Source organism: Brevibacillus sp. HB1.1 (assembly GCF_013332445.1).
GTDB lineage: Bacteria > Bacillota > Bacilli > Brevibacillales > Brevibacillaceae > Brevibacillus > Brevibacillus porteri.
The window spans coordinates 807,403-865,073 of sequence record NZ_JABMIV010000002.1; the positions used below are offsets into that span (position 1 = coordinate 807,403).

The 57,671-nt window shown below is 46.6% G+C and carries 59 protein-coding genes, 2 riboswitches and 2 other annotated features (1 of these 63 running past the window's edge); of the genes, 16 read left to right on the plus strand and 43 right to left on the minus strand.

Features of this window, described 5'->3' with window-relative positions; all coding sequences use genetic code 11:
• Positions 1 to 10: 10 nt before the first annotated feature.
• Complete coding sequence (gcvT, locus tag HPY27_RS08750) at positions 11 to 1,114, minus strand: glycine cleavage system aminomethyltransferase GcvT (RefSeq protein WP_069844601.1); 1,104 nt, start codon at positions 1,112 to 1,114, stop codon at positions 11 to 13.
• A gap of 78 nt (positions 1,115 to 1,192) precedes the next feature.
• A riboswitch (glycine riboswitch) is annotated at positions 1,193 to 1,308 on the minus strand.
• Positions 1,309 to 1,406: riboswitch (glycine riboswitch) on the minus strand. It abuts the riboswitch before it with no gap.
• A gap of 220 nt (positions 1,407 to 1,626) precedes the next feature.
• Here gcvT and HPY27_RS08755 point away from each other — a divergent pair.
• The 3 genes from HPY27_RS08755 to HPY27_RS08765 all read left to right on the plus strand — a co-directional run bounded on the left by HPY27_RS08755 (position 1,627) and on the right by HPY27_RS08765 (position 5,462).
• The gene (locus HPY27_RS08755) at positions 1,627 to 3,333 is read left to right on the plus strand and encodes a DEAD/DEAH box helicase (protein ID WP_017247969.1); all 1,707 of its coding nucleotides are present in this window, start codon (positions 1,627 to 1,629) and stop codon (positions 3,331 to 3,333) included.
• Between the two features lie 36 nt (positions 3,334 to 3,369).
• A complete protein-coding gene (locus HPY27_RS08760) occupies positions 3,370 to 4,494 on the plus strand; it encodes a YqhG family protein (RefSeq protein WP_174224788.1) in 1,125 nt (374 codons plus the stop codon).
• Positions 4,495 to 4,604: 110 nt separating this feature from the next.
• Positions 4,605 to 5,462 carry a hypothetical protein gene (locus HPY27_RS08765; protein ID WP_174224789.1) on the plus strand — a complete coding sequence of 286 codons (858 nt, stop codon included), beginning with the start codon at positions 4,605 to 4,607 and terminating at the stop codon, positions 5,460 to 5,462.
• Between the two features lie 33 nt (positions 5,463 to 5,495).
• On the opposite strand, the gene HPY27_RS08770 is transcribed toward HPY27_RS08765, so the two are convergent.
• The 5 genes from HPY27_RS08770 to HPY27_RS08790 form a co-directional block, all read right to left on the minus strand.
• Positions 5,496 to 5,750: a YkuS family protein gene (locus HPY27_RS08770; protein WP_017247966.1), complete on the minus strand. Its 255-nt coding sequence runs from the start codon at positions 5,748 to 5,750 to the stop codon at positions 5,496 to 5,498.
• 39 nt (positions 5,751 to 5,789) lie between these two features.
• Entirely contained in the window at positions 5,790 to 5,951 is a 162-nt protein-coding gene (locus HPY27_RS08775) for a YqzE family protein (RefSeq protein ID WP_007725773.1), read from the minus strand.
• 57 nt (positions 5,952 to 6,008) lie between these two features.
• Positions 6,009 to 6,530: a shikimate kinase gene (locus tag HPY27_RS08780; RefSeq protein WP_174224790.1), complete on the minus strand. Its 522-nt coding sequence runs from the start codon at positions 6,528 to 6,530 to the stop codon at positions 6,009 to 6,011.
• Complete coding sequence (locus tag HPY27_RS08785) at positions 6,527 to 8,395, minus strand: stalk domain-containing protein (RefSeq protein ID WP_026043023.1); 1,869 nt, start codon at positions 8,393 to 8,395, stop codon at positions 6,527 to 6,529. The genes HPY27_RS08780 and HPY27_RS08785 overlap by 4 nt, the downstream gene beginning before the upstream one ends.
• 196 nt (positions 8,396 to 8,591) lie before the next feature.
• A complete protein-coding gene (locus HPY27_RS08790) occupies positions 8,592 to 9,551 on the minus strand; it encodes a helix-turn-helix transcriptional regulator (protein ID WP_174224791.1) in 960 nt (319 codons plus the stop codon).
• Positions 9,552 to 9,694: 143 nt separating this feature from the next.
• Between HPY27_RS08790 and modA the strand changes: the two genes are divergently transcribed.
• Genes modA through HPY27_RS08805 form a run of 3 tightly spaced genes read left to right on the plus strand, consistent with a single transcriptional unit; the run spans position 9,695 to position 11,896 of the window.
• Complete coding sequence (modA, locus tag HPY27_RS08795; protein WP_174224792.1) at positions 9,695 to 10,492, plus strand: molybdate ABC transporter substrate-binding protein; 798 nt, start codon at positions 9,695 to 9,697, stop codon at positions 10,490 to 10,492.
• A gap of 35 nt (positions 10,493 to 10,527) precedes the next feature.
• On the plus strand, positions 10,528 to 11,214 hold the full coding sequence (gene modB / locus HPY27_RS08800; RefSeq protein WP_017247962.1) for a molybdate ABC transporter permease subunit: 687 nt from the start codon (positions 10,528 to 10,530) through the stop codon (positions 11,212 to 11,214).
• A gap of 16 nt (positions 11,215 to 11,230) precedes the next feature.
• On the plus strand, positions 11,231 to 11,896 hold the full coding sequence (locus HPY27_RS08805; protein WP_069844594.1) for an ABC transporter ATP-binding protein: 666 nt from the start codon (positions 11,231 to 11,233) through the stop codon (positions 11,894 to 11,896).
• 28 nt (positions 11,897 to 11,924) lie between these two features.
• On the opposite strand, the gene HPY27_RS08810 is transcribed toward HPY27_RS08805, so the two are convergent.
• On the minus strand, positions 11,925 to 12,689 hold the full coding sequence (locus HPY27_RS08810) for a LamB/YcsF family protein (protein ID WP_017247960.1): 765 nt from the start codon (positions 12,687 to 12,689) through the stop codon (positions 11,925 to 11,927).
• 144 nt (positions 12,690 to 12,833) lie between these two features.
• A complete protein-coding gene (locus tag HPY27_RS08815; protein WP_007725782.1) occupies positions 12,834 to 13,178 on the minus strand; it encodes a YlbG family protein in 345 nt (114 codons plus the stop codon).
• 76 nt (positions 13,179 to 13,254) lie between these two features.
• On the opposite strand from HPY27_RS08815, the gene HPY27_RS08820 reads away from it, so the two are divergent.
• Positions 13,255 to 13,584, plus strand: a complete 330-nt coding sequence (locus tag HPY27_RS08820; protein ID WP_017247959.1) for a hypothetical protein — start codon at positions 13,255 to 13,257, stop codon at positions 13,582 to 13,584.
• A 1-nt stretch (position 13,585) separates the two neighbouring features.
• Here HPY27_RS08820 and HPY27_RS08825 read toward each other — a convergent pair whose 3' ends face one another.
• Positions 13,586 to 14,041 (minus strand): YlbF/YmcA family competence regulator, encoded by a 456-nt coding sequence (locus HPY27_RS08825; protein ID WP_017247958.1) that lies wholly within the window; start codon positions 14,039 to 14,041, stop codon positions 13,586 to 13,588.
• Between the two features lie 70 nt (positions 14,042 to 14,111).
• The gene (locus HPY27_RS08830) at positions 14,112 to 16,007 is read right to left on the minus strand and encodes a hypothetical protein (protein ID WP_174224793.1); all 1,896 of its coding nucleotides are present in this window, start codon (positions 16,005 to 16,007) and stop codon (positions 14,112 to 14,114) included.
• A 61-nt stretch (positions 16,008 to 16,068) separates the two neighbouring features.
• Between HPY27_RS08830 and HPY27_RS08835 the strand changes: the two genes are divergently transcribed.
• Entirely contained in the window at positions 16,069 to 16,509 is a 441-nt protein-coding gene (locus HPY27_RS08835) for a protease complex subunit PrcB family protein (protein ID WP_017247956.1), read from the plus strand.
• Between the two features lie 89 nt (positions 16,510 to 16,598).
• Here HPY27_RS08835 and HPY27_RS08840 read toward each other — a convergent pair whose 3' ends face one another.
• Positions 16,599 to 17,018, minus strand: coding sequence for a thioredoxin domain-containing protein (locus HPY27_RS08840; protein ID WP_174224794.1), 420 nt, complete (start codon positions 17,016 to 17,018; stop codon positions 16,599 to 16,601).
• Positions 17,019 to 17,182: 164 nt separating this feature from the next.
• Here HPY27_RS08840 and HPY27_RS08845 point away from each other — a divergent pair, with 164 nt between their 5' ends.
• On the plus strand, positions 17,183 to 18,850 hold the full coding sequence (locus HPY27_RS08845) for a ribonuclease J (protein WP_017247954.1): 1,668 nt from the start codon (positions 17,183 to 17,185) through the stop codon (positions 18,848 to 18,850).
• Between the two features lie 94 nt (positions 18,851 to 18,944).
• Here the strand turns inward: HPY27_RS08845 and HPY27_RS08850 are convergent, their stop codons facing one another.
• The 22 genes from HPY27_RS08850 to HPY27_RS08955 all read right to left on the minus strand — a co-directional run bounded on the left by HPY27_RS08850 (position 18,945) and on the right by HPY27_RS08955 (position 40,097).
• The gene (locus HPY27_RS08850; protein WP_017247953.1) at positions 18,945 to 19,514 is read right to left on the minus strand and encodes a manganese catalase family protein; all 570 of its coding nucleotides are present in this window, start codon (positions 19,512 to 19,514) and stop codon (positions 18,945 to 18,947) included.
• Between the two features lie 21 nt (positions 19,515 to 19,535).
• The gene (locus HPY27_RS08855; protein ID WP_173621533.1) at positions 19,536 to 19,808 is read right to left on the minus strand and encodes a spore coat protein CotJB; all 273 of its coding nucleotides are present in this window, start codon (positions 19,806 to 19,808) and stop codon (positions 19,536 to 19,538) included.
• A complete protein-coding gene (locus HPY27_RS08860; protein ID WP_017247951.1) occupies positions 19,805 to 20,032 on the minus strand; it encodes a spore coat associated protein CotJA in 228 nt (75 codons plus the stop codon). The genes HPY27_RS08855 and HPY27_RS08860 overlap by 4 nt, the downstream gene beginning before the upstream one ends.
• Positions 19,963 to 20,163: a hypothetical protein gene (locus HPY27_RS08865; protein ID WP_174224471.1), complete on the minus strand. Its 201-nt coding sequence runs from the start codon at positions 20,161 to 20,163 to the stop codon at positions 19,963 to 19,965. Before HPY27_RS08865 ends, HPY27_RS08860 begins: the two co-directional genes overlap by 70 nt.
• Positions 20,164 to 20,547, minus strand: coding sequence for a rhodanese-like domain-containing protein (locus tag HPY27_RS08870; protein ID WP_174224795.1), 384 nt, complete (start codon positions 20,545 to 20,547; stop codon positions 20,164 to 20,166).
• A gap of 38 nt (positions 20,548 to 20,585) precedes the next feature.
• Positions 20,586 to 21,335 (minus strand): cytochrome c biogenesis CcdA family protein, encoded by a 750-nt coding sequence (locus HPY27_RS08875; RefSeq protein WP_173621532.1) that lies wholly within the window; start codon positions 21,333 to 21,335, stop codon positions 20,586 to 20,588.
• Between the two features lie 101 nt (positions 21,336 to 21,436).
• On the minus strand, positions 21,437 to 22,309 hold the full coding sequence (locus HPY27_RS08880) for a cupredoxin domain-containing protein (RefSeq protein ID WP_035291118.1): 873 nt from the start codon (positions 22,307 to 22,309) through the stop codon (positions 21,437 to 21,439).
• Between the two features lie 121 nt (positions 22,310 to 22,430).
• Positions 22,431 to 23,477: an ABC transporter ATP-binding protein gene (locus HPY27_RS08885; RefSeq protein ID WP_174224796.1), complete on the minus strand. Its 1,047-nt coding sequence runs from the start codon at positions 23,475 to 23,477 to the stop codon at positions 22,431 to 22,433.
• Between the two features lie 3 nt (positions 23,478 to 23,480).
• Positions 23,481 to 24,437, minus strand: a complete 957-nt coding sequence (locus tag HPY27_RS08890; protein ID WP_026043020.1) for an ABC transporter ATP-binding protein — start codon at positions 24,435 to 24,437, stop codon at positions 23,481 to 23,483.
• A 6-nt stretch (positions 24,438 to 24,443) separates the two neighbouring features.
• On the minus strand, positions 24,444 to 25,298 hold the full coding sequence (locus HPY27_RS08895) for an ABC transporter permease (protein ID WP_174224797.1): 855 nt from the start codon (positions 25,296 to 25,298) through the stop codon (positions 24,444 to 24,446).
• Positions 25,291 to 26,268 carry an ABC transporter permease gene (locus HPY27_RS08900; RefSeq protein ID WP_173621529.1) on the minus strand — a complete coding sequence of 326 codons (978 nt, stop codon included), beginning with the start codon at positions 26,266 to 26,268 and terminating at the stop codon, positions 25,291 to 25,293. The genes HPY27_RS08895 and HPY27_RS08900 overlap by 8 nt, the downstream gene beginning before the upstream one ends.
• 93 nt (positions 26,269 to 26,361) lie before the next feature.
• Entirely contained in the window at positions 26,362 to 28,137 is a 1,776-nt protein-coding gene (locus HPY27_RS08905; protein WP_174224798.1) for an ABC transporter substrate-binding protein, read from the minus strand.
• A gap of 14 nt (positions 28,138 to 28,151) precedes the next feature.
• Positions 28,152 to 28,898 (minus strand): PIG-L deacetylase family protein, encoded by a 747-nt coding sequence (locus HPY27_RS08910; RefSeq protein WP_017247944.1) that lies wholly within the window; start codon positions 28,896 to 28,898, stop codon positions 28,152 to 28,154.
• A 128-nt stretch (positions 28,899 to 29,026) separates the two neighbouring features.
• Positions 29,027 to 29,350, minus strand: coding sequence for a metal-sensitive transcriptional regulator (locus HPY27_RS08915; RefSeq protein ID WP_017247943.1), 324 nt, complete (start codon positions 29,348 to 29,350; stop codon positions 29,027 to 29,029).
• A gap of 91 nt (positions 29,351 to 29,441) precedes the next feature.
• A complete protein-coding gene (locus tag HPY27_RS08920; protein ID WP_017247942.1) occupies positions 29,442 to 30,068 on the minus strand; it encodes an NAD(P)/FAD-dependent oxidoreductase in 627 nt (208 codons plus the stop codon).
• A gap of 102 nt (positions 30,069 to 30,170) precedes the next feature.
• Positions 30,171 to 30,374: a copper chaperone CopZ gene (gene copZ / locus HPY27_RS08925; protein ID WP_017247941.1), complete on the minus strand. Its 204-nt coding sequence runs from the start codon at positions 30,372 to 30,374 to the stop codon at positions 30,171 to 30,173.
• A gap of 141 nt (positions 30,375 to 30,515) precedes the next feature.
• Positions 30,516 to 32,966: a bifunctional diguanylate cyclase/phosphodiesterase gene (locus HPY27_RS08930; protein ID WP_174224799.1), complete on the minus strand. Its 2,451-nt coding sequence runs from the start codon at positions 32,964 to 32,966 to the stop codon at positions 30,516 to 30,518.
• Between the two features lie 43 nt (positions 32,967 to 33,009).
• Positions 33,010 to 35,457: an EAL domain-containing protein gene (locus HPY27_RS08935; RefSeq protein ID WP_174224800.1), complete on the minus strand. Its 2,448-nt coding sequence runs from the start codon at positions 35,455 to 35,457 to the stop codon at positions 33,010 to 33,012.
• Positions 35,458 to 35,481: 24 nt separating this feature from the next.
• Positions 35,482 to 37,191, minus strand: coding sequence for a methyl-accepting chemotaxis protein (locus HPY27_RS08940; protein ID WP_254612846.1), 1,710 nt, complete (start codon positions 37,189 to 37,191; stop codon positions 35,482 to 35,484).
• Between the two features lie 221 nt (positions 37,192 to 37,412).
• Positions 37,413 to 38,123 carry a thermonuclease family protein gene (locus HPY27_RS08945; RefSeq protein WP_174224802.1) on the minus strand — a complete coding sequence of 237 codons (711 nt, stop codon included), beginning with the start codon at positions 38,121 to 38,123 and terminating at the stop codon, positions 37,413 to 37,415.
• Between the two features lie 381 nt (positions 38,124 to 38,504).
• Positions 38,505 to 39,542: a MerR family transcriptional regulator gene (locus HPY27_RS08950; RefSeq protein WP_174224803.1), complete on the minus strand. Its 1,038-nt coding sequence runs from the start codon at positions 39,540 to 39,542 to the stop codon at positions 38,505 to 38,507.
• A 114-nt stretch (positions 39,543 to 39,656) separates the two neighbouring features.
• Positions 39,657 to 40,097 (minus strand): CBS domain-containing protein, encoded by a 441-nt coding sequence (locus HPY27_RS08955; protein WP_017247935.1) that lies wholly within the window; start codon positions 40,095 to 40,097, stop codon positions 39,657 to 39,659.
• Positions 40,098 to 40,248: 151 nt separating this feature from the next.
• Here HPY27_RS08955 and HPY27_RS08960 point away from each other — a divergent pair, with 151 nt between their 5' ends.
• Positions 40,249 to 40,593, plus strand: coding sequence for a YugN family protein (locus HPY27_RS08960; RefSeq protein ID WP_017247934.1), 345 nt, complete (start codon positions 40,249 to 40,251; stop codon positions 40,591 to 40,593).
• Positions 40,594 to 40,660: 67 nt separating this feature from the next.
• Positions 40,661 to 41,830, plus strand: coding sequence for a putative lipid II flippase FtsW (gene ftsW / locus HPY27_RS08965; protein WP_017247933.1), 1,170 nt, complete (start codon positions 40,661 to 40,663; stop codon positions 41,828 to 41,830).
• Positions 41,831 to 41,876: 46 nt separating this feature from the next.
• Here ftsW and HPY27_RS08970 read toward each other — a convergent pair whose 3' ends face one another.
• The gene (locus HPY27_RS08970; protein WP_174224804.1) at positions 41,877 to 42,218 is read right to left on the minus strand and encodes an Asp23/Gls24 family envelope stress response protein; all 342 of its coding nucleotides are present in this window, start codon (positions 42,216 to 42,218) and stop codon (positions 41,877 to 41,879) included.
• Between the two features lie 75 nt (positions 42,219 to 42,293).
• Positions 42,294 to 43,922 (minus strand): thiamine pyrophosphate-binding protein, encoded by a 1,629-nt coding sequence (locus HPY27_RS08975; RefSeq protein WP_174224805.1) that lies wholly within the window; start codon positions 43,920 to 43,922, stop codon positions 42,294 to 42,296.
• A gap of 150 nt (positions 43,923 to 44,072) precedes the next feature.
• On the opposite strand from HPY27_RS08975, the gene sleB reads away from it, so the two are divergent.
• Complete coding sequence (gene sleB / locus HPY27_RS08980; protein ID WP_017247930.1) at positions 44,073 to 44,840, plus strand: spore cortex-lytic enzyme; 768 nt, start codon at positions 44,073 to 44,075, stop codon at positions 44,838 to 44,840.
• Positions 44,841 to 44,901: 61 nt separating this feature from the next.
• On the opposite strand, the gene HPY27_RS08985 is transcribed toward sleB, so the two are convergent.
• Positions 44,902 to 45,162 carry a hypothetical protein gene (locus HPY27_RS08985; protein WP_017247929.1) on the minus strand — a complete coding sequence of 87 codons (261 nt, stop codon included), beginning with the start codon at positions 45,160 to 45,162 and terminating at the stop codon, positions 44,902 to 44,904.
• Between the two features lie 102 nt (positions 45,163 to 45,264).
• Here HPY27_RS08985 and cax point away from each other — a divergent pair, with 102 nt between their 5' ends.
• Positions 45,265 to 46,308 carry a calcium/proton exchanger gene (gene cax / locus HPY27_RS08990; RefSeq protein WP_026043017.1) on the plus strand — a complete coding sequence of 348 codons (1,044 nt, stop codon included), beginning with the start codon at positions 45,265 to 45,267 and terminating at the stop codon, positions 46,306 to 46,308.
• Between the two features lie 56 nt (positions 46,309 to 46,364).
• Here the strand turns inward: cax and HPY27_RS08995 are convergent, their stop codons facing one another.
• The 5 genes from HPY27_RS08995 to HPY27_RS09015 form a co-directional block, all read right to left on the minus strand.
• Positions 46,365 to 47,699, minus strand: coding sequence for a sodium-dependent transporter (locus tag HPY27_RS08995; RefSeq protein WP_174224806.1), 1,335 nt, complete (start codon positions 47,697 to 47,699; stop codon positions 46,365 to 46,367).
• 63 nt (positions 47,700 to 47,762) lie between these two features.
• Positions 47,763 to 48,000 (minus strand) — a binding site (T-box leader).
• 50 nt (positions 48,001 to 48,050) lie between these two features.
• Positions 48,051 to 48,290: a binding site (T-box leader), on the minus strand.
• Positions 48,291 to 48,398: 108 nt separating this feature from the next.
• Entirely contained in the window at positions 48,399 to 48,680 is a 282-nt protein-coding gene (locus HPY27_RS09000) for an Fpa/YlaN family protein (RefSeq protein WP_007725848.1), read from the minus strand.
• 93 nt (positions 48,681 to 48,773) lie between these two features.
• Complete coding sequence (glsA, locus tag HPY27_RS09005; protein ID WP_174224807.1) at positions 48,774 to 49,706, minus strand: glutaminase A; 933 nt, start codon at positions 49,704 to 49,706, stop codon at positions 48,774 to 48,776.
• Between the two features lie 78 nt (positions 49,707 to 49,784).
• A complete protein-coding gene (locus HPY27_RS09010; RefSeq protein WP_174224808.1) occupies positions 49,785 to 50,954 on the minus strand; it encodes a MalY/PatB family protein in 1,170 nt (389 codons plus the stop codon).
• A gap of 130 nt (positions 50,955 to 51,084) precedes the next feature.
• On the minus strand, positions 51,085 to 52,611 hold the full coding sequence (locus tag HPY27_RS09015) for an AbgT family transporter (protein ID WP_174224809.1): 1,527 nt from the start codon (positions 52,609 to 52,611) through the stop codon (positions 51,085 to 51,087).
• Positions 52,612 to 53,017: 406 nt separating this feature from the next.
• On the opposite strand from HPY27_RS09015, the gene HPY27_RS09020 reads away from it, so the two are divergent.
• A complete protein-coding gene (locus HPY27_RS09020; RefSeq protein WP_174224810.1) occupies positions 53,018 to 53,527 on the plus strand; it encodes a molybdopterin-binding protein in 510 nt (169 codons plus the stop codon).
• 106 nt (positions 53,528 to 53,633) lie between these two features.
• On the opposite strand, the gene sda is transcribed toward HPY27_RS09020, so the two are convergent.
• Entirely contained in the window at positions 53,634 to 53,771 is a 138-nt protein-coding gene (gene sda / locus HPY27_RS09025; RefSeq protein ID WP_007725857.1) for a sporulation histidine kinase inhibitor Sda, read from the minus strand.
• 276 nt (positions 53,772 to 54,047) lie between these two features.
• A complete protein-coding gene (locus HPY27_RS09030) occupies positions 54,048 to 55,259 on the minus strand; it encodes an ornithine--oxo-acid transaminase (protein ID WP_017247921.1) in 1,212 nt (403 codons plus the stop codon).
• Positions 55,260 to 55,455: 196 nt separating this feature from the next.
• On the opposite strand from HPY27_RS09030, the gene HPY27_RS09035 reads away from it, so the two are divergent.
• Together HPY27_RS09035 and HPY27_RS09040 are read left to right on the plus strand one after the other, a co-directional pair.
• On the plus strand, positions 55,456 to 56,874 hold the full coding sequence (locus tag HPY27_RS09035) for a sigma-54 interaction domain-containing protein (RefSeq protein ID WP_017247920.1): 1,419 nt from the start codon (positions 55,456 to 55,458) through the stop codon (positions 56,872 to 56,874).
• A 554-nt stretch (positions 56,875 to 57,428) separates the two neighbouring features.
• On the plus strand, positions 57,429 to 57,671 hold the 5' end (the start) of the coding sequence (locus tag HPY27_RS09040; protein ID WP_069852182.1) for an amino acid permease. 1,146 nt of this gene lie beyond the right edge of the window; 243 of the gene's 1,389 nt are visible here — the first part of the coding sequence; its start codon is at positions 57,429 to 57,431; its stop codon lies off the right edge, out of view.

The following is a 57,671-nucleotide window of genomic DNA, read 5'->3' on the forward strand; positions in this document are numbered from 1 at the left end:
GGTGTATCGCTTAGTTTTTTGGGCGTTTATAAAATGGAGCGGCTACGATTTCTGCTTTCAGACGTTTTCCGCGAATTTCTACTTCTACTTGTGTACCTAACGCAGCATGCTCGGTTTTTACGAGAGCGAGACCGACGTTCTTCTTCAAGGTTGGAGATTGTGTTCCCGTCGTCACCTCGCCAATGAGCTCTTCTCCCATATAGACGGGGTAATGCGTGCGCGGAATCCCACGGTCGATCATTTCGATCCCTACCAGCTTGCGTGGAGCACCGTTTTCTTTTTGTGCTTTCAGCACTTCTTGACCGATGAACGGCACTTCTTTGTCTACCTTGACAGCAAAGCCAATGCCCGCTTCGATCGGAGTGATGTCTTTGCTGAGCTCTTGGCCGTACAGTGGCAGCTTGGCTTCAAAACGAAGCGTATCGCGCGCACCGAGACCACACGGCAACAGACCTTCTTCTTTCCCAGCATCCAGCAAGATGTCCCACAGCTCTGCTGCACGATCAGCATCCAAATAAATCTCGAAGCCATCTTCGCCAGTATAGCCAGTGCGGGAGACCAATGCAGGAATACCACTCACTTGCACATCACGCCCAAAACGGAAAAAGCCGATTTGAGACAAGTCTGTCGTCGTTAGCTTTTGCAGAATGGATTCTGCCAAAGGACCTTGAATCGCGATTTGTGCTGTTTGTGGCGAAATATTCTTAATCGTTACACCTGGAATCAGATGTTCTTCTAGCCACGCATAGTCTTTGTCGATATTCCCTGCGTTGATGACGAGCAAGTAATGATCATCTGCATATTTGTAAACAAGCAGATCGTCTACCGTCCCCCCATCTGGGTAGCAAAGCACACTGTACTGCGCCTGTCCGACTGCCAGCTTCGACACGTCATTCGTAGTCACACGCTGGAGATAAGAAAGAGCGTTTTCCCCTTTTACGTCCACTTCTCCCATATGGGAAACATCAAACAGACCAGCTTTTGTCCGAACAGCTTCATGCTCTTGACCAATGCTTGTAAACTGCACCGGCAGATCCCAACCACCGAAGTCGATAGTTTTCGCGCCATACTTTGCATAAGAATCAAATAGTGGCGTACGTTTCAAATTGGACATGTGGCACCTCCTGTGAACAATAAGATCCAAAACAAAACAGAGGGGGAAAAACGGGTACACCAAAATAATGGTGCCCATTTCTCCTCCTCTGTCCTTGGTACCTGAGAGTTACCTTGCGAATCTCATGAGGATTCTTTCTTTCCCCATTTGCAAGTTTCCCCTTTGGTGGCTCGTGTGAGCTCTCTCCAGAGTTGCGTCCGGTAGAGGTACTTTTGCCTGAGAGATTCACCGTTACCGGCTTGCTCCTTCGGCGCTGCCAAACGTTCAAGCAGTCTCTCCCTACTACCATCATTCGCGGTTGTTTCATGGTCATACATAAGTTTTTGCTATCATTTCCATACTAATGGATGTACTACCTCCTTATCCTACCATGAGAGTCCAAAGTTGAAAATATACAAATTAACAGTCAGATTCAGAAAATCTTAACAAAACACATTGACAATAGATAAACGTTCAGTTTTTAGACATTAACCATGAATGTTATGGTAGAGCTATGTAAAGGAGTATCTTATATGCCGAATGTTCCTATTTCATTTGATACGAGTTGGATCAATACGCTTACAGAACGCATGCAAGAAGATGGCCCCTGGGATAAGTGGGAGCTGTTCAAGCTCTCATTGGAAGCCGAGGAAGCGATGGCTGTTCACGAATTTGATCAATTGCAATGTCTGAAATACCTTCCACTCTTGTCACCATTTCCACACCAGTTAGAAACGGCGAAACGTGTCCTGTTAGAGATGCGCGGACGAGCCATTCTCGCAGATGAGGTCGGTCTAGGAAAGACGATCGAAGCAGGTTTGATCATGAAGGAGTATATGGTCCGCGGCTTGGCTAAAAAAATTCTCGTCCTGGTTCCAGCCTCTCTCGTGATTCAATGGACAAAAGAGCTTCATCAAAAATTCGGCATAGCAGCAGTCGCGCAAAAAAAAGAATATATGTGGCGGCAGCACGAGGTCGTTGTCGCATCGATAGACACAGCAAAACGAGATCCTCACAGGCGTCACGTACTCGACATCGATTACGACATGCTCATCATCGACGAGGCTCATAAACTCAAAAATAAACGGACACGCAACTATCAGTTCGTCAAAGAAATCCGCAAAAAATATTGCCTGCTCCTTACCGCAACTCCTATTCAAAACGAGATGGACGAGCTGTACAACCTCATCAATTTGTTAAAGCCAGGTCACCTCGGCCATACTTCCACCTTCTCTACCAATTACGTAGAGGGCAAACGCCAATCCAAAAACAGCGAGAAATTGCGCGAGGAAATTGAAAAGGTCATGATTCGCAACAAACGAAGTGATGGTGGTATTCAATTCACCAGTCGACGCGTTCAGTCGATTCCGATTGACCTTTCTCCAGAGGAATTGACCTTGTACGAAGGTGTGACGCGCTTTGTTCGCGAGCAATACCAAACAGGATTTGGGGTTGGCGGCTTCAACTCTCTCGCTCTGATTACCTTGCAGCGTGAGGTCTGCTCAAGTAAGGAAGCTGCGTTTATGACGCTGTATAACATGCACCAGCGCACTGGCGAGGACTCTCCCTTGCGCACACAAATTCTTGAGCTAGTCGAGATGATTAAACAAATTGAGACGCACTCCAAGGCTGCCAAAGCGGTCGAGCTCATTCAACAAATCAACGACAAAGTCATCATTTTTACAGAGTATCGGGCAACACAAAACTATCTGCAAAAGTATTTGCACGACCACGGCATTACTTCTGTCCCCTTCCGCGGCGGCTTTAAACGCAGTAAAAAGGACTGGATGACTGATCTGTTCCAAAATCGTGCACAAGTCCTGATCGCGACGGAAGCAGGCGGGGAAGGGATCAATTTGCAGTTCTGCAATCAGGTGATTAATTACGACATGCCGTGGAATCCCATGCGAGTGGAGCAACGAATCGGTCGCGTCCATCGTCTCGGACAAAAAAGGGATGTGCACATTTACAATTTATCGACAACAGGAACGATCGAGGAGCATATTCTCAAGCTGCTGTATGAAAAAATCGACCTGTTTGAAATGGTCATCGGTGAACTCGATGATATTGTGGAACGCCTGAATCTAAGTCACTCCTTGGAAGATAATCTGATTCAAATCATTATGGATTCCCGCTCCTCCAAAGAAATGGCGCTGAAGCTCGATAACATTGGACACGCGATTCGGGCAAGCAAAGTAACCAAAGAAGCCGTCCCGCTTTCTGAGGCGGCTGACCAATAACTCTTGTTGGAAACGAAAAAGAAATGAGGTCTCCTGATGCAGCAACAACAGGTCAGACAATTTGTCGAGCGCTATTTGGCGACTTTTTCTGCCCATATCGTCGAGTCTCACCCAGATTATTTCACAGTCAAGCTCCCTGTCGAGGTGGACAAAGATATCGGCAATCGCCCTTTTTACTGGAGCTGGGTGGATAAGATGAATTTGGCTTATCAACCATTAGTACTCACCTTTACTTTTCATCCGGATTGCATGCCAGAGTGTTTGCGATCCGAGCATCTGCATCTAGGGGCTGCCCGCATGCAACAAATTTTCGCTTCCACCAAAAAGCATGGCAGCTTTGTCTGTATGTACGAGCAACAAGGGGGACTTTTAGGTAATGCCGGCAAGCGTCGGTCAACCCCTCTCGTGCCTTGGCTCGGGATGAACTTGAAGGTTTCTCTACTCTGTGACAAGCGACGTGACATTTTATTGTACCTGGGGATTAATTTGCATCAGCCACGGATGGTGGCGGATTTCACTTCGTTTTTATTTTCACTTTCCTTGACCCCTACCATCCCTGACTACTATTACACGTTGGATCGAAAGGTAACCATACAGGAAGCCCTCCAAATGGTACAACTGGAAGTCGAACATACATTGGAACAAGAAGATCAGCAGTGGGCAGAGGAAGCGCGTACACGTTTACGCGAAGAAATGGCCATCTTGGAAGCGTACTATGAAGAATTGGCACGGCGCGAACCACAAGATGAGCAGACAAACGCAGACGAAACCGAAGATGAAGCAGAGCAACCAGTAGCTCAGTCGTCACTCGGGCAAGAGGCTCAGCAAACCGAGCCTGATCCAGCTGGAACAGCTTCTGTCGAACAGCCAATATCTTTTGACGAATACCGGGCTTCTGGCGGACGAATCCTCGACTTTTTACGTGCAAATGGAATCCAAACCACTCCACGCGAAGAGATTAATCAAGAAGAATGGAAAAAGAGCACGCCAGATGAGGAAAGACAACGCCGAAAGGACGAGCTGGCATGGCAATACGAGCCGCGAATCGAGGTTTCGTTTATCAACGGTGGCTTGTTTTATTTATCTTCCGTTCCTCCGCTCATGCGGTCATCGAAAGCAAAAAGCATGCGACATCTCCCCGCATCAGGGCGAATCATGTAAAAGATCAACGAGAAAATGTGAAACAGAAAAGACACGTTGCAACAAATCTTTTTGTCATAGCTGGTTACAATAGGAATAGGTTAAGCCTTTACAAAAGGTGGTGCATAGTTGTGACCAGACGATTTCTTCCTTTTATCGCTGCTCTTTTGTCTCTGATGCTGCTTTCCTTACCAGCTTTTGCGCAAGACGAAGCAAGCTGGGACAAGCAATTCCAAGCACAAATTCGAGAATGGATGGATGCAATCGCAAGCCGAGACCCCCAATTCAAGCAATGGCAGGACGCAAAGACGGACGTGCAAACACTTGGTGCAGGGCAGCATCAATGGCTAGTAAGTATAAAAAAAGCGGACAAGCAAGTAGGGTATTTGGTGATTGGAGAATCACCTGATTCTACCTCCCATGAGAAATTTGTTCTCCTGGAATACGGTGTCGGGGAGTACATCTTGTTCGATGACGCTTTTGCTCCGAAAGAAATCGCGGCAGAGCCAGTTTATGACGGGTTCGCTTCCTACTGGCTGATCACCCAGAAGTCAGATACACAAATGGTCAATGCAAAAACGGGAGAAATGTATCCCACTTCCTTTCAAATTAGCGAGCCCACAGTCGATGCTTTTGCAGGCGAGAAGCTCATACAAAATGGACAACGCCTGACTCAAATGAGAATTTTAAACGCAGCCGAGGCTGATCCTTTTGATCATATCGGGTGGGTCAGCCAAATGAGTACAACGGACACAGACGTATCCTGGAACCAATTGTGGCAGCAAGATTATACCTCGCCGGTAACATTAGCCGTCCCGATTCATCAGTCACAGGTTTTGGCACCCTTTGTCGTGGGGTCCCTGCATTTATGGAACGACCAAAATGCTTATGTCGGCGTATGGGATGAGGGCCTGCGCTTTGTCCCGTATTCGTATGCCCATCGCGTCGGACGATTTTTTGTAAACGAAACAAGCTCTCCTGCCGAATAACCGGTTGGAGAGCTTGTTTTTTACGTTTTCTATTCACCGATGTTCTGTAGGAGAGAGACGTTCATGAACGGCATGAAAAATTTCATTGACCGTCATTCCCTCTGCATTAATGATGGGAGCACCTGTAATCGTTTTGTTTTCATCACCCAGTACGTTGATATCCTGGCCTGTAATGACAATCGCATCTACCACCTGCTGCCAGTTGCCCAAATCAACAACATCGTAACCATTTTGACGCAGCATCTTGCACAGTTCAGACAGGGAATTTTCTACCGCTACTCTCGCCATATGCACCCTCCGTCTTCGTTCATGATAGGTTTGCGAATTTTATTTGCGCCACAACAGTCGAATGGACATGGGAATGGCACCAAACCAGCGTGACGACCAAGACTCGCGTGGAGTCTTACGCAAACGGCGTTCATCTTTCGGGGTATCCATGTACTGAACAAACAGTTTCGTCAGGTACTTTAAATATTCCTGAAAGGACATCGCACTTGACCTCCTTCTTACTCACGGATTCACACCATGGCGCAAGCGCTGTCCCCTCTATTGTTCCCCGTCCTGCGTTCTTTCAACCACTTGGCTCGTAATTTCCATCACAATATCGGAAAGGCTCTTCCCTGTCGTATCCACCTGAATCGGGGCGAAATCGTATACACCAGCACGCTCCGCCATTAAGGTTTTTACCCTTGTCGCTACGCCTCCTGCCAACAAGGGCCTGCCTGTATCATTTTCCAAACGCTTGATGAGCTCTTCTTCCGTGGCATGCAGTGCGATTACGATGCCGTGCTCCATCATCATCTCTTCGTTTTGCTTCCGTAATACAGCTCCTCCCCCAGTTGTTAGTACCTGATGCCCTGCTGCCAGTAATTGTGCAAGACGTTTCGTCTCGACGTCTCGGAAATACGCTTCGCCTTGATCTGTGAAGATTTCTGGAATGCTGCGACCTTCACTTTCCACAATCGCATCATCCAAGTCCGTATGCTTCATTCCCAAAGAGGCAGCGAGAGCGGCGCCAACCGTGGTTTTTCCTGTTCCCATAAATCCGACTAACACCAGGTTTTTCATTTTGTTTCTGCCGCCTTTCCAATCGTTCGGTATGTATTGATCTTCACCGTTTTTTGTTGTTGATTGTACGCTGTCTCATATTCTAATGCTTTTTCAAAAAATGACAGTGGAACCATCGTACGTTCTTTGATTTCGATTAACGGGCTGCCTAAATCTATTCGCTTCCCATCTACGACAGCAAAGCGCTCCCGTTCCTTTATAAATACTTCGCGTCCATTTCCTTTTACGCGGATCATTTGTTTCTTGTCGTCCCAGCTAATGGCTAATCCCATTTTCTCACCGAGCTCACGCAGCGGAATATACACCGTATTTTGGGTGACTCGAGCCGGAATCGATGGATAAAAACTCATGTTATTGATGATCGTGGTGATATAGGGCTCCAATTGCACGGCACCAAAGCCATTCTTATTTGCACTATTGGTATACAGGGTGAAATATTTCGCTTCCCCTTGCAAGGTTTGCCCAAGCGCCTGATCGAGATGCTCTGCACCAATGACACTGCCATGATAATTTTGCTGGACGCGCTGCAAGAATCGCTTATAGGCATCGTCACCGATTTTGCGGCGCAGGTTATCGAACAAGAGTGCTCCCCGGGAATACCAGGTCAGCTTAAACTCTTCTTCAGTGGCAAACTTCTGCAACGGCTTGTCCAGCTTTCCATTTGGATAGCGCTCTTGCAAACGTTTGACATCCCGGTTGTACTCATCTAACAAAGTCGTAGCTGATTGGGCACCATAACGCTTCTGCAAGTAATGGGACACACCGAGCTCCACCAGCCCCTCATCAAGCCACCCATGCGAGGACTCCAATGTAGCCACACTGTTGTACCACCAAAGATGCCCCACCTCATGCGGCAGCCAATGATCGATCAGATTGTTGTGATGCATGTCTCTTTTGAATACGGCGAGATTCGCGTACTCCATGGCGTACGTCGTTCCTGTACTCGTTTCCGCAATCGCCACGTGCGGATACGGCAACGGACCGTACATGTCGATGAAAGTAGGAAATACCGATTGGGCAATGCCCTTGATTCTTTCTATGTTCCCTTTATCAACGGAAGCAATGTCAACCGTTAAATTCGGAGCAAATTGAATCGTTTCAATGTGATAAAGCGGACTTCCCACCAGTCCAAAGTTCAACAGATTTTTTGCTTGATAATGGACTTGTTGCTTACTCCCACCGATTGACTTCGTTTGTCCTCTACCCCATGAACTGACCCATTTGTAGCCTTGTGGAGAGGTAAATGACACATCGTAATCTCCATAGTGGTAAACGAATGGATCACCAAAATCAACGCGTTGCGGCGGATTATACCAAACACCTTTTTGATTTTGGGCCCCCAGCATCGGGTACCATGTCGTCAACGTCCATATATCGTCTTTGACTCCAAATCGTGTACCCCTACGTGGAACCGGGTTCTCGAATTCAATGGTTAAGGCGCCACGAAGCTCCTTACCTAGAGGATTTGCCAGCTTCACCAGCGATTGACCACGTTCAAAAGAAAGCGGCTTGTCCTTGTAGCGAATCGACTTCACCGTCATTTTGTTCCAAAGGTAGTCGTAAATATACAGCCGTACATCTGGAGTTTTCGGGTTGTCAAACTCCAAGGTCATATTCCCGGTTATTTTTGCTTCGGACGTATGTAATTCTGCTTGAATCTTATAGACAGGGTTCAAATCCTTTACATAAGACGGCAGAGGCGGATCATAGGAAAATGGATCGACGAACTTTTGCTCCTCCTCAGGTGATTGATTCATGGCAATGATTTGAGAAATGGCTGGCCAATACGCGACGACCCCAACTGAGCCAAAAAAAATGAGGATCGTCACACATACTAGCAAGCTCGTTTTATGTAGTGATTTCATGACAGCCCCCAAATAATAAACCGCCCGGCGGCAGGCGCTAAATGTTTTTGTTTCATTGTAGCAAATATATGTCAAACTGAGTAGAAATTCAGGAGATTCTGTAGAGAATACGCCTTATTTGACAATGGTCTTTCCTGAGTGAAATAAAAAAGCCGCCACTCATTGTATCGTAATGATTGGCAGCTTTCTTTAGCGTTTACCAGGTTTCGTACATAATTTTTCCTGTCTGGCTAAGATCATAACCCCCGACCGCTTCCAATTCCTTTTGAAATGGACGTGAATCGAGAACATCAAGAACGGCCTGAATGAGCGGTTCATTGTCCTTATTTTTCAACAAGACAAGGTCATATCGCTCACGCACAGTTGGGACAAACTCCACTCCCACGAGTGAAGCTGCCTTTTCAATACCCACCCCTACGTCTGCCTCGCGCCGTGCTACTACCCCTGCGACTGCCAGGTGATTGGACTCTTCCCGTTCATAGCCAATCACGTCCTTCCCCGCTATTTTTGCCAGTCGAAACTGTTCTTCAATCAACGTGCGTGCACCAGACCCTTTTTCCCGATTGACCATTCGAATCCCCGGCTTCGTAAAATCGCTCCATGCTTTGATCTGTTTCGGATTACCTGCCTGAACGTAGAATCCGGCCCAACGTGACAACATATTGATGACAACAAAACGATGCCCACACAAAATGCGACGAATATACGGGACATTGTATTCGTTGGTATCCCCATCGTACAAGTGTGTGCTGACGATATCAGCCTTACCTGTATACATCGCCACGAGGCTGTTCAGGGAGCCCACGTACGAGCGAAGCAGTCGGTATGCCTCATCTTTTTTCTCCAAATGCCCCGCTAGTAGGTCCAAGCTCACATCCTGTCCACTAATAATAATATTGCGGCCTGTACCAGTCTGCTCATGTCGTGACGTCTGCTGAGCTTGTCCTGTCTGTGGGATGCTGACGGCTGAGGCTTGTCTGTATTCTCCCTTTGCCTTCGCCTTGTACGCTTCCAGATCGCTTTCGTCTACGCGCATTTGCCTCCCGACTCGATAAGCGGGCAGCTCGCCTTTTTTAATCAGATCGTAGACCGTCAGCTTAGAAATACGTAGAATTTTTGCTATCTCTTCGGTGGTATAAGAATTTTGTTGACTCATGTCCCGCCTCCGTTATCTCCTTTGCTCTATTTTCAAACAACTGTCGTAAAATCGCAATTGATTATTCATTACGAATCCATATAATCTAGTTATGTCCAGTTATAATTAATTATAACTAAATATAATTATGGAGGTCTTTTTTTATGAAGAAGCACTGGTTAGCCTTATTGACGGCATTTTGCTTGATGCTCACTGCTTGCTCGACAACACAAACAGCCCCACAAGCAAGTGAGCCAGCAAAAACCGAAGTAGCAAAGATAGAATTGATGATTTCTGCTGCTGCTAGCTTGACGGATGCCTTGAATGAGTTGAAAACGCAATATGAAACAGAACACCCGGGAACGACCCTCACCTTTAACTTCGGTGGCTCGGGAAAACTCGCCACACAAATTACGCAAGGCGCTCCGTCTGACGTATTCTTGTCGGCTAGTAAAAAAGACATGGACGGTCTAGAGGAACAGCAGCTGATCGCTAAAGACACTCGCCAAGACTTCACGAAAAACTCGCTTGTTCTCATCGCAGGTAACACAAGTGCTGTCGCAGTCTCTTCTTTTGAAGAGCTGAGCAACGCAACGATTAAGCACATTGCCGTCGGTGAGCCTGAGACAGTCCCTGCTGGACGATATGCGAAAGAAACATTGGATACGCTGAAAATGTGGGATTCTCTTTCGGCACAAATGGTATTTGGCAGCGATGTTCGCCAAGTTTTGACCTTCGTAGAATCCGGTAACGCAGAAGTCGGCATTGTCTATTCCAGTGATGCCGCCGCTTCGAAAAATGTAAAGGTATTGGCAACAGCCAAGCCTGAATGGCACAAACCGATCGTTTATCCAGGTGCGGTCGTCAGCGCATCGAAGAACCCAGATGCAGCAAAAGCTTTTCTTGCCTACTTGACAAGCGACAAAGGAAAAGCGATCTTACAGAAGTATGGGTTTCAATAAATAAACCAACCGAATCGAAATTGGAGGTGGCAAGCGTGATCGAAACGAATCTTACTCCTTTGATGCTTTCCCTTAAAGTAGCTGCGCTCTCCACCTCCTTTGTATTTGTCCTTGGGATGGTTTTTGCAAGGTGGATGACACAAAAGGATTTTTGGGGGAAGAATGTGCTGGAGTCCTTCTTTTTGCTTCCGCTTGTTCTCCCTCCCACTGTTGTTGGCTTCGGCTTGTTGATGCTTTTCGGAAAAAACGGCTTTCTCGGCCAGCTACTGCATGAATGGTTCAATATTACCGTCGTCTTTACGCTGACAGGAGCCGTCATTGCCTCGATTGTCGTTTCCTTTCCATTGATGTATCAGAGTGCAGTCGCTGCCTTTACAGGAGTAGATCAACGTTTAGAGAATGCAGCACGCACGATGGGCGCTTCCGAATGGCGATTATTCTGGACCGTTACCTTTCCGTTGGCTTGGCCTGGCCTGTTGGCTGGGTTTGTTCTTTCTTTTGCCCGTGGTTTAGGGGAGTTTGGTGCTACGCTGATGCTCGCAGGCTACATCCCTGGGAAAACCGATACGATTCCCGTCGCCATTTATTTTGCTGTTGAGGCTGGTCAAATGGATAAGGCATTGTTTTGGGTCATCATTATTGTTTCCTTAGGTATGGGTACGACTCTCTGGCTGAATTGGTGGAGTCGTCGAAACGTGCGCAGGTACGCCAATCAAAAGTAAGGCAGGTGAATGGTAAATGCTCTTTGTCAACATACAGAAGCGTTTGCCTGATTTTATTTTGGATGTGTCCTTTTCGGTGCAGAAGGAAATTGTCGTGCTGTTCGGACCATCCGGCTCTGGCAAAACAACGATATTGAACAGTATTGCAGGTCTGGTTCATCCCGATACCGGCGTGATCCAATTAAACGAAAACGTCTTTTATCGCGAAGGACAGAAGCCCCTTCCCGTACAAAAACGCAACATCGGGTATTTATTTCAAGATTATGCGCTGTTCCCTCACATGACAGTCGAGCAAAATGTTCGATACGGCTTGAAAAAAGAGCATGAGCTAAATTTGGCTCCATTGTTGTCCACAGTGGGAATCGATCATCTGCTGCAAAAATATCCTCACCAATTATCCGGAGGACAAAAACAACGGGTGGCACTCGTACGTGCACTTGCTACTGAACCAGACATTCTGCTCCTTGATGAGCCTTTATCTGCGCTGGATGCGGATACGCGTAAACAATGCCAGGATGAGTTGCTTCGCCTTCACGCTATGTGGAACATCCCGTTTCTACTGGTCACCCATGATCGTGAAGAAGCCGAGAAGCTCGCAGATGTCATTTTCCTGATTGATAACGGCACAATCAAAGAACGGAAACATGAAAAAAGCCATTCAGCAACGTCCATTTCCCGATAATGGGATGGCATTGCTGGATGGCTTTTTACTATCGAGCTGTGATTGGTTCAATTTTCACATCGTTTTGCTTTGCCCACTTATGTACTTCGACAAGGAATTGTAGTACGTCATGGCTCTCGTGATGGACACAAAGGGTATCGGCCGCCAAGTCAATGTGCTCGCCATTGACCGTCATTACTCTTTGTTTTAAAACGAGCTGACGTGTCTGCTCCATGCGTTCTTCCTTGCTGATCAGCACGCTTCCTTCCAACTCACGCGGTGCCAATCGACCATTCGGCAAATAAGCCCGCTCTGCAAATACTTCCTCTGCCACTTGAAGGCCGTGTTCCAAGCCTGCCTCTACTAGCTTACTGCCAGACAACGCATAGAGGATCAATTCCTCATCAATATCCGCAATGGCTTGGACAACCGCTTCGGCGAGCTCTGGGCGTTCAGCTGCTTCGTTATACAACGCGCCATGCAATTTCACATGGTGCAGCTCCCCACCGAGTGCTTTTGTAGTCCCAGCCAAGGCTGCAATTTGATACAGCACCAGCTCATATACTTCATTGACAGATAAGTTCATCGAACGACGTCCGAAGCCTTGAATATCTGCATATCCGGGATGTGCCCCGATTTTCACATCATGCTTGAGTGCAGCTTCGATTGTTCTGCAAATAATATGTGGATCTCCTGCATGCAATCCGCAAGCAATATTAACGGAGGTGATCCATTTCATAATCCCCAAATCCTCAGATTGTCGACCTCTGCTGAAGCCCTCTGCCATATCGCAGTTAATATCCAGATGAATCATGTATGCTCACCTTTCTTTCGCTAATCTATCTCTTGAAAACGCATTCATGCGCGTGGCTTCTCGTTTTCTTCCACTTTAGCATACCATGTACGCCCGTTTAACAAAAGCGAAAAAGCTGCCGAAAATTGGCAGCTTATGAACAACTTATGTCGAACCAACGGTTGCTTGGCTGCTTTCTTCTGTCTGTAAGGTCTCTGCTAGTGCCATTACCTGGTTCTTCTCTTGTTTATAATCGTATTCCTTTGCCTTATCCGGTCTGGCATTGTTGTACTCTACCGGGATCTCATGGCGATGGGAGCGTTCAATTTTTGTTACGAAGTGCAGCTTTTCCATAATGCGAATCGTTTCATCCAACAAATTGGCATCCACATACATCGAAACGTAATTTAAGCGTTTGGAGATGTAATGAATGGTGCCAAATTTGCGTAAATTTTTGGCGGCACGCGTGTTTTTCACCCACACGGCGACCCCCAGACGTCGCTCTCTCATGTTTTGCCGTCGGTCTCCTTCCCAATCGTGGTATACTTACTGGTGAAAGCTTATTACAGAAAGGAATCGTGGTCCTATGCTGGCTACGTTTTATCATCAATTCGAGGAAGCGCTTCACCGCGAAAAAATCGTGACCCATAGCAGTTGGCGAACATATGCAGGCCAGCTCTTTTTCTATGTATGCAGTACGCTCCCTGCTCCTTTGCTGACAAAGCAGCTCATGGAAACAGGAGAGCGCCTGACCACTGATACCAAATTAAAGCCAGAATGCATTTACGTGCGCTCTGATGACGCGCAGCATGTGTATCGCTTCCGCTTTCGCGTACCTGACGAGAAGCAGTTTTGCTGTGGCAATCTTTGTGAAGACTGTTTTCTGCTGCGCCAAAATGAATCGGGAACAGCGTGAATTACGATGGCTTTTTCACACTGCAGCCGCAGCTTCCACCTGTCCCGCAACCACTGCCCTGCGCCTCTAAAAATGGATTGTTACTCGGTACCTTTATCGTTTCCGAGACGGAATGAGCAATGGTTCTACTCACCTGATACAAGAGCTCATCCAGAGCATCCTCTGCTCGCTTGAATGCCTGTACGGAATCCCTCAGTTCAATGTTGCGCTTCAGTTCCCGTACTTCTTTGGATATATGATTGTAATCCGGGTGATACTTCCCGAACCGTTGCACATCTTCGTACTGTTCCTTCTTAGCCTCGAACACGACGAGCAGACGTTGCACTTCCTCATCTGCTTCCATTTGGCGTTTGGCCTCCAGATAATCTGAGACCTCGCGCGAGTGGTTAATCATCGTGGACAGCTCATGAGACTCCATGATCAACTGTGTCATATCCACAGCTTCCAATGTTTCCATAAAGCGAGACCTCCTTTCGCCGTAAAGTGAAAACCTTACGTCATTCCTGATTGTATCACGATGCACACCCTTAGTACAGATATTCGGGCACGACAATGCGCACTCGCTCAATGTTGTCGAGACGGTAGCACTGTTTGCCGCCCTGTCCGGCAATCGTAACCATCCAGTACCCCATTTCCAGGCGTACTTCTGTCGGCAGCCCTCGCAGCTTTTCTTTGCCGTTTTGCTGGATCTCGACTTCCAGCTTCAGTTCTATTGCGCGCTTAAACAAATCCCGCATGGACTGTGGATGATACGATTGGAAATGCTTCGTCCACATTTTGGGTAGTGCGGCGATTTGCTCATTTTGCTCAGGGAACGTGTTTTCAATAGCATAACCGTCCCAAGGCCGTTCAATGAGAAGCAGGCCTTTATTCCCCGCTTGACTATTTTGATGCGGCTGGAGCTCTTTGCTTGCGCTAGCAACATGTGACAGCACTTGCGGCTCATAACCGAAGTGACGTAGTAAACGGATTAGTTCTTTTTCCTGCGAGTGTGGAATTAAAAACGCATTCGGCGATATCACTTGGGTAAGAAATGGGTGAAAGTCAGGAATTTCGCGCCATTCCTCCAGAAATCCAGCATGTGCTGTCCGCACGAGGAAGTACGGCTCCATTTGAATCTGCCTTGCTGTTCTCGCCCATTGGCTCACAACCTCAATCAAGCTCTCAGGCAACGGATGCACACAGGAGGCGCGGAGCTTTTCGATGACTTGCTCCTCCGTCCCTCCTTGAGCCAAATACGATTGCAACAGCCTTGCTTGCAATTCTCCCCGAATCAATTGCCCATCAAATTGGAGCTGGCAAAATCGGCTGATCTCCCATACATCCAGCAATGGAACAAGTGGAGGGATTGTAATGGCACCTGTGGGGTCCACAAACCAGCCTTCCTCCGACGATAATCGCGGCAAGCTGCTCCAACGCCAAAAAACCCCTCGCTCCTCGTCCATCCCGAGCTGAATCCATCCCAACCCTAACAGTACATGCATCCATTGCTCCACAATGAGCTCCTCTGCATTGTCGGGTAAAGGGAATCCTGCTTCGTTTAGCATGCGCAATTGCTCTTGGATGGAACACCACTGCTCGACAGGAACCTGTCCCATCAATTGAATGAAAAATTCCCACCAATCGCCATGCGGCAAAAATTGTTCCATGACGAGTTGGTACATCTCTTCCCAACGTACGAGCGGCAGTTGATATAGCCATTGCTTCGTTCGATTGAGATCGAGTACGAGTTCTCGCTCTTCCCTATGCACCAAGCCCAGTCTGAGCGCAATATCAAGGACAACGGTCAAAGATAAGCCCTCTCTTTGTTCCTGATCGAGCGGCGGAATCACGATTCCTTTTACATGCTCGTCTGTAAACGAGAGCAGCGGCAGCATTTTTTGCGACATCCTGCGATGAATGCTTCCTTTTTGCGTTATAGGAATTTGGTTGTCTCGAATAAACAACAAAAGCCCAAAAAGATCCAGCTGTATCCCTCTGCCTGCTGATATATAATAAGGGAGCGTTTTTGAAAGAGAAACAAAAGCCTGAGAGGCTTCCGGCAGCATTTGATTCGTCAACTGTTCTCGAACCTCTTGTGGCATCAAATAGCCGATCTCACTCCACATTTTCCGTACAGTCAAGATCAGTCCAAGCCGTCGCAATTTCGTCAAGCCGACTGACAGATGTCTGTGCTCTTTTGCCGTTTCGCGTTCCCAAGCTCGTTTGCTAAAAAAACCTCTCGTCGCTTTGGTTACGAAAAGCCGGATAACGGCTCGTTCCAGCTCATCTGCCTGTTCCCATACTTGCCCAATAAAAGCGGGGTCCAACAATCTCGCTGTTAATTCTTGCTCTTCGGCAATCTGATATCGTTTGGTCTGTTCATGTAGAATCGCTTGTCGCGTTGATTCGGACAGGTATTCCAGCGAATCCTTCACACGCACGCCTGTCACCTCAGTTTATATGATGTTCGATTCATTACTTTTACCAATTGGAGGGATCTTGATGTTGCATGTATTTCCTAGTTTACTCTTAACAGCAACCTTGGCAGTAACGGGTACACAAGTCTTGTCACCTCAACATCCTACCGTATCTGAGCCTGTGGCGAAAGAGGCTGTACAAGCAGATGCTGCTTACGAGGCCGTTGCAGCTCCCTATCCGCCCGCTGTGCAGGAAGCTTTGAAGAAAGTTCGAAAAAATGGCGGACACACTATTGTTCGTGCCAATGGAAAATCTTATGTAGTCGTAGGTGCAGGACAGCGCCCTACAGGAGGATATCGTTTAGTGGCGGACCAAGTCAAGCGGACTGGCCCTCATGCCTTTGCCGTACACGTTCGGGTACAAGCACCAGCTCCAGGTTCGATGAAAACACAAGTCATCAGCTATCCGACGTTGGTGATTGCCCTGCCAGACCAGCAAGCAAAAGTCAGTGTGCATATGCGCTAGTCTATCCACGAAAAAAGCCGACAGTTCGAATGCCACAAGGCGTATCGAAGTCGGCTTTTTTCCTTTTTCCAACAGTTACCCTTGCTTATTCAGGGCTTTACCTCAATGAAAAAGCTCTCTGCAACACCATACGACTCGTGGTTATTATGAGCCAATTCTACCTTGACCTCATGCTTCCCAGCTGGGATATCCTTCATGACATAGCTAGGCTCAAATACTTTGGCGATCTTTTTGCCGTCGAGGTACAAATGAACATGACCTTCCCCGTGCTTGTTTTCTTTCCCCATGTTTTCGAGGGAAAAAGAGAAGTTCGTAACGGCCAATTTGAGTTGCAAATCATCTTTCTCAAGGGTATGCGTCACAGCGAGTGTCGGCGCTGCATGATGAGCGTGCGACTCGTCTGCTACCACTTCGGTTTGCGCTTGTTGGTTCGCGTACACAAACCATTCCACACCAGCCGCAATGGCAATCAAGAGAAACAAGCGGAAAAGAAATCGTTTGGTTTTCACCGGAGCTGCTCCCTTCCAATATGAGTCTTACCCCAGTGTGCCCGACTCCTGATTGGTTCATTCATCCATTTTTGCTGATTGATTTAACCTGCTATCCATACATACTCAGCATTCCAATAGGTAAAAGTAACCACAAGATGCTTTGGGGAGGTCAGTGACTGCGTATGAATGCATGGAATGAAACTCTTTCTATTTTTGCTTTAGGAGGAGTATATGAAATCGGCAAAAACATGTACGGGATTCAATGCGGGGATGAAATCGTCCTCATTGATTGTGGATCGAAGTTCCCGGATGAGAGTTATTTAGGAATTGATCTGATCATACCGGACATTAGTTATCTGCTGGAAAATCAGGAAAAAGTCCGAGCCTTGATTGTCACGCATGGTCATGAAGATCACATCGGGGGCATTCCCTATTTTTTAAGACAATTAAACGTCCCTGTTTACGGTACCCGCTTAACGTTAGGACTTATCGAATTGAAGCTGAAGGAGCATGATTTGCTTCATCAGTCCACCCTTATCTCCATCGATCGTCTCTCTACTATTTCATTAGGCTCGCTCACGATCAGCTTTTTTCAGACGAACCATAGCATTCCTGATTGCTTGGGTGTTGTATTTGAGACAAAAGCAGGCTCTATTGTGCATACGGGCGATTTTAAATTTGATTTAACGCCGGTGCATAAGCAATCCCCCGATTTGCACAGAATGGCCGAAATCGGTCAGAAAGGTGTATTAGCCTTGTTGTCGGAAAGTACCAATGCGGAGCGCCCAGGCTTCACTCCATCAGAAAAGAACGTGGGCGATCGTCTGTTAGAAGCATTCAGTAAGGCACGGCAGAAAATATTTGTCTCGACGTTCGCTTCCAATGTATACCGCCTGCAACAAGTCATTGATGCGGTAGAAGCGACGAATCGAAAGCTAGCTTTGCTTGGCCGAAGTATGGTCAATGTGGTCAAGATCGCATCGGAACAAGGCTATTTACATATACCAGAAGACATGTTGGTGGAAATAGAAGAAGTGAGCGAGCTCGATCCAGGCCGTGTCGCTGTCCTATGCACGGGAAGCCAAGGCGAACCGATGGCAGCCTTATCCCGATTGTCGACCTCCGGGTATCGGCACGTTAAAGTAGAACGCGGCGATACCGTCATCCTCTCTTCTTCCCCTATTCCAGGAAACGAACGGAATGTAGCGCGCATCGTCGATAACTTGTTTATTATGGGCGCCAACGTAATTTATGGCTCTGGGACAGGCATGCATGTGTCCGGGCATGGCTTCCAAGAAGAGTTGAAGCTCATGCTCACTCTCATGAAGCCAAAATACTTCATCCCCATTCATGGTGAGTATCGGATGCTCCATCAACATCGTCTGTTGGCTGAATCCGTCGGCGTTGATTTCGAGTCCATTTTCATTGTAAATAACGGAGATGTCGTGGATATTCAGGATGGTGTAGCTGTACAGGAAAGAAAAATCCCTGCTGGAAATACCTTGGTAGATGGTTTGGGAATCGGTGATGTAGGAAATGGAATATTACGGGATCGCAAGCATCTTTCGGAAGATGGCATTCTCGTGATCGTTGTGACGCGCAGTAAAACCGACGGCAAGATTTTGTCGGGTCCTGACCTTATTTCCCGCGGTTTCATCTATGCCCCGGAATCAGAGGGTCTCTTGGAAGAAGCCACTCGCATTGCATCCGAGGTGATCACCAATCTGCAGGAAGCGAATGTGAGTCAGTGGAACCGCTTGAAGCAAGGAATGCGGGAATCGATTGGGAAATTCGTATATGCCAAAACAAAGCGCAGACCCATGATCCTGCCGATTATTATGGATGTGTGAGGGAAAAGACTTCTCATCATAGTCGTTCCACCTGCCTTTGAACCGAAGCAGCCATAGAAACAAAAAGAGAGCCCACCAGCTCTCTTTTTTCCCCTCAAAATATCTTCTTCGAATCCCGCTCTTCCTTCAATATCTCTACAGCCTCGCGAAAACGCATAGAGTGAACGACTTCCCGTTCCCGCAAAAACTTCAAGCTGTCCTGCAAATCAACATCATCGGTCATGTCAATCAGCCATTGATACGTCGCGCGGGCTTTTTCTTCGGCCGCGATATCCTCATACAAATCCGCGATCGGATCGCCCTTGGCAGCTATATAGGCAGCCGTCCACGGCACGCCACTGGCATTGTTGTAAAAGAGCGCCCGATCATGATTGGCGTAATGGTCACCCAGTCCCGCTTCCTTCAACTCTTCGACAGTCGCGTCTTTGGTCAGCTTATACACCATCGTGGCAATCATTTCGAGATGCGCAAACTCTTCGGTAGCGATATCCGTTAATAATCCGACCACTTTATTTGGGATCGTATACCGTTGGTTCATATAGCGCAGAGCGGCTGCCAACTCTCCATCCGCCCCTCCGTATTGCTCAATCAAATACTTCGCCATTCTTACATCGCACTTACTGACACGAACCGGATACTGCAGTTTTTTTTCATAGATCCACATCGGTTTCGTTATCCCTCTCTTCTAAACTTGCCAAGGCCATGGATCATCATTCCACTGCCACGGATACCCTGAATAGCTGCGACCAAGATTTTGCAAAGGCCCGTACGATTTCTCATATTCGTTTGCCAAACCCCAGCGCTGCTCCGTTAAATCGTTATACTGCTGGAGCGCATTCTGATCGGTTGGATGCGTATCTAAATAAAGACTGAGCTCTACCAGTACAAAGTCGATCGCTTGCAGTTGTTCAAGCAATGCGTAATATTGTTCATCGCCAAATCTATTTTCAGCTGTCATGAGTGCTCCCTCCCCAAATGACTCAGTCTGGGATCATAGGGGCTAAAAAGTGCCGGCCATAACGTACCTAATCTCAACGCTTCCATCGGGCTGTATTGCGGCAAGTTCTCCGGCTGAAATGTCATGAACAGCTGAGGGGGTACCTGGTATGTCTTCACCCGAATCGGCGGACAAGGATCATAGGGACCAACGTACGGATAATAGTCGCGTGTTTGCGAATGCAATGCCAAAATCCTCCTCCAGCTTGCAATGTCTGTTCCTTCATGACTACACTATGCAGCCCACCCAGTAGGCGTGATTGATCCCACAAAACGAAGAAACCGCTCTCCTCCATAAAAAGAAAGCGGTCCAGCATTTACGATTCCACCTGTCCAGTCCACCTAGCCATGCCACCGTCCAGATTCACAACATCTTTGTATCCATTTTCTAGCAGGAGGTTTCCGCTCTCCACTCCCATCCTTCCCGTATGGCAGACGAAGACGACTTTTTTGTCTGTGGGGATACTGGTAAACTTCTCATTGATTTCTGCAAAAGGAATATTGATGGCATTGGGGACTCTTCCCTCTTCAAATAATTCGGGCTCGCGCAGATCCACAATCACCATCTCTTGTTCATCCGTCATCCATTGCGACAACTGTCCTGAATCAATGACTTGCAAAGATGGTTTGGTATTCCCAAATACGAGGGCTATAGTAGCGAGAACCACCAACAGAGCGCTCACTATCCATCTCTTTTTCATCCTATCCACCTCTTCGATTTCTATCTTGTCTTTCACCCTTACCAAAATGCCATAAAGTCCGAAATACCGAGCAGGATAAACACGATTCCAGCCAATTTTTGCGTGACCGTACCCCATTTCCTCGTTTTGTTCATGAGAGAAGGGCTATCACTTGCGACGGCAAGCAGCAGTAATACGATGAGCAATGGAAGCGCCGTGCCAAGTGCAAATACAGTGGGAATGATCGGGCCGAACGAGCTCGTGAACATCAAAGGCATCGTCAGTCCAAAATAGAGCCAAAACATCGTCGGACAAAACCCGAGGGAAAAGGCAACGCCAAGCCAAAAGGATTGTGTCTTTCCCTCAAATCGCTCCGAAAAACGCTTGATTTTTTCCTCAAATGATTGCGTATGTAGAAATGGCAGTCGAATCCATCCGATTAAGAACAATCCAATCAAAATAAACATCGGAGCTAGTAGCTTTCTCGCCCACTGAAACAAAGGAATCGCTTGTGTAGAGAGTTGTTCACCGAACGCAAATACGATTGCTCCCAAAGCGGAATACACGACTGCTTTGCCAAGGATGAACATCCAGACATGACTACGAAAGCCACCTCTGACGACGACATTCTTCCCGAACACAGTAAAAGCAGCCACATTCCCCGATAACTGGCACGGTGCAAATGCGCCAACGATCCCGAGCAACAACGCTCCAATCAACGGTGCTTGTTCGCCCATTCCGTAATACAAATCGGAAAAGGGCTTGCTGATCCATGCTCCATATTGATACAAGTACGAATACCAATCCATGCTTCTCCTCCGAGTGGGTCTTCCTTTTCGTTTATTTTACAGAAAGGTTGTGAGGAAACTATGAAGAAAAAAAGAAAGGCATGATTCGCCTCTCCTTTGCTTCATCCCGTCACTTGCAAGCGTCCTATCATGCCGCTTTCTTTGTGTCCAGGGATCGTACAATAAAATTCATAGGTTCCTTCCTCCAATGCCTTCCACACGGTTTCAACAGACTCTCCTGGTTTGGCGTGCAAATGAACCACACCTTCAGCCATTGCTCCATGATGATGTTCGCTGCTTGATTCTGAAATCGTAACGATTTTCCCATGAGACACAACCTCGATATCGTGCTCTACATTGCCATCATTTTGAAAGACAACTTTGATCTCCGTATCTTTTTTCACGGTAAATTGGTTCGGTTTATACGAAAAGTCGACGGCTGTGAGGGTGATTTCTGTCGCGCGATCGCCTGCATAAAGAGCCGGGGATGGAAACGGTAATGATTGAAACCAGAAGAAGACGGCAAGCAGCAACACAGCTGGAGTGCCTGGATGATGAAAAAAGGAGGACAACTTCGTTTCTTTTTTATTGAAATCAATCAGCTTGGCTACGAGCAGCATACATACCGTATAGAGCATGACGAAAACAAACAGGAGAGGCTCTACTTTTTCACTGGGAACCATCTCTCCTAGCATGGCGCCCATCATCCCGCCCATCACACCCGATAAAATTCCTTCTACAATACTCAGGATCGACAAAGGAACTCCTAGCAGAAAACCAGACAGTCCACCAGCCAGCATTCCCCACATGGTGGATACATAAAGGTCTCCCCTGTAAACATCGCCGAGGATCAACCCACCGATCAACCCAATCATCATACTGACAGACATCGTGCTCATCATGCCTTGCATATGATCGATTCCCTGCTTTCGTCGCCATATAAACCATGTAAAGCAAACATAAGCGAAACCGACATAGATCAGGACCTGATACACCGCGCTCAAGATACCACCCCCGAGTATATTCTCCACATTGTAAAGTATGTCCTACGTCAACAAAATAGGACAAAACAACAAGAAAACCCTCTGACTACTGTCGAGAGGGCTCACACCTTTTCTAGTTCGCATACCGATTGGCAGCCTTTGCGCTCTCAAATTCCCCCTGATGATGGATACATGAAACATAGTGGTCGGATGAGATTCGCTCTAGCATAGGTTTCATATTCCGGCAGTGGTCAACCTGATGGGGGCAGCGGGCAAGAAAAGGACATCCTCGTTGGATTCCTTCATTCTGCACTTCCCCATCTACTATCAGCTCTTGCCTATGTTTGAGAAAATGATTGAGATCGGATACCACGGCTACGAGTGCGCGTGTGTAAGGGTGAGAGGGATGATACAGAATCTCATGGGTCGGTCCGATCTCGACGATATTCCCTTGATACATGACAGCTATCCGATCACACATGTAGGCAGCCGTCGACAGGTCATGGGTAATAAACAGCATCGTCAGACCCATTTCTTCTTTCAATGATTTTAATAGCTGCAAAACGCCCATTCTGACCGACACATCCAACATGGAGGTTGGCTCATCAGCCGCAACGAACTTTGGTTTTAAAATGAGCGCTCGAGCGATTGCAATTCTTTGCCGCTGTCCCCCGCTTAGCTGATGCGGATAGCGCTGCAGAAAGCTTTCGGCAGGTCTTAGCTCGATATGGTTGAGAATTTGAAGCACTTGATCCCTCTTCTTTTCAAAGGTACTCGCTTTTTGATGGGCATGGAGCGGCTCCATTAAGATTTCAAGAATCGTCATTCCCGGATTCAATGAATCGTACGGGTCCTGAAAAATCATTTGCATCTCTTGCCGAATTCCCCTCACTGCCCGGTCTCCTAATCGGCACAAGTCTTGCCCATCAAAAAGAATTTGACCGGATGATTCTTTTGTAAGCCGCATAATCATTCGGGCAGTCGTTGTTTTCCCGCACCCACTCTCCCCGATGATCCCGAGAATCTCCCCCTTTTTGATAGAGAAATTCACATTGTTTACGGCATAGACCGTCGTCTTTTTGCTGCGAAAAAACGCTCCCTGCTTCTTTTCAAAGCGTTTGACCAAATTTTGCACCCTCACCAAATCATTATTGGATTGCGACTTTTGCGGATCGGTCATGTCTTACCCTCCTACAAAACAGGATACAAAATGCCCTTCATGCACTTCTCTTAATGGTGGAGACTCTACCTTGCATTTGTCTTGCACATGCTGGCATCTCGTATGAAATCTGCACCCTATTGGCGGGTTTATGAGCAGCGGCACTGTCCCCGGAATCGAACGACATTCTTTTTCGGGGTCATTTATATCGGGAGTGGCAGCGAGCAAACCTTGTGAGTACGGGTGCCTTGGGTTCGTAATCAATTGTTCCGTTGTCCCACATTCCACAATCTTGCCCGCATACATAATGGCTATCCTTTCACAGATAGCTGTCACCATCGGCAGGTCGTGAGAGATAAGGATAATGGATAAGTCCATAGATCGTTGCAGATCTTTCAATATCGCGATGACTTGCGCTTGGGTCAACACATCCAGTCCGGTCGTCGATTCATCTGAGATGACGACCTGCGGATTACAGGCTAGCGCCATCGCTATGGCTACACGCTGTTTCATTCCTCCGCTGAATTCATGTGGGTACGACTTGCGCCTCTGCTTCGGAATCCCGACCCTTTCCAATAGCTGTTCTGTTCGTCGGATCGCTTCACCCATCGTTATTTTTTCATGTAACAAAATCGCTTCCACGATTTGATCCCCGACCGTAAATACAGGATTCAAGGCATTCATCGCGCTTTGGGGAATAACAGAAATCGATTTCCAGCGGAGCTTTTCGATCTGCTCTGCTGGCGCCTGCAACAAGTCGACTCCACCCAGCATGGCCTTCCCGCTTATGACCTTCCCCGGGTATTCGAGCAAGCCCAGAATGGACTGAATCACGGTGGACTTCCCGCAGCCAGACTCTCCAATCAGTCCGAGCATTTCCCCCTTTTCTAGGTGAAAGCTGACATTCTCAACCGCTTCTACTACACCATTTGCCGTAAAAAAGTGTGTGTGCAAATTTTCGACGACGAGAACTTTATTCATGGCTAGTCACCCTTTCCGCAGCCGGGGATTAAAAATTTGTTCCAGCGAGTAGCCAGCAAAAGCAAACCCGATGACCAACGCTGTAATTAACACACCCGGCGGCAAGATCCACCATAGCCATGCATCTGTCAGGAAAGCACTTCGCGCCTGTGCATAATACAGGGTCGTTCCCCAGCTTTTATTCAAAGGGTCGCCCAGCCCTAGAAAACTGAGGGAAGCCTCCAACAAGATGGCATTGCTTGCCGCCATGATGAATTGCGATAAGGCGATCGGTACGACTCCCGGCAAAATATGACGGAACATCACGGTAGGAACGCTGCTGCCAATTGATCGCGCGGCCTCCACGAACCCTTTCGTTTTTATCGTAAGGACCTGTGAGCGAACCACCCTAGCAGGAGATGCCCAGGTCAATACGGTAATGACGAAAATGAGATTCCAAAAGCTCGGACCGATAAACGCGGCGAGTAAAATCATCAATGGCAAAAAAGGCACAACGAGTACCAAATCTACCAGTCTCATGAAAGCAGAATCGATTTTCCCCCCGAAGTAACCGGCAACGATCCCCACAAGAGAACCAAGCAAAATAGAAAACAACGCAGCTAAAATACCGATCGTCAGCGAAATGCGCGAGCCGTATAGGAGCTCGCTAAAGATGTCTTGTCCAACGTCATTGGTTCCGAGCACATAATCTCCGCCTGGCGGAAGAAATGGCGTTGCTACACGTTCGTCTGGGTCAAAAGGTGCTAAGAGTGGTGCCCCTAGCGCAACAATGACAAATAGAAGAAGGATGATGGTACCAATCGCCCCAAGTCGGCTAGACTGAAAAATGGTCCAGTACTGCAGCCATTTGCTTTTATCCATTGTTCCTTCCCACCTTTGGATCGAGAATCGGGTATAAGATGTCCGCTAGGAAGTTGGCGATGACTACGCTCAGCGTAATGATAAGAAATGCAGCCTGTATCACCGGATAGTCCCTGCTTAAGACGGCCTCAAACATCAGCCTGCCGATGCCTGGGTAAGCAAAAACGGTTTCAATCACCGTTGCTCCTCCAAAAATATTACCGAGACTGAGCATGAATACCGTAGCTACCGGGAGTAACGCATTCCGCATGGCATGACGGTATTTGATCATTTTTTCTTTAACGCCTTTGGCTCTGGCCATCATAATGTAGTCCTCGCCCAGCACGTTCAGCATCGAATAGCGCATCGTCATATAGGTTGTCGTAACGGTGATCAATACGAGTGTCACCAACGGTAAAACGAGATGATGGGCAATGTCGGTAACTCGATCTAAGCCAGTCAAATTGCTCCATGCCGTCTGTGCCCCAAAGATAGGAAACAGACCCCATTGTGCCGCGAAAATCGCTACCAGAATCATGCCCAGCCAGAAGGACGGCATCGCGCTTAAAAACATGAAAATCGTCAAGAGACTAACATCGCTTCTTTTCCCCCACTTCCAAGCAGATATCGTCCCAAAAATGACGCCTAACAAGGTAGAAATCGCTAAATTCAATCCAGTTAACAGTAGCGTCCACGGCAACCGCTCCGAAATCAACTGCGTTATTGGCATCTTTTGTTGGTAGGAATAGCCGAAATCCATCGTCGCCATATTCCCCAAATAGATGAAGTATTGCTCCAAAAGTGATTGATTTAATCCGTGTGCCTCTAATATGGCCTCCTTCTCTTCCGTCGTCATAAGCATGATGTCTTCTCCAGCTATATACGCGAGGGGACTCCCTGGCATCAAACGAGGGAGGAGAAAGTTCAATGTCAGCATAATAAAAATAACGAAAATATATTGAGTGACCTTGCCTGTTAGAAATCGGGTCATGAGTACACCTCTTCTTTCGATAATCAACAGGAGCAAATGGTTCCCCCGCAATAACCTGGTGGAGCATGACTGCAGGGGAAGCTGTCAACATGCTTACCGTTCGTTGTTCGTTTTTCTTCTACTGAGCAAGTACCATCCACCCGCTACGACGACGATCATGATGAGAATGGTCACGATCGAGGTCGTGCCTTTTCCTGTATTCGCATTCGCTTGTTCTTGCGTGCTTGCAGGTGTTGCTGCTGGCTGTTCCGTTGTCACAGCGGCTTTTTCGCCATTGGAAACAAAGGAGAGCTTGTTGATGATGCCTTTCCCATCCTGGAATACCCACCCATCGTATTTAGCGGGATTGTACGCACTAATTTCCTCTGCATAGTACAAGGGGACGATCGGATAATCTTTGGCTACCTGCTCTTGCATCTGATTGATAATCTGTTGGCGTTTTTCCGGTTCCAATGTCTCATCGAGCTGCTCAGCCAGCTTGTCAAACGCTGCACTTTTGAATCCGCCAATATTGGTTCCCCCTTTGCCAGCTAGATCGGAGTGGAACAAATCAATCAATCTGGCAGGGAACAGCTGCATCGTAGTCGACCAGCCAAACATCGTCATGTCATAATTCCGGCCTTTGGTGACATCATATTCGGGCCAGACAAGACTAATCACGGTATCGGGGTCCATTGGTCGAACTTTCATATCAATCCCGATGGTTTTCATCCATCCCGCAATGATTTCGGCAGATCGTATGCTAGAAGGATTGTTTGATTGGACCAGATTGACGAGTTCGAGCTTGTTGCCATCTGGCGCCTCTCGTAGGCCGTCATTGTCCGTGTCTTTATACCCTGCTTGTTCAAGAATGGATTTGGCTTGTTCGACATCGGTCTTATGTACGACTGCCTTGTTGTAAGAAGAAGTAGCTGGATGAATAAAGCCGGGACTTCCTTTTGTGCCAAAACCGAGCAATACCGTATCTACCAAGTATTGCGGATCGATAGCAAGACTTATCGCTTGGCGAAATTTTTGATCGGACATCGGGAACTTTTCAGCGTTGAATTGGAGAAACGTTGTAGCAAAACCGGGGCCTCTTTCCACTTTAATAGACGGATTGCTTTCAAACTCTTTGACGAGTTCCGGCTGGACTCTGCGACTGATGACATCCAGCTGCCCTGCCTTTAATGCTGTAAACATGGCGTTAGCTTCTGCGATGATGGGGATGACTAACGTATCGATTTCCGGTTTTCCTTTAAAGTACTGCGGGTTCGCTTTCAGCTTATAAAATTGATCCTTTTTGTAATCCTCTAAAATGAAAGGGCCGCTCCCCAAGGAATTGTTAAAGTTATCAGGATCAGTCACAGAGCTCCAAATATGTTTCGGAAGAATCGGCAAATCAGCGAGAGGTTGAATGAAGAAATCTGGTTCAGGCTTCTCAAGCTCCATGATCACAGTGGTTGGGTCGGGTGTTTGAATGGTTTTCACGAGTGCAGCTGGGGTTGTAAAGCGGGATTTTTTATATTTCAACAGGTATTCGTAGGTGAATTTCACATCCTCTGAGGTCAAAGGCTTTCCATCCTGCCACAAGATTTGGTCATGCAAAATCATTTTGTATTGCTTGCCGTCTTCGGATACCGTGAATTCTTTAACCAGCCAAGGAATCGGTTTGTTGCCTTTATCGAGGATAAATAGCGGGTCGTAGAGAAGATTGACCAGCTCGAGTCCAGGAAAACCGGTATTGTATGTGTACAGATTCAAGGAGCGTTCATCCTGTGTGATCCCAAGCTTCACCTCCCTGTGATTCTCGGCACCAGCCGGAACAACGAACAATGTGGAAAACAGAGCGATGAGCAGCCATATGATCCCGACTCGATTATGCTTCATCCGACATCTCTCTCCTAGTAGTTAATCAGTTCTTTCAAATGGAAGTTCCCATCACGTTTATATGCTTCTGCTAATGCAAAATGACCATGCGTTGCCAAACCGTGATACACATGAATGGCTTGATCGAGTACCTTGTGCACGGCTCTTCCCTTTTCGTAGTCAGAGGGTAACGCGGTAAACCCAGGGACGATAGCCTCCATTGCCTTCGCATCGACTGCTTCTTCAAAATGTCGGCCACTGAACTCCATCTGACTGTGCAAGACATCCATCGCTCGATTTTTTTGTTCCCACACCGACGAAATATCAACGACACAGTTGGGATGATGCGGAGTCATGTAATAGATCGTCGGGATCGGGTGAGCTTCCAAGCCAGGCATTTCATCTAAAGCAAACTCACGGCTGGCCAATGCGATACTTTCCAAAATCAAAATCATGGCTTGTCTACGGTCTGGGTCCAAGTCGTGAAAGGAATGCTCTGGGTCCTGCGTAATGATAATATCTGGCTTCACTTCTCGGATAATCCGTACAAGCTTTTTCTTGGACTCCGGACTGACATCTACATAACCGGATTGAAAACCGGGAAAATACATCTGAACCCCCAATACCGCTGCCGCCTCTGTAACCTGCGGGCGTGATTTTTCGCTAGACAGCATGATCGAGGCGTACGATTCCCCTCCATTGTTCACGTTAATGGCAAGAGCACCGCCACACTCCACCACTTCCATGCCGTACACACCTAACAGCAACATTTTCTTGCCCATTTTTTCATCTCCCTTATCATCCTGTTTGATTGATATTTTCTGTATTATGAAAATATTCTGACTTGATGATACTATACCCCACTAACCTATATTTCGCAATAATAAAAAAGCTTCATTTCTGAAGCTTTTTATTTCATCAGCTTATTCATCGTGGTTAACAGCTCGTCAATGACTGCGCTGTCCCCTTCTTGGATACGTTCAATCACACAGGATTTCATATGCCCTTCCAAAAGGATACGTCCCACTGAATTTAAGGCAGATTGTACCGCAGCAATTTGATTCAAGACATCATCACAGTAAGTATCCTTCTCCACCATGCCTTTAATCCCGCGAATCTGTCCCTCAATCCGATTGAGTCGCGCCTGCAAGTTTTGCTTGGTTTTTTCTGAATGATGACTGTTTCGATCAGATGTATGACAAGACTGTACAACGTTCAATTCTGCACTTGACAATGAGATTCCTCCTCTAATCATCCTAGCAAACATACGCTTCGATTATAATCTAAATTTTCAAAACGTAGCAAGTTCCATATTCACATATTCATCAGGAAGACAGTCCCAATTCTTTTCGGACATTTTCCAATCCATATCGCTCAACAAACTTGAAAAACTTCTCTCTCTTTTTCCCTTGCGTCTGATACAACGTAATCATGCTTTGGACGATGGAGGATAATTGTTCTTCCTTCACCTGCTCGACCAGGAGCTCGGCTGTTTTGGCCTCCATTGTTTTCGATTGACCTCCGACGTAGATTTCAAAGGTTTCTTTTCGCTTGACGATCCCAATATCTTTTACCAACGGCTCTCCACAGGCATTCGGGCAACCCGTATAACCGACTCTCATCGTAAAAGGAACGGCCATCCCTGCAATCGTATCATTCAAATTTCTTGCTGCCTCTAGCCCTTCAATCTCTGCTCCTTTGCAAAAAGAACAGACAGACAAATTCTTCACAACAGAGCCCGTTTCGTACACGCATAAGCCTTTTTCACGCAGCGCTTTTTTGGCATCGTCAGCCTTCTCTTCATTCATCTCGACAATAAGCTGCTGAAAGATTGAAAGTTCAATTTGTGCATCCTCGCCAACGATTTGACCGATCGCCACCATATCTGTTGGTGTAAACACAGAACCGCCGACACGAATTTCTGGACTTACGGCAAACTGTACACGCTTCAAAAGGCATTCCTCCTACACTATTTGAATTTGTAACATTCAGTCAACCGAAGACTTTATGAAAGGCTGCAATTTTATAATCACAGCCTTTCCCACAACCTTTGCTTAAACGACATCGTATCCTTGATCTTCAATGGTCTCTTTCACATTTTCCAGCGAAACAACGGATTCATCAAATGTCACGCTTACCTGATTGTCAGCAAGGCTTACCGTTGCTTTGCTAACCCCGTCTACTTTTTGAAGAGCACCTTCTATGGAGATGACGCAGTGATTGCAGGACATTCCTTGTACGTTCAAAGTGACATTCATTTTACATCCTCCTTTGTTTTTGGGAAGCTTTATTTGATTTTATTTTACAATACCCCTGTAGGGTATACAATACCCAATTTACATTTTCCTGCTGTGTACCTACAAAAAAGCTCCCCTCTATAAAAGACGGGGAGTTTTTCCTTACGCTTCTTGGCTGAGATGATTTCTGGTGGGAACAAAAAACACTTGCTCCACCTCATTCGCGGATAATGGACGGCTGTAATAGTACCCTTGTATTTCCTTGCAATGATTTTCTGTCAAAATATCTAACTGATCCTTCGTTTCAATGCCTTCTGCAATTACATCCAATTTCAGATGCTTCGCCATCGAAATAATAGTGGCCACAATGGCTTTATCGTTATCATTTCGAGACAGGTCTGTTATGAAGGAGCGGTCAATCTTTAGTTTGTGGATCGGGAACTTTTTCAAATAGCTCAAAGAGCTGTAACCGGTTCCAAAATCATCCAAGCTAATTCTCGTTCCAATTTTGTTTAACTCATGCAGGATACTGATCGATACTGCCGGGTCCATCATCATGCTCTCTGTGATTTCCAGTTCCAAAAAGTGTGGGCCAAGCTTAGTTTCCTCGAGGATATTTTTGATGTACTGGACTAGGTTCCGTTGGTGGAATTGATGGGAGGACAAATTGACGGAGACGGGTATCAACGGTCCCCCTCTATCATGCCACTGCTTCATTTGTCTGCACGCTTCGCGAAGCACCCACGTACCAATCTCATAGATCAGCCCTGTCTCTTCCGCAATAGGGATAAACACTCCTGGTGAAAGCATCCCTTTGGTCGGATGATTCCACCTGACGAGCGCCTCGACTCCGATCATGCGATTACTTTCCGCATGAAATTGAGGTTGGTAGTACACTACCAGCTCATTACGTTCAATTGCTTTTCTGAGATCACTTTCTATCTCAATATTTTCCAGCAATTGCACATCAAACTCGGGCGTATAGAACAGGTGACCATTTTTCCCCTGTTTTTTCACCTCGTACATGGCCGTATCCGCTTTTTTGAGCAGCGCGACAGCATCCGTTCCGTGGTCTGGGAATATCGCTGTTCCAATACTTGCTGATATGTAAAATTCACTGTCTTTTAGCGAGAATGGCTGTTTCAACGCTTCAATGATCTTATCCGCTAAACTCGCCGCTTCCCTACGGTCCGCTCGTGTTTTGCAGAGGATGGTAAATTCATCTCCACCCATACGAGCAATTGTTGCATGGTACCCTTCCGCACTCTTTACGATTCTGTCGCTGACCCCCTGCAAAAAGATATCGCCGTAGGAGTGACCCAAGGAATCATTGATCATTTTGAAACGATCGATGTCGAGAACCATGACAGCAAAGCTGGTTGAATCTTGGCTGCTTTTTTCAATAGATTGATGGAGGACTTGATTAAACTTTCTTCGATTCGGTAAGTCGGTCAGCTCATCGTGATAAGCCAAATACCTAATTTTTTCTTTCACGCGATTCTCTTCGGTAATATCCTTCACAATGATGTGATTCCCAACAACTTCTCCCTCAATTTCAACCGGGACATTGAGTACACTCAGCTCTACGCGATTTCCGTTCGGATGAAAGATGGCCGTCTCAAAATTATTACGATTGGGCTGAAAAGACTGGGCAAAAGAATCTTTGGTGATGTCCCTTTTCTCCTCAACTATATGCATGCCAATTTTCGATACATGTTGATGGATGAATTCTTCCTCCCGTAGTCCACCAATCTTCGTGACAGCTGGGTTCATTTGGATAATACATCCACCTGTATCTAAGGAAATAATGCCGTACTCATTATTTTTATAAAGGGAACGATACCAGCTTTCACTTTCCTGAATGACCGTATCTTTTTGCGAGAGTCGTTTGTTAATAAACAAGCCGAACAATGTAATGCCCATCAGTAAAAAGGTGGCCAAGACAATGATATAGGCCAAGGTCTCCGGTTCGATCTGCGTTTCTATCTCTGTTGTCGGCACTTCCGTTACGTAGAAATGCGCTGCAACCATCCCGGTGTAATGCATACCCGCGATTGCAGCTCCCATAATGAGTGAGCTGCCCAATTTATATAAATATGCGTATTTCGATTGATCACGGCGAAAGTAAAACAAGAGCCAAAGTGCCGCTGCCGAAGCAGTCGCTGCAATGATAATGGATAAAATAACGATCCACATATCGTATGTAATTTCGATAATCATCGCGGCCATTCCCACGTAGTGCATCCCAGATATTCCAGCAGCCATAAGAATTCCCGCGATACCTAGCTGTCTTGCATTGAGGTTGCTTTTCGTGACGGTAAACAACGCTATGCTTGAGACAAAAATGGCAAGAATAACAGATAGGATGACATACTCCATGTCATAAAGAACCTTAATTGGGAGGGTAAGTGCCAGCATTCCGACAAAATGCATGGACCATATTCCGAGCCCCATCGTTGTGGCACCAAATATCAACCAGAGTAGCTGATGCTTCCCCTTACTTGTACTCACTCTGGCTGCCAGGTTGAGAGCAGAAAAAGAAGCTGCAACCGCGATTAAATAAGAGAGTATCACAAGGAAACTGTCGTACGTCCCATGTATCTGATGATCCACGCTCCTTCACCGCCTTCCTTTTGTAAAATCTCGATGGTCTCACTTAAACCATGCTGCCTGATTCACCATAACGATTTACCTGCAAGAAGGAATCGATTTCTTTCGTAGGCAGCGGTTTACTGTAGAAGTACCCTTGGACTTCATTGCACATTTGTTCCTTTAGAAAATCAACATGTTCTTGTGTTTCTACACCCTCTGCAATAACAGCAATTTTCATGTTGTGTGCCATATCGATGATCGTTTTAATAATCGCTTGATTCCGTGGATTCAAATTCCGGACAAAGGATTGGTCGATTTTTAGCCGATCAATCGGAAATTGACTTAGATAGCTCAATGAACTGTAGCCCGTCCCGAAATCATCGATACTGATGCTAATCCCGAGACCTTTCAAACGATTCAAAATCCGAATTGTATAATCTACATTTAGCGCCATGCTTTCCGTGATTTCCAGCTCCAAGTATTGCGGAGATAAGCCCGTCTCTTCAAGGATCGAGGTAATCATCTCAATGAGATTGTTTTGCATAAATTGGCGTAAGGATATATTCACCGCAACCGCCAGCTGAGTAAAGCCTGTTTCCTGCCATACTTTTATCTGTTGGCATGCCGTTCGCATTACCCATTCTCCAAGCGGTACGATTAAGCCTGTTTCTTCTGCGATCGGGATAAATTGAATAGGTGGAATGAGACCAAGGTCTGGATGTTCCCAACGAATCAACGCCTCCATACCGATAATCTGGCCCGTCTGTAAATGAATCTTCGGTTGGTAGTGCAGCGTAAATTGTTTCTCATCCAAAGCTTTTCGCAGCTCTCTTTCAAGCTGTAGCTTTTTGGCTAAAATCTGATGTAGCTCCTCCGAGAAAAATTGATAATTGTTTTTCCCTTGCTCTTTTGCCAAATACATGGCAGCGTCTGCATGCTTCAATAGCGCTTCAATATCGTCTCCATCTTCCGGATACATGCTGATGCCGATACTTGGTGTGATAAAGATTTCGATATGGTCTAACGTAATCGATTCGGACATGCTCGTGATGATTCGCTGCGCAATTTCACCAACTTCTTTGTGTGTGACACCTGTGAGAAAGATGGCGAACTCATCTCCGCCTAGTCGAGAAACAGAATCCCCTTTTCGCAAACACCCGATGAGACGATTGGCTACTGCTTGTAAAAGGACATCCCCTATGGAGTGACCCAGCGTATCATTAATGTTTTTAAATCGATCCAAATCGATGAACATGACGCCGATGTTTTCATCTTTTTGTTTTGCTTTGACCATCGCCTCTGCCAGCTTTTCATGAAAAAGCGTTCGATTAGGCAGGTTGGTTAAGGAATCGTAATGGGCCATGTAGCGAATCGTTTCTTCCGCCTTTTTTCTCTCGGTGATATCAATCATGGAGCCTACCATCTCCACGATCTCCCCATTTTCCTCAATAGGTGACAACGTAATGTAAAAGTCATTTCCGGATAGTTTCAGTTCGAAGGTAACGGGCTCGCCAGCAAACGCTCTGCGAAAATAGCTTTCCATATGCTCTGCTACCTCATAAGGAAAGATTTCATACGACGTTTTTCTCAGCATCCTCTCAGACGTTAGCCCGAGCTCTTCCGCCATTTTCCCTTCACACAAGGTATAGGTGATGTTCCCTTTCGGATCTGTCACGATCTTGAACACACAGTTTTGCAAGTTTTGGACCGTCCTGCGAAAATCGTTCTGCAACGCTTCTGCCAAAGCTGCCTCTGCTTCAATGCGGTCGGTAATATCCGTACGGATTGAAACATATTGATACGGAACTCCCCGGTCGTCTAGAAATGGCACGATGGTCGTATTCATCCAGTATTCATTGCCGTCTTTGGCGCGATTCTTCACTTCGCCCTTCCAAACACGTCCTTGCTTGATCGTTTCCCACATCAATTTAAAAAACGACTTGGAATGATAGCGAGAGTTAATGACCCGATGTGTATTTCCAACTAATTCATCCACTTCGTATCTGGAGATTTCACAAAACTTGTCATTTACATAGGTAATGACGCCTTTGTCGTCTGTAATCGCTACAATCGAAGATTCATCCAGTGCATTTTTGATATCGTGCAAGTCCTTCATCGTCTTTGATAGAGACTCTTCCATCTGCTTGCGTTTCGTGATGTCCGTCCCGATTGCCACGTACTGATAAAGGAATCCACTGTCGTTCATGAATGGCACTAGCGTCATGCTAAGCCAATATTCCGTACCGTCCTTTGCCCGATTTTTCATCTCGCCTTTCCATACTTTTCCTCGGCTGATGGTCTCCCATAGAGATTTAAAATAGTCTCGCGGATGGAAACCGGAATCGACGATGTTATGGTTTTCTCCGATTAATTCCTCTCTACTAAACTTGGATATTTCGCAGAAGTTGTGATTGACGTAGGTGATGATTCCTTTTTCATCTGTGATCGAAATAACAGATGACTCTTCCAATGCAGATAATGCATACTTTACATCTCTGATTTGATTAAACACATGGCACCCCCGCCTATTCTCGCCTTACAATTGAAACTTACGGATGGAATGCTGCAGCTCTTCTGCCATTTCGGCGAGTGTACTGGAAGCGGTTGTAATCTGTTCCATAGAAGCTGTTTGTTCTTGTACAGAAGCAACTACGCTTTGTGTGTTTTCCGCTGCCATCCTTGAAACATGCGCAATTCCCTCTATAAATTCCACTACGGAAACAGTTCCGTTACTGGCTTCATTGATTTGTCCTGACATTTCTTGTGTTCTTTTTGAGACTTCGTCTACTACCCCCAAGATTTTGTAGAAGGCAACTCCAGCTTGTTCGATCATGATGACTCCTTCTTTAACAGCTACGTCCCCTTGATTCATGACGTGAATCGCCTTTTCCGTATCTCTTTGAATATCTCCGATGATGGAAGCGATCTGCGAAGCTGCTTGCGCGGATTGTTCTGCTAATTTGCGAACTTCATCTGCTACGACTGCGAATCCTCTTCCCTGTTCCCCCGCTCTCGCCGCTTCAATCGCTGCGTTTAACGCCAATAAATTCGTTTGACTCGCGATTTCCGTAATAATCGAAATGATGGAACCAACTTCTTTTGATTTTTCACCGAGCATATTGACCACTTCGGTAGAAGAGCTCACTCTTTGATTAATCTCATTCATTTGTTCGATTGATTTGGCAACCACTTCATTGCCTTCGGTTGCTGTTTTGTTCGCTTCAACGGATGAGCTGATCGCATGATCCATGCTCATTGATACTTGCTGCATGACTTGCGAGATGCTCACGGCAATCTGTGTGGCATTCTCCGCATCATTTACTTGCTGTTCAGCACCTGCTGCAATATCTTGGATCGATTGGGATACGTTCTCTGCTGTCTGGCGTGTTAATTCGGAGCTGGCTGTCAATTCCTCGGAGGAGGCGGCTACTTGTTGTGAATGGAAGGAGACTCGTACTAATAAATCTTGCAGATTGTGCTTCATTTGGGAAAAATGGCGGGCTAGTTCACCGATTTCGTCGCGATTCTTGATTTGAATATCTGCTGAGGCCAAGTTCCCTGCAGCAATTTGTTCTGCTGCATGCGTGATCAGTAAAACGGGACGAGAAATGGCACGTCCAATCATGAGGGCAATACCTACTCCTGTGAGAAGAGCAAGTAAGCTAAGCAAGATAACAAGGAGCTTCGTAGATTGAATATTGCTATCCAGCTCGGCAATATCTTGTTCCAACAGTTTCTGTTCGAGAGCAACAAATTCTTGGGCTTTTTGTATAAACAATTCGCCGACTGGCGTACATTCATCTCTGACCAAGCGCGTGTACTCTTCTACTTTGTTTTGTTGCTTTAACGCTACAACCCGCTCAATAATTTCCTCGTGTTGGGCATGCAGCTCATTCATCTCTGTTACAAGTTTTTCCCCTTCAGCATTCATACCCATTTTGGATAGTTCGGAAGTAAGCTCTTTATAACTGTCATTTGCCTTCGTATACCCCGTCAGATAACTGTCATCGCCTACAATGACGTATCCTCGTGCATACTTTTGTCGTTCACTGACACTTGCAATAATGTCCTTGGATAGCATCTCCTTGTTAATTCGGTCTTCTATCATTGTCCGATAACGAGAATCGATGGATGCAATCTGAGAATAACCAATGCCTGCGACTGCCACTAAAAGTAATAACACTGCCAAAAATCCTAAAAAAAGCTTTTTCCTTACCGTCAACTTCATAATAGTTGTTTCCTCCATCGAAATTCTACGAATTATTCCTGCATTCTGTGAAATATGTAAGTTATTTAATAATCCCTTTCTCTTATGTAACGGCATTTTCTATAGGTCTTTTGAACTTTTTTATCATACAACATCGTTCTGTAACATTTATAGAATTCTTTTCGACAATGAAAAAGCCCCGACTGCCAAGGCGGACGAGGCTTGCATATACATTTATGCGGCTACTTTTTCTTGCATGGCTATCGTTTTGGCGCCCGAAAACCTGCTTGCTGCGCTTCTTCCTCCGTCGCAAACCACACCTCCGCTTTTGTTTGCTCGTAGCTAGCGGAGCCTGAAACGTGATAGATTTTCTCGCCTTTGCTGTTGATATTGCCCTTGATGGTTTTGCCTTCAGGTGGCGCGGTGACAGCCGCCGTATTGTCCTTGGACTGTTTTTGGGGCTTGGCTTTTTCCTTAGGAGCCTCTGCCTGCTGCCCTTCTAAAGCCCACAGCCCGCGATTCTGCTCCCGTGCTTCCCTCTCCGCTGCCAGGAACAGATCTGCTTGAGCTACATTCGGTGGGATCGTCATGATCCGGGCGTAGCCATCACGAACGAGCTTTTCATTGACAAAGGTGCCGTCTTCCAAATATACGTAAGCAAGCAAACGCTTGTACTTGTCATAAGGCTCGACATCGAACTTCAGCTTGACCTTTTTGCCAGTTAAAAGCTCCTTGGAGTAATTGCTCGCTTCTTTTCCATACGGTTCGACCGGATGGTTGGGTTTTACTGTCTCTGGGGTATCTACGCCAATCATACGGACTTTTTCCCCGCTGTCCAACTCGAATGTATCGCCATCAACCACTCGTTTGATCACAGCATCTATCTCGCCGTTAGCTTCTGGCTGACCGGACGCTCCACATGCCGATAGCAAAAGAACCAGTGCGAGCAGAAATACGGTTAATTGTTTCATAGACTTCCTTCTCCTCTTCTACGTTGCATTGTTTTCCAGCGTAGTGGATTTGCCAACCCAGGTCAATAGGATAGAAAAGCAGTCCGTTTTTTCCTAACGAAAAAAACGACCTTCACGCAAAGGTCGTTTTGTCTATACGTCCAGATTTTAGTCACGATCGGCGCTAAACAAGAACAACAGGACGACCACGACAATAATAATCCATATAAATTCCTCGTTTTCGCGATCAAAAAAACCGTCAAACAGACCCATGGCGGAGTCCTCCTTTCCTTCTCGCTACAGCCTATGCAAAAGGCTAGACGCGTGCCAGTAGTTGGAAGAGCCCAAAAGTAAAATGCGTGTTCAAAAGTCGACTTTTTGAAAAAACGTTTCGGGAATGAATTACTTACAAGTAGACAAGATCAAATGCGTATAGGTACCTAGCTGTTTTCCTTCATTCGTAAAACCAAGATTGGCAAGCTCCTGTAGCAATCGGGAGCGATCGGCATAACAGCGGTCCTGAATATCTGCTATCACTCTCGTATGACCTGCCTCCCTTAGGGTATCAAGATGAGCTTGTCTATGCGCCTGATCCTCAAACATTAAATCGGCAATGACCAACCGTCCCCCTGGTTTTAACACGCGGCGACATTCCGCCAAGGCAAGCTGCTTCTGATCATCCGTCAAATGGTGCAAGGCGTAACTCGTAGCCACAAAGTCAAATCGATTTTCTAAAAATGGAAATGCGAAAAAGGTTCCCAGCTTCGTCTCGACCTCTGGGTGTTTCGCTCTGCATTGCTTCAGCATTTGCGGAGATTGGTCGAACCCGCTCATCCTGGCTCCTTTTTTCACGAGACGCCCTGCGAGGTTTCCTGTACCCGTTCCGGCATCCAGACCGCACTCTCCTGATTTAACCGCAACAGTCGCAACAACCTCATCCAGCACGTTTTCGTATGATTCATGACCATTCCCGCCATGTACCCATTCGTCATAGCGGTCCGCCCATTCATTAAAATTCCATCGATCCACCCAGTTATCCCGTGTCTGCTTCAATCGCTTGTTCGCTTCTGCCAATGTAAACAGCTCGCCTGGATCAATCGATTCTCTACCCTTTATCCGTTCAATCATCGCTTCTGTCGTTTGGATGACTTTGCTCATTTCTACCCATCTTGTATACATAAACGAACGCTGCAGCTCTAAATAATGGAGAAGACTGCCTTCCTGATCTTTCATTTGAATCAGGAGCTCCCGAATGTCTTCTACCGCCATCCCGACCTCGCGCAGTGTCATGATGGTTTGCAGCCTCCAGACATCTTCCTCTGTGAACTGGCGATACCCGGACGCATCTGCTTTCGATGGCTTGATCAGCCCTTTTTCTTCATAATATCGAATCGCACGCGGAGTTATTTGCAAGCGATGGGCCATGTCTTTGATTTGCATGGAACTCTCTCCCTGTATCATTCTTTTTCTATCATAAACCTTGACGCAGCGTGAATGTACAGAACGAATGAAAAAAAGCTGCCGGATTCTTTCCGACAGCTCGTTTCTATCATATTAATGTGTCGCCGGCTCAGAAATTTGCTGGAGAGCGTCACTCGCCTCATCGTGGTGAACTTGACGAACAGCCATATCTGCCAACGCCACAATTCCGACCAGCTTGCCTTTCTCGACAACAGGCAATCGACGAATTTGATGCTGGGCCATGATCCTGGCCGCTTCATCGACAGTCGTTCCTGGTTGCCCAAGAATAATGTCCCGTGTCATGACCACCTCGGTGGCAGTCGATCCCTCATGCTTTTCAGCCAAACCGCGAATGACGATATCGCGGTCCGTAATGATCCCGATCACATCCTCTTTTTCATCCACAACCGGAATGACCCCTACATTCCAATCGCGCATTTTGCAAGCCACTTCATACACATTATCCTTAAGCGTCACAGTAGCGACATCTTTTGTCATAATTTCGCGCAATGTGCGATTTTCCAGCTTCGCCATTTCATTCTCCTCCTTTTGCTAATCAACGATTGTAGTTTGTCCTCTCCTCTATCGTTTCATGCGCAAGAAAGAGTATGATATATTGCGCTTCTTCCAAAAACAGACTATGATTAATAAGTGAATATCTCACCCATTTTTAGGAGGAAAAAGAATGGTCATTAAGGACACGGGAATTGGCACGAAAGAAGTCTTTTTCGCCGATCTGGAGCACTACATGAGCGAACTCGGCTTTGATCGCGGCGCTTGGGATTACAAGCATGCTACATACGATTATAAAATCCATGATAAAGGCAATGTCTTCTACCTGCGTATCGAAGCGAACGTATCAGAAGGCAAACTTGAGGATTCGCACTCCGTACTGAAGCTCGAAGATCCTTATATGGGCAAACATCTTTTCCCACACGGTCTGGATTACGATTACCCAATGCCAGACTCCGTTGTAAAAACAGCGAAATTGAAGCTGCAAATGCTGGGCGAAAAGCTGTCCTCACACTAAAAAATGAAATGGCACGGTGTACAGAGAGGAATCCCCTCTCTGTTTCACGTAGAGGGGGGGTATTTTTATGAAGACGAGGGGCGTTCCCGACTTCTTGCTCCTGTTTTTGACCGCCCTACTTGTTGGGTTTGGCATAACCATGGTGCTCAGCTCCAGCTCTATTTTCGCATTGACCAGTTTTACAAGTGGCGGCTGTGATTATTGTGGCGGAGATGAGCTTTATTTCGTGAAACGTCAATCGGTTTTCTTGCTGGTCGGTGTCGTTGGGATGCTGGTGGCCATGAACATTCCCTTCTCCTTTTATAAGAGAAATTTCTTATTGATTGCGCTCGTCAGCTTCTTTTCTTTGCTCCTGGTTCTTATTCCAGGTATTGGTAAGCAAGTTAACGGAGCTCGATCGTGGTTTGAAATCGGTTCTGCAACCATTCAGCCTGCGGAGTTTGCCAAGCTTGGCCTTATTCTGTACTTGGCAGCGATCATCTCCAAAAAAGGAAACGGGATACAAAAGCTGAAATCCGGTTTGATGCCCCCACTGATGGTAACGGGGATGTTTTTTATGCTAATTGTAGTCCAACCCGACCTTGGTTCTGCCGCCATCTTGCTCGGATGCGCTTTGATTGTCATGATCTGCGGTGGGGCCAAAATCCGCCAATTGATCGGTCTCGGTGCACCGGCTGTGACTGTTGCCCTATTGGTATACATCACAGCAAAGCCCCATGCCTTAAATCGGATTTACTCTTATCTCAATCCGTGGAGTGATATGGACGGCACTGGCTACAACATCATTCAATCCTGGATTGCAATTGCACATGGCGGTCTGACTGGGACAGGCTTTGGAAAAAGCATTCAAAAGTATTTGTATCTGCCGGAGAGGCATACCGATTTTATTTTCTCGATCATGACAGAAGAGCTTGGTTTTATCGGCGCCTCTGTGTTCCTCTTGATCTATTTGCTTTTCCTGCTGCGCGGCATCCATATTTGTCTGCGCGTAAAAGACACCTTTGCCAGTCTGGCAGGAATCGGTGTTGTCAGCATGTTCGCCATTCAGGCGATCCTAAACATTGGCGGAGTAACGGGTTTGATTCCACTGACAGGTGTACCACTGCCGTTTATCAGTTATGGTGGTTCCTCTTTACTTGTATGTCTGCTCGCCACTGGCTTTTTACTCAGTATATCGCGGGAAGTCAGTCGCCAGAAGGTAGAAGAGCAATTACAAAAACAGCCATATGCCATGTAAGAAACAAATATAAGGGATACCGGATGCGTCCAGTATCCCTTTTTTCTTACTCATTTCGAAGGAGTTCGATTGTTTCCACCCGTACATTCACGGCTTCCACATAAAGACCTGTCAATGTTTCCACCGCTTCTTTTATTTTTTCCTGTAGGACGTGACAGACGTGATGGATCTGCGCCCCATAACGGACGGATACACGCATGTCAATGGTGACTCTGTCTTCTATTACGGAAACGGTAATGCCTTTCGCGCCGCCATTCAGCTTTTTCGCCAAATCTTGATAGATTCCGCCTGAACGAACTGTGACTTCCAACACTTCTTCTACAGCAACCCCAGCAATGATCGCGATCACCTGATCTGCTACTCTGATTTCGCCAAGTCCATCAGCCATCAGGACGCCCTCCTCTTCGCCCGTTTCGTACTTCTCCCACTGGTTTCATTTGCCTTTTCTTTCATTATAAACAAATCATGCTTGGGCTTGGAAGGAAATTTGTTTTTTTCTCTCCGTTAGTGTCGGAGATGTGCAATGAATGTCAACGAGTGTCAACTGATCTGCAGCAAGCGCCTCCCGCAATACCGACTCCAAGGTATGTACCTCTTTGACGACCTTGCCACTGATTCCGCAAGCATTCGCCAATTGTTGAAAATCTGGATTACGCAATTTCACTCCAAAAGGGATCAAGCCCGCCTGACTCATTTTGACCTCTTCCAATCCTAATGTCCCATTGTTCACCACGAGAATCACAATCGGAAGTTGGAGCTCGGCCGCTGTCATAAGTTCTGCCAGATTCATTTGCAATCCCCCATCCCCAGCGACGCAGACGACCTGTTTCTCAGGATAGGTGAGCTTTGCAGCCACAGCCGCAGGCAACCCAAATCCCATCGTCCGCCACTTCCCTGAAAAGAGTGGGGTCTGTTTTTTCCCACGGAACGCACGATTAAACCAGATCGTGTGCTCACCCGTATCTAGGACGATAATCGCATCTTCATTGACCACTCCCCCAAGCGTATGCATCAAGGTTTGTGGTTTTACTTGCTCACTCACTTGTTGAATGACTGCTTGCTCTGTCTCCTCGCCAAACTCTCCATGCCACCGCTTGATCTGTTCCTGCCACGCATCGTCCTGTCTGCGTGATTGCAAGCGTCTCATCCAGATCGGCAGAACATCGTCCAATTCAGCCGTGACAGACTGGAGGTAGGGATGTGCATGTATCGATCCAGGCTGATGATCTACTTGAATGACGGACAGTTTCTTTGGCAAAAAAGCGCGAGGGAACCAGCTCGCTCCCAAAATCAGCAACAAATCTGCTTCCGCTAAGGCATGTAAAGTTGTTTCGCTGCCCCCTTCTCCCCATCCGCCGATCACCAGTGGATGAGATTCATCTACCGCCCCTTTTGCTCCGAGCGACAGCAACACGCCTGCCCCTAGCTGTTCCGCTAGCTTCACACACGAATCCGCCAACTTGCGGGCACCGATACCAAGCAGTATGAGAGGCTTTTGCGCTTTCGCAACCTGCTCGCAAGCGAGCTCGATCTCCATTCGATCAGGATAAATGGCATGTGGAATGCGTGGAAGTGCTGGAAGGACTGCATCTGAAGTCGATTGCGTAAAGACGTCCTTGCAAATGGAGAGATGTGTCACTCCTTTTTGCTGCATAGCTGTGACAAATGCTTTGTGCAAAACACTTTGGATGGCATCTGGATGCGTAATCGTCGTCGAATAAAAACTGATGGGCCGTATCATGTCTTCTTGTGAGATAAACTGCTTGTACGCGCCACCCAGCTTGTATGTCTCCACTTGTCCTGTAATTGCAATGACAGGTGCGCGATCTGTATGCGCATCTGCAAGTCCATTCAGCAAATTCACGAAACCCGGCCCCATCGTCGCGGTACAAACAGCCGGAATTCCCGTCAGTTTTGCTTCCGCACTTGCCATCATAGCCGCAGCAGATTCATGCTTGCAGGCAATATATTGAATGTCGGATTGCTTCGCGATCTGATCCAGCCAGGCAAAGATACCGTCACCTGCCACCCCGTATATTCGTTTTACTCCCCATCTGATCAATTGTTCCGTCAAAAATTGCGCGACCTGCATCAAAATCTTCCCCTTCCAGAACTAAAGTGGAAATACATTACTCGTAGTCTACGCATTCTCCAGTATTTTACTAAGGCCAAAATGACGGAAGTTGGAGAACCTAACAATAATCAACTGATATTCAAATCCATACCCGAAGGAGGGTAAGAAATGAAACAGCCTGTCAAATGGCTGCTAGCTGTAGTAGTATTCGCACTTCTGGTTACGACTGCGGTTATGGTATCTCCGTTGCGCTCAGATGCATTCAGTAAGCAGATTGTCAAAGTAGGGGCAGAAGGCTCAGACGTGCGTGAAATGCAGTATCGTTTGAAGCACCTTGGATTTTATACGGGAAAAGTAGACGGCGTATTCGGGTGGCGTTCATATTGGGCGTTGCGTAACTTTCAGTATGAGTTTGGTATGACCGTAGATGGTGTCCTCGGCTCGCAAACGAAAGTAAAGCTGTACAACGCAACGAAAAATTATAAGCCTACTGCTTCTGATCTCGGGGTTCCACAAACCGCAACTCCTGCACCGTCGAAGCCTACTACGCCTTCTAAACCTACGTATCACGCAGCGGGAGTATCAGAGAACGACCTGCGCTTGATGGCGAATGCCGTGTACGGAGAATCGCGTGGAGAGCCTTATATTGGCCAAGTAGCAGTTGCTGCTGTTATTCTGAACCGGACGAAGAACGCATCCTTTCCCAATACACCAGCGGGCGTTATCTTCGAACCTCGTGCCTTTACAGCTGTTGCGGATGGTCAGATTTGGCTGGCACCGAACGAGCAGGCAAAAAAAGCAGTGAATGATGCGCTTAAAGGTTGGGACCCAACAGACGGTGCCATTTATTATTTCAACCCGGATACAGCTACATCCGGTTGGATTTGGAGCCGCCCTCAAATCAAAAAGATCGGCAGACACATTTTTTGCCGCTAGCATTCCATAAAAAACAGGCACAACAGTCGTAAGCTGCGTGCCTGTTTTCCTTTTTCGCGTTTCATTTCGAACGTTGTGATTGCATGTGCTGGGCCATTTTGACAAAACGCTCTTCCGGTTCTGTGGTCCCGCAAACTCCACATTGTATCATATAGTTCTCACCTTTGTACGGCTGGTGAAACATATCGAGCTGTTCTTGATGGAGTTCCGCTACGACTTCGCCTGACTGTGGGTCCAGTCTAATATAGCGAGGGGTCTGCTCGATGACAGTGAACCTCATCCGATTCGATTTACATGTCGGGCACAACAAAGGCTGGGTCATAAAAAACACCTCACTTTTCTTGTTTATGGTTAGTTTTGTCCAGAACAGGAACTCTATACCTATGAGGTTTTAGGGATGAGTAAAAACTACTGAGGTGATGATATGAACTTGAGACTCTTTTTCTCATTAGTAGGCGGAAGCATGCTGTTAGCTCTTTACGCCCACTATTTTTCTGGAAATGAAATGCTCCAATTCGTCACGTCTTCACTTGCCATCATTTTTTTGGCGGCTTGGCTCGGAAAATCGACAGAGAGCGTCGCCCATTATGCTGGGGACCGAATCGGCGGCTTTCTTAACGCTACCTTCGGAAATGCCGCAGAACTCATTATTGCTTTTTTCCTGGTGAAAGAAGGCTTGTTCGATATGGTCAAGGCCTCTATTACGGGTGCAATCATCGGAAATATGCTGTTGGTTCTTGGCTTGAGCACGTTTCTGGGCGGTCTAAAATACAAAGAACAAACCTTTAATAGCAGACTGGCAAGTCACAATGCTTCCCTGATGACACTCGCGATCGTCGCTTTGTTCATACCGGCAGTCTTCATGTTCGATCTGCCTATGATCAAGGTGGAGATCATCAGCATCGTCATCGCCAGCCTGCTCATCATTGCCTACATTTTGTGGCTTATCTTCTCGATGATTACCCACAGCGATTTTTTATCGGATATCGAGCCGCAAGAAAGTGATGCGGTATGGTCAAAGGGTGTCTCTCTCTTAATGCTTGCTGTCTCCACTTTTTTCGTGGCCGTTGTCTCGGAATGGCTGGTAGAGGGTGTACAGCATGTCTCCGAATCGTTAGGGTGGTCGGAGTTATTCGTCGGTGCTTTTGTCATTGCGATCATCGGGAATGCCGCAGAGCACAGCGCTGCCTTGCTTTTGGCACTAAAAGGTCGCATCGGTGCAGCAGTCGAGATCGCGATCGGCTCCAGCCTGCAGATTGCCTTGTTCGTAGCCCCTACTCTCGTCATCATCAGTCTTTTGCTAGGAAATCCTATGGACATTGTGTTCACTACCTTTGAATTGGCTGCGATCGGAGTTGCTACCTTTATTACGATTTCCATCACACGGGATGGCGCTACGAACTGGTTTGAAGGTGTACTTCTGTTGACGGTGTATATTATTTTGGGTACGGTCTTTTTCTTCGCGTAGGGCGCAGGAATAAAACAAAGGCTCCGCCATCCTCTGTGGCGAAGCCTTTCGTTGTTTTACCAGATACCCAGCATTTGCAGGAAAACTGCCAGAATCGCGATAGGTGCTACATATTTAATCAGGAGAAGCCAAATGACAAACAAGCGTTTGCCCAGAGAAGTATGCGCCCCCAGCTCGTTTATCAAGGTCTCGCGCTTCATTTTCAAAGGAACGAAGATCGAAATGAGCAGCGCTCCAAGCGGCATCAAGATATTGCTGACCAAAAAGTCCATCGCATCGAAAATAGACTTGCCGAACAGCGTAACCTCGCTCCATACGCCGAATGACAAAGCCGATGGTACACCGACGATAAAAATCAACAGACCAATCATCCAGGCGAGACGTTTGCGTTTCTTTTCGTCTCCTTTTGCAAGAGAAGCAACGATAATTTCTAGCATGGAAAAAGCCGAAGTCAATGTAGCGAAAAGGAAAAGCGCCAAAAAGATTAACAGAAAAATGCTACCGAAGGCAATTTGTTCAAACACGGAAGGCAGTACGATAAACAGTAATCCCGGCCCCGCTGTTGGTTCTACTCCAAGGGAGAAGACTGCTGGGAAAATCGCCAAACCGGCAAACAGCGATACGAGCAGATTCAAACTGACAATCGATCCAGCAGAACGAACCAGACTTTCGTTTTTGGCAAGATACGAGCTGTACGTAACCATGACGGACACCCCGACGCTCAGCGCGAAAAAGGATTGACCCAATGCGTACAGGATCGATTCAGCACTCAGCTTGGAAAAATCAGGACGCAGAAAGAAGGAAACCCCATCCATCGCCCCATCCAACGTCAAGGAACGAACCATCAATACCATAAATAAAAGGAACAAACCAGGCATCATGTACTTGTTAGCGGACTCAATTCCACTCTGTACGCCTCTCGCTACTACCCACGCAGTAATGAGCATGAAAACCAGCTGGGCGACTACTGCACTAACAGGATCACCGATGACGTCACCAAACACTTTGTCATAAGCTGGCCCTTGCAATTGACCAGTAAACCCGCGAAGAAGATAACTAAGAATCCAACCTCCCACCACACTGTAAAAGGACAAGAGCAAGAAGCAAGTGATCACACCAAGGCGACCGATCCAATGCCAGAGTGAGCCAGGCGCAATGGTTTTATACGCACTGATCGCCTCTTTTTGTGTACTGCGTCCGATTGTGAATTCTCCTAGCAACAACGGAAGACCAATTACTAGCGTAAAGATGATGAATAGCAGAAAGAATGCTCCACCACCGCTCGTTCCAACCATATAAGGAAATTTCCAAATGGCCCCCAGTCCAATCGCCGAGCCTGCCGCTGCCAAGATGAAGCCGAGCCTGCTCGTCCATTGTTCGGCTTGTTTCATAGTTTTCACCCTCCAAAGATATTCTTTTTATGCTCAAAAATGGATACAAAAAAACCCGCCCCAAAAAGGGACGAGTTACTTATTTCTCGCGGTACCACCCTACTTAGACATCCCCTATTGGCGATGCCTCGCTTCGTCATTGATAACGGGTATGACCCGGACTCTCCTACTGGCGGCGCCTGCGTTCAGAGGTCAGCTCAAGAGTGAATTCAACGGGGCTTACATCAGGCTGCTCTCAGTCTATGGCAGCCTTCCCTGTCATGCAGCAGGTCCGTTTACTAGTCTCTTTCCTCGCTTGTTTCTATGATTCGGTTGTTGGGCGTCTTGCGAAAATAAAAAAAACCCGTCCAAAAAAGGGACGAGTTATTCGCGGTACCACCCTGATTAAGTGCACGGGATACAGATTCCCTACGCACTTCTCTCCATCATTGATAACGGGAATGACCCGATTCCTCCTACTAGGCAAATGCCATTGAGAGGGCTGCTCAGGAGGGAATTCTACGGGGCGCGCTTCAAAGCTGCTTTCAGTCTAAGGCAGCTTCTCCCTGACAAGCGGTGATTCCGCATACTAGTCTCCGTCATTGCATTTCAAAATTAATAAAAAATTATAGAGTTTAATTTAATATAAATATACGAAATAGGCAAGTGTTTTTTCTTTCAACAAAATGAAAAGCGAGGATAATCGCCGCTCTCCTCGCCTTACTTTTGATTAAACAGTTCATGAAGATGGGCCAATTTACGTTCCAATGACCCCATAATTTCTCGACCAATGTCTTCGCTAATCAGTCCTAAGCGGACCGCGTACTCTACTTCACGAGAAAGCCCGAACATTTGGGTATCCAGCACTTCTTCATACAGTGGGCACTGTGGCATGGTCAGGTTTTCCATCTGTACGTCGATCAGCTTGTAAATTTTGTCGGCGTCTGCTTGAAGCAACGCTAGCGCTTTTTGTTCCAGATCGGGAACCTTAATTTCTGTCAAAACCTATCCCTCCGTTTGCCTCCATCCTTATCATACATAGTACGCGATTCTGGGCCATTTGAAAAGGGGAGAAGACAGATCAACTGCAAGAAGCTAAAAGATACCAAGCTTCCACTCTTTTGAAAGCAGCTCCAACAGCTTGACACCGGCTACCGAATTTCCTTTTTCATCCAGGGCTGGACCGAACACGCCAATCCCCATTCGCTGTGGCACTGTTGCCATAATACCGCCGGCAACCCCACTTTTCGCGGGGATTCCTACGTCAATCGCAAACTCACCAGAGGCATTGTACATCCCACAAGTCACCATGAAAGTCTTGCAGATTCGCGCTACTTCTTCTGGAATCACTCTCTCACCTGTATTCACGAGAATTCCGTCTGCTGCAAGCACCATTCCTAGTGTCGCTACTTCCTTCGCTGTCACTTCTATCGAGCAATGGCGAAAATACAGATCAAGCGTCTCTTCTACATCCGATTCCAGAATGCCGCTGTCCTTTAGAAACCAAGCGAGGGCACGATTGCGATCAGCCGTTTTCTTTTCAGAACAATAAACAGCTTGATTAATAGAAAGATGAGGATTCCCCGTCATTTTCCGCATCAAAGCCATCACAGCATCTAGCCGCTCGTCCACGTTGGCACCGCGAATCATGCCCGCAACCGCAATGGCTCCTGCATTGATCATCGGGTTCAGTGGTTTATGGGATTCGGTCGTCTCCAGCTTAATAATCGAATTAAACGGGTCTCCAGTTGGTTCTTTCCCCACATGCCGAAACACGTATTCCTTTCCGTTCTGGCATAAGGCGACGATCAGAGAGAAAATCTTGGAGATACTTTGCATCGAGAAAGGCACATCTGCATCCCCAGTAGAAAGGATCGTCCCATCGGGCAAGCATACAGCCACTCCCAATTGATGTGAATTGACTTTTGCCAATTCAGGGATGTAGGACGCTACACTCCCCTTGTTTGTATACGCAAGTGACTGATTGCGTACTTGCTCCAATTGTTCGGACGCTTGTTTCAAATCCATCGAAAAACCCCTCAGTCTATTACGTCGATGTATATAGATTCGATTGTAGATTTCTACATGAGACATGTCAAATTATCCCTACTTCTGCACGGCGTGCTCCAATCGTTCCATCGCTTCGACTAGAATCGATCTCGGGCAAGCAAAATTGATTCGCATGAACCCTGCACCATCCTGTCCAAACGTTGTACCATCGTGCAAACCAAGCTTTGCATCCTCACGAATGAGCTTGCTCAACTCCGCCTGACTATGTCCTAGCTGTCTAAAATCCATCCACCCCAAGTATGTCGCTTCCGGAAGTGCCATGGATACCCCAGGAATACGAGTCGATAAAAACTCATGCACATAAGCTGCATTCTTACGTAAGTAGATCAACAGTTCTTCCAGCCATGCTTCTCCATGTTGGTAGGCAGCAATCGTTGCTTCCATTCCAAATAGATTCAGATTCTCGTAGCCCATTTTGGATGCCGTGATGGAAAAGTTCCGCAATAATTGCTGATTTTCTGTCATCAAATAGGAAGTATACAGACCAGCCAAATTAAACGTTTTGGCGGCTGATAGGAAGGTCACACTCTGGTTGGCCAATTCCGGTGCCAGCGAATAGTAAGGCGTATGAACATTTGGCTCATAGACCAAATCCGAATGAATCTCATCGGCAACCACAATCACGCCATTTTCTACACACAATCTTCCCAAGCGCTCCAGCTCTTCTCTGGTCCATACTCGCCCGATCGGATTATGGGGTGTGCAGAGTAGCATGAGCTTCACCCGCGGGTCGCTCAGCTTTTGTGTGAGGTCATCCCAATTCATTTCATAACGCCCGTCACGCTCCAAGAGTGGGCTGGTAACGACGTGACGTCCGCGATTTTCGACTGCATGATAAAAAGGGTGGTACACAGGCGTCTGGATCAAAACACCATCTCCCGGGGCTGTAAAAGCCTCTACGGCTACGTGTATGCCAGGAACGACCCCAGGTATACCTGTCATCCAGCTCACTTCTACCTCTACACCAAATCGCTTGTGTATCCACTCTTTCAAGCTCTGAAAAAGAGCATTTGACTTCAACGTGTATCCGTATATCGGGTGACTCGCGCGTTTGATCAGTGCCTCTGTGATTTCAGGAGCGCAAGCAAAATCCATATCCGCCACCCAGAGCGGAAGCATTCCTTCACCGTTCACTTTTGGATTCTGAATCTCCCATTTGACACTATCTGTCCCTCTGCGTTCGATGCGCTGATCAAAATCGTACACTTTCGTTCCCTCCCTTATTCCCTTCACATGTATACACACAGCATAAACCGTCTTTTTCCAATTGTCCAAGCTTCAGGTGTACGAAAAAAAGAGCCGCCCAGTGAGCGACTCTCTTCTTACTATCAATAGATTAACGAGCGTATACGCCAGGACCAAATGGGAGGTCAAGGTAGTACCATAATGTCAATTGCAAGATCCAAACGACCAGGAAAACGATTGCAAATGGAGTCATGGTAGAGAAAATCGTTCCCATTCCCGCATTCTTATTATACTTCTGATAGAACGCCAGGAAGAGCGGGATGTACGGATTCACAGGTGAGATCGTATTGGTTGCAGAGTCCGCAATCCGATAAGCGGCCTGGATAAATGCCGGGTTGTAATCCAACAGCATCAGCATTGGCATGAATACAGGTGCAAGGATCGCCCACAGTGCTGAACCACTCGTGATAAACAAGCTACAGATACCAGTGAAGATTGTAAAGGCAATAATGATCGGCAAGCCAGTCAAGCCCATGTTTGTCATGAATTCTGCACCATTGACAGCCATCAAAATACCAATGTTGCTCCAGTTAAAGAACGCGATGAACTGTGCTGCTGTAAACGCTAACACAATAAAGCCGGACATATCCTTGATTGCTTCGGACATGTAATGCGGAATGTCCTTCGATGTTTTAATCAATCCCATTGCTCTACCATACACAAACGATACGGTCACGAAGAACAACAGGATGATGGGAATAATCCCTTTCAAAAACGGTGATGTCAAGAATTCACCTGTCTTTGGATCGCGCAACAGTGAACCTTCTGGAACGACCAGCAATGCTACAATCACCACGAAAATCAGCGCTGCGATACCCGCTTTGCGCAGTGCTTTGTTTTCTTGCGGAGTTACTGCTTCGAATTGTACGTTTCGATCGCCGTGATACGTGCCAAGACGTGGTTCGATAATTTTATCGGTAATCCATCCTCCAAAGAAAGCAAGGATAACAACGGAAGCTGACATGAAGAACCAGTTATCTACTGGCGTAACCATTGCATTCGGATCAATCGTTTTCGCTACTTCCGTACTGATCCCTGCCAAGAGAGCATCTGTACCGGCAATGAAAAAGTTCGCTGTAAAACCGGAGGATACACCAGCCATACCGGCTGCAAAACCTGCAATCGGGTGGCGCCCCATTGCCAAGAACACAAGACCGCCAAGCGGAGGAATAATAACCATGGCTGCATCAGAAGCAAGATTTCCTAAAATACCGACAAAGACAATTGCATAACTGACAACCGATGCCGGAATACCTGCCATCATTTTGCGTAGAACTGTCGTCAAAAGACCGATTTTTTCTGCCAGTCCAATTCCAAGCGTCATCGCCAGAACGAGACCAAGTGCTGGAAATTCAATAAAGTTTTTCAGCATACTTGTTAAAATCCAATGAATACCTTCGACGCTAAGCAAACTCTTAACGGCAACCTCTTCGCCTTTTGCAGGATGCATAACCGAAAAGTCCATGGCTGCGAGGATTGCAGAGACTACCATCAATACACCACACAAAATAATGAACAATACAAATGGATGCGGGAGCTTATTCCCTACCGTTTCAATCCATTTTAGGATACCTTTTTGCTTCATCAGATCTACTTGCACATTCGTGCCTTTCGCCATAGTTTCGCCCCCTTGATTCGTTTGAATTCCCTGAATGTTCTTGCGTATTTGCGACCATCCTCGGGATGAATGATGTGGTCTTCCTTCTCTAGCGCTCATCGCCGTTGATGGTTCAGCGGGAGAAAGACGAAGTGAGCTTCCCTTATTTCGTGAAAGCCTTTCCAAGAATCGAAAGGCTTGTACACAATGCCTTTTATCTGACTCCAACTTTTAAGTAAAGTTCAAATATAGCAGGCAAAGTTCACTCTCACATAATAACTTGCTAATATGATTATATAATCTATAAAATCCATGTCAATAATTTTTAGACTATTTTATGAAATTTTCGCTTTTTGGATAATTGCTGTCATTTGCGAGTCTATAGTAATATAGAGATTGATTACGAATGATCACGGAGGAATGACGTATGTCTGATGTTATCGTGTTCAAAGGGGAAATTGCTTTCCCTATTACATTGGATCCAACCGTTTGGGTTTTTGATGAACGCAAATTCGATCTGAAAACATACGCGGGCGAAGATGATAGCTCGCTGGCTACACAAGCAAAGTATTTGGCTGGCACGGGGACGCAGTGGGATAAGGAATTGCGTGAAGGGGCTACGCTTCCTTCCGAACGAAAAAGCTTAGCCGAAGAACGTAAAGTGCTCGAAGGCGAGTACGGAATTCGTCTCGATCCCTTCATTACAAACGCTGAGCCCCTACCAGAGGTGACTCATGTCCGTCTTCACCGCGAGGATCAGGAAGCGATCGTTCTTCCACTTGCAGAGGCAAGAAGAGCCATCCTCCAATTCTCCAAAGACGGCAAGCCTATTAAAGAGGATGGTCCTGTGTACTTTTATTTGCCGGAAGTGTTGCTGGCAAATGAAGCGCCAATCAAAGGAATTATCGCTTTGGAGTTTATTACGGAGCAAGCGTAAGACAAGCCACTTAAGATAATCCTCTCTTGGATAACAAAAGCCATCCTCCTTCGAAAAAAAGAGGATGGCTTTTGCCATATGTTACGTATGTGTGATGATTTTGCTCTTAGGCGCTGAACTGCGTGATACGGATATTCCGATGCTGTAGTTCTTCGCGAAGCAATTCGATAAAAGCTGCATCTAGTTGAAGGTCGACAGCGCGATGATATACTTCTATCAACATTTGGTCACTTAAGTATTTCACCTTTGCTCACCTCCATCGCTAATATGAGCCCATTGTAACAGAAGCCTTTGTATCGAACAACCGTTCGGATATCCACAAGCAATGTGGACATCTTGTTGGTAACATGTGGGCAAACTGTGTGTAACTTATAAGTATCCAAGCATTTCCTTTGTGGATGTTTTTTTCCATTTATCCACAGTCAGTCGAAATTTGTCGAACGAATGATATGACTATTCTGTCATAATCACCCCTCAAGAAAAAAAGCCACCCTGTACAGGATGGCTTTTTTCGTTACTATTATGCGTTTGCCGCTTCTGTCACGTGCAGAACTTGCTTGATGCGATCAATTGCCCAATCCAAGTCTTCTTTGCTGATGACGAGTGGCGGTGCAAAGCGAATGGTTGTCTCATGTGTTTCTTTGCACAGGAGTCCCAGTTCTTTTAGTTTTTCGCAATATGGACGAGCCGCTGTTGTCAGCTCCAAACCAATGAACAGACCGCGACCGCGAATTTCCTTGATGATCGGGTTGTTGATTTCTTTCAATTTCTCCATGAAGTATGCGCCCATTTCCAGGGAGCGCTGTACAAGACCTTCGTCAGCCAGTACATCCATAGCTGCGATGGCAACTGCGCATCCGAGTGGATTTCCGCCAAAGGTAGAACCGTGAGAGCCTGGTTCAAATACGCTCAAGATTTCTTTATCTGCTGCTACTGCGGAAATCGGGAACACGCCACCACCAAGAGCTTTCCCCATGATGTACATGTCTGGTACTACATTTTCCCAATCGCTGGCAAACATTTTACCTGTGCGACCGAAGCCTGTTTGGATCTCGTCGCTGACCAAGAGTACATTGTTTGCTTTACATACCTCTTGTGCCTGCTTCAAGAAGCCCTCTTGCGGAATGATGATCCCTGCTTCGCCTTGGATCGGCTCCAGCATGAATGCTGCTGTATTCGGTGTAATCGCTTGCTTAAGCGCTTCAATATCGCCATAAGGAATGATTTTGAACCCAGGAGTGAATGGTCCGAAGCCACGTCTGTATTCTTCTGCAGAAGAGAAGGAAGTTACTGTGACAGTACGACCATGGAAGTTGCCTTCACATACGATGATTTCTGCTTGGTTCTCTGGTACTTTTTTCACGTCATAAGCCCAGCGACGAACCGCTTTGAGTGCTGTCTCTACTGCTTCTGCACCAGTATTCATTGGCAGGATCATTTCTTTTCTTGTCACCGCAGAGAGCTTTTCGTAGAATTCACCCAGTTGGTCATTGTAAAAAGCACGGGAAGTGAGCGTTACTTTATCTGCTTGATCTTTCAGAGCTTGGATGATACGTGGATGACGATGCCCTTGGTTCAGCGCAGAATATGCACTCAGCATATCCAGATATTTATTGCCTTCCGGATCGTGTACCCATACGCCTTCTGCTTTGGAAATAACGATCGGTAGCGGATGATAGTTGTGCGCACCAAATTTTTCTGTTTGTTCAATAACCACGTTTGTTTTACTCATGTCGTTAGCCTCCTTCAAGATCACTTGCTAAAATTATCTAGCAAGAACGATGCCAAATAGGAAAACCCCACAAAGTCGATCCAATCCGATCAAGCGAGCAAAAAAATTTTGCACCTCACATTCATATTCTTTTGCAGTGCATAATGTTTTTGCACTCATTCCCTTTATGCTATGATACCTTCATAAGGAAAGGCTGGTGACCACGGTGTCGTCTTCTAGGCAAAATTCTTCAGCTGACACTCTCTTGCGCATTTATGAACATATTTTGGACAGAATGAATGAAGGTGTACATGTCATCGATTCGGACGGGACAACGATTGTCTACAATTCCAAAATGACCGAGCTGGAATCGATGACCAGACAAAACGTTTTGCACAAACCTTTGGCAGAGGTTTTTCAGTTCCCGTCTGGACAGGAAAGTACCTTGCTCACATGCTTGCGTACCGGAAATAGCATTCGCAATACACGACAAACGTATTTCAATGACAAGCAAAAAGAAATTTCAACCATCAACCATACGTACCCCATCATTGAAAATGGCAAGATCATCGGCGCAATGGAAATCGCAAATGATGTTACCAAAATGGAACGATTGATCAGAGAAAACTTGCTGCAAAAAAACGGGTCACGCTACACATTCGAGCACATTATCGGGAGAAGCGGTCCTATTCTCGATGTCATAGAGAATGCCAAACGCGCAGCACGCACCTCCTCATCCGTATTGGTCGTGGGTGAAACGGGTGCCGGGAAAGAGCTGTTCGTTCAAAGCATTCATAATGCCAGTCTGCGCGCTTCTGGTCCCCTTATTTCACAAAACTGCGCTGCGCTTCCGGATAGCCTGATCGAAGGGCTTTTGTTTGGAACGGCTCGTGGAGCATTTACTGGCGCAGTGGAGCGACCTGGATTGTTTGAGCAAGCAGAAGGCGGAACCCTTTTTCTCGACGAAATCAACTCGCTTAGTATGCCACTACAGGCAAAATTGTTGCGTGCTCTGCAAGAGAAGTCGATTAGACGTATTGGTGACACAAAGGATCGATCGATCGATGTACGAATCATTGCAGCAATTAATGAAGATCCTGTTGAGGCAATCGCCCATTCGCATTTGCGAAAAGACTTGTACTATCGCCTCGGAGTCGTCACGTTATTTCTCCCCCCGCTTCGGGAACGCAAGGAAGATATTCCGATGCTGGTCAGCCATTTTATTGAGAAATACAATGAGCTGTTCCAAATGGAGGTAAGAGGCATCAGTGACGAGGTTCTGCAATTTTTTATCCAGCATGATTGGCCTGGCAATGTGCGTGAGCTTCAACACTTGATTGAGGGGGCCATGAATCTGATGATTGACGAATCAACCATCCGCTATGAACACTTACCCTTACACTTTTTGCGTCGTACGCCAGCCGCTTCCGTAACAATCGAGCAACCCTCCCCTCACACATTGCCTTTTGTGGACGAAGGAAAGCCGTTGAAGGAAACCATGCAAGAATTTGAAACAGCATATATTCACCATGTTGTGGAACGCTATAACGGAAATATTTCACGAGCAGCCAAGGAATTGCAAATTAGTCGTCAAAGCTTGCAGTATCGTTTGCGTAAGCTGGGGATTAAGGGATAAGGCATACTAATAAAAACGACGTTCTGGTTTGAGTCAACATGGTGGAGAGAAGAAAAAGCACAGTTCTCTTCGACTCTGACACGCCCGCAAGGGTGATTCACTGTTCGTCTACACTTCAAAAAGGGGCCCGTCGAGCCAAAGCCACCCTACGGGCGGACGTTTCTCAAGAAGAAGTGTTCGACAAGCGTGGACCCCTTTTTGAAGTTCCGACTGAGTTGGCTTTGTCAAGGTCTACGAGCCCTGCGCTTTTTCTTCTCACCAGTTTTATTGGTTAATCGTTACCTTCTAAAAGCATGCAAGTTCATCTCTTTAGATGTTTTCTTTCAGTCCAATTTTCCCCTTATCTTTTTTAATAAACGCCAAGAAATTTGGCGTTTTTTTAATTATTTTGCATCAACTGCCGAATCTTTTTGCACTTTTTTGGTAGTATATACCTCAAAAATAATATTTTCATAAATTATTTCTTTTGGTATCATTCTTGCAGAGCATATATCGCTATCGCGCCTGAAAACGCATACATCCATTGAACATACTCGCGTGAAGGAGAGGGTTATATGTCCACAAGCAACATGGAGCAGCACAATCAATTGAAACGCACGATGAACAGCAGACACCTCTTTATGATTTCTCTTGGCGGCGTAATCGGGACCGGGTTATTTCTCGGATCAGGTTATACAATTAGTCAGGCAGGACCAGTTGGTGCCATTCTCTCCTATTTAGTCGGCGGCTTTATCATGTACCTGACTATGCTATGTCTAGGTGAGCTGACAGTTGCCATGCCAGTGGCCGGTTCGTTC

Excerpts from the sequence above, each read along its gene's own strand:
- gcvT (WP_069844601.1), bottom strand. The coding sequence starts at position 1,114 with ATGTCCAATTTGAAACGTACGCCACTATTTGATTCTTATGCAAAGTAT.
- HPY27_RS08755 (WP_017247969.1), top strand. The coding sequence starts at position 1,627 with ATGCCGAATGTTCCTATTTCATTTGATACGAGTTGGATCAATACGCTT.
- HPY27_RS08760 (WP_174224788.1), top strand. The coding sequence starts at position 3,370 with ATGCAGCAACAACAGGTCAGACAATTTGTCGAGCGCTATTTGGCGACT.
- HPY27_RS08770 (WP_017247966.1), bottom strand. The coding sequence starts at position 5,750 with ATGGCGAGAGTAGCGGTAGAAAATTCCCTGTCTGAACTGTGCAAGATG.
- HPY27_RS08775 (WP_007725773.1), bottom strand. The coding sequence starts at position 5,951 with ATGTCCTTTCAGGAATATTTAAAGTACCTGACGAAACTGTTTGTTCAG.
- HPY27_RS08780 (WP_174224790.1), bottom strand. The coding sequence starts at position 6,530 with ATGAAAAACCTGGTGTTAGTCGGATTTATGGGAACAGGAAAAACCACG.
- HPY27_RS08785 (WP_026043023.1), bottom strand. The coding sequence starts at position 8,395 with ATGAAATCACTACATAAAACGAGCTTGCTAGTATGTGTGACGATCCTC.
- HPY27_RS08790 (WP_174224791.1), bottom strand. The coding sequence starts at position 9,551 with ATGAGTCAACAAAATTCTTATACCACCGAAGAGATAGCAAAAATTCTA.
- modA (WP_174224792.1), top strand. The coding sequence starts at position 9,695 with ATGAAGAAGCACTGGTTAGCCTTATTGACGGCATTTTGCTTGATGCTC.
- HPY27_RS08805 (WP_069844594.1), top strand. The coding sequence starts at position 11,231 with ATGCTCTTTGTCAACATACAGAAGCGTTTGCCTGATTTTATTTTGGAT.
- HPY27_RS08810 (WP_017247960.1), bottom strand. The coding sequence starts at position 12,689 with ATGATTCATCTGGATATTAACTGCGATATGGCAGAGGGCTTCAGCAGA.
- HPY27_RS08815 (WP_007725782.1), bottom strand. The coding sequence starts at position 13,178 with ATGAGAGAGCGACGTCTGGGGGTCGCCGTGTGGGTGAAAAACACGCGT.
- HPY27_RS08820 (WP_017247959.1), top strand. The coding sequence starts at position 13,255 with ATGCTGGCTACGTTTTATCATCAATTCGAGGAAGCGCTTCACCGCGAA.
- HPY27_RS08825 (WP_017247958.1), bottom strand. The coding sequence starts at position 14,041 with ATGGAAACATTGGAAGCTGTGGATATGACACAGTTGATCATGGAGTCT.
- HPY27_RS08835 (WP_017247956.1), top strand. The coding sequence starts at position 16,069 with ATGTTGCATGTATTTCCTAGTTTACTCTTAACAGCAACCTTGGCAGTA.
- HPY27_RS08845 (WP_017247954.1), top strand. The coding sequence starts at position 17,183 with ATGAATGCATGGAATGAAACTCTTTCTATTTTTGCTTTAGGAGGAGTA.
- HPY27_RS08850 (WP_017247953.1), bottom strand. The coding sequence starts at position 19,514 with ATGTGGATCTATGAAAAAAAACTGCAGTATCCGGTTCGTGTCAGTAAG.
- HPY27_RS08855 (WP_173621533.1), bottom strand. The coding sequence starts at position 19,808 with ATGACAGCTGAAAATAGATTTGGCGATGAACAATATTACGCATTGCTT.
- HPY27_RS08865 (WP_174224471.1), bottom strand. The coding sequence starts at position 20,163 with ATGCTGGACCGCTTTCTTTTTATGGAGGAGAGCGGTTTCTTCGTTTTG.
- HPY27_RS08870 (WP_174224795.1), bottom strand. The coding sequence starts at position 20,547 with ATGAAAAAGAGATGGATAGTGAGCGCTCTGTTGGTGGTTCTCGCTACT.
- HPY27_RS08875 (WP_173621532.1), bottom strand. The coding sequence starts at position 21,335 with ATGGATTGGTATTCGTACTTGTATCAATATGGAGCATGGATCAGCAAG.
- HPY27_RS08885 (WP_174224796.1), bottom strand. The coding sequence starts at position 23,477 with ATGACCGATCCGCAAAAGTCGCAATCCAATAATGATTTGGTGAGGGTG.
- HPY27_RS08890 (WP_026043020.1), bottom strand. The coding sequence starts at position 24,437 with ATGAATAAAGTTCTCGTCGTCGAAAATTTGCACACACACTTTTTTACG.
- HPY27_RS08895 (WP_174224797.1), bottom strand. The coding sequence starts at position 25,298 with ATGGATAAAAGCAAATGGCTGCAGTACTGGACCATTTTTCAGTCTAGC.
- HPY27_RS08900 (WP_173621529.1), bottom strand. The coding sequence starts at position 26,268 with ATGACCCGATTTCTAACAGGCAAGGTCACTCAATATATTTTCGTTATT.
- HPY27_RS08905 (WP_174224798.1), bottom strand. The coding sequence starts at position 28,137 with ATGAAGCATAATCGAGTCGGGATCATATGGCTGCTCATCGCTCTGTTT.
- HPY27_RS08910 (WP_017247944.1), bottom strand. The coding sequence starts at position 28,898 with ATGGGCAAGAAAATGTTGCTGTTAGGTGTGTACGGCATGGAAGTGGTG.
- copZ (WP_017247941.1), bottom strand. The coding sequence starts at position 30,374 with ATGAATGTCACTTTGAACGTACAAGGAATGTCCTGCAATCACTGCGTC.
- HPY27_RS08940 (WP_254612846.1), bottom strand. The coding sequence starts at position 37,191 with ATGGAGGAAACAACTATTATGAAGTTGACGGTAAGGAAAAAGCTTTTT.
- HPY27_RS08945 (WP_174224802.1), bottom strand. The coding sequence starts at position 38,123 with ATGAAACAATTAACCGTATTTCTGCTCGCACTGGTTCTTTTGCTATCG.
- HPY27_RS08950 (WP_174224803.1), bottom strand. The coding sequence starts at position 39,542 with ATGCAAATCAAAGACATGGCCCATCGCTTGCAAATAACTCCGCGTGCG.
- HPY27_RS08955 (WP_017247935.1), bottom strand. The coding sequence starts at position 40,097 with ATGGCGAAGCTGGAAAATCGCACATTGCGCGAAATTATGACAAAAGAT.
- HPY27_RS08960 (WP_017247934.1), top strand. The coding sequence starts at position 40,249 with ATGGTCATTAAGGACACGGGAATTGGCACGAAAGAAGTCTTTTTCGCC.
- ftsW (WP_017247933.1), top strand. The coding sequence starts at position 40,661 with ATGAAGACGAGGGGCGTTCCCGACTTCTTGCTCCTGTTTTTGACCGCC.
- HPY27_RS08970 (WP_174224804.1), bottom strand. The coding sequence starts at position 42,218 with ATGGCTGATGGACTTGGCGAAATCAGAGTAGCAGATCAGGTGATCGCG.
- HPY27_RS08975 (WP_174224805.1), bottom strand. The coding sequence starts at position 43,922 with ATGCAGGTCGCGCAATTTTTGACGGAACAATTGATCAGATGGGGAGTA.
- sleB (WP_017247930.1), top strand. The coding sequence starts at position 44,073 with ATGAAACAGCCTGTCAAATGGCTGCTAGCTGTAGTAGTATTCGCACTT.
- HPY27_RS08985 (WP_017247929.1), bottom strand. The coding sequence starts at position 45,162 with ATGACCCAGCCTTTGTTGTGCCCGACATGTAAATCGAATCGGATGAGG.
- cax (WP_026043017.1), top strand. The coding sequence starts at position 45,265 with ATGAACTTGAGACTCTTTTTCTCATTAGTAGGCGGAAGCATGCTGTTA.
- HPY27_RS08995 (WP_174224806.1), bottom strand. The coding sequence starts at position 47,699 with ATGAAACAAGCCGAACAATGGACGAGCAGGCTCGGCTTCATCTTGGCA.
- glsA (WP_174224807.1), bottom strand. The coding sequence starts at position 49,706 with ATGGATTTGAAACAAGCGTCCGAACAATTGGAGCAAGTACGCAATCAG.
- HPY27_RS09015 (WP_174224809.1), bottom strand. The coding sequence starts at position 52,611 with ATGGCGAAAGGCACGAATGTGCAAGTAGATCTGATGAAGCAAAAAGGT.
- HPY27_RS09020 (WP_174224810.1), top strand. The coding sequence starts at position 53,018 with ATGTCTGATGTTATCGTGTTCAAAGGGGAAATTGCTTTCCCTATTACA.
- HPY27_RS09030 (WP_017247921.1), bottom strand. The coding sequence starts at position 55,259 with ATGAGTAAAACAAACGTGGTTATTGAACAAACAGAAAAATTTGGTGCG.